Genomic DNA, 46,138 nt, shown 5'->3' on the forward strand with positions numbered 1-46,138 from the left:
CGCTCAGGCTCCCGCCTGATGCACTCCTTCATTCCCGTTCCGGTAACAGATAATTGTTACGTCTGGTGATCATAGCAGAGGGGTTCCACCCGTTCCCATTCCGAACACGGAAGTTAAGCCCTCTCGCGCCGATGGTACTGCCGCATGGTGGGAGAGTAGGTCGTCGCCAGACGTTTTTTATTGCCCACATGGAAATGGGGCAATAAAAAACGTCTGGGTACCCCGGTGTGTACCGCAGGGGCGGAGCCCCGAGGAACGCACCGAGCCGGAGCCGCGGGCAGCGGCGGAGGAGACGTTTTTTTGTATCCCCAGGACCCGCAAGGGGCCTGGGGATACANAAAGAACTCTTTGGAAGGCGACGACCGTGCCAGGCGCGTACCGCAGGGACAACGTCCCGAGGAACGCACCGAGCCGGAGCCTTCCCTAGAAGAGATCCCTCTTTTGACCAATTACAAGGCTGTCGATTTGCTGTTCCCGTCCTGGTCCTCCCCGGTCGTGATCGGGACGTCGAACCTCTTCCCGAGCTGACAGGATAGTACACCAGGGGAGCATCGGAATGATCTCCTCGGGAACATGGGCGACATCGGCGTGTTTGGGAGACCCCGTTCCCCGGGATATGTTGTTTCTGTGATGCCCCAGAAAATAAAACAATCCTCCCGCTTTGAGAGCTTTCTCGACAGTTGAGAAAACGCGCACCAACTCCTGGCGCGGCAGGTGGAGATACGTGACAACCACAAGATCGTAGAACTCTTCCCGGGGACTATAGGCAAGCAGATCTGCTTCCTCCCAGCTAACCAGATCGGTCAGATCGTGGCTCCGCTCGCGCGCGACGGTGAGGGCGACACCGGAAAAATCGACCCCTGTTACCTTCCAGCCCCGGCGGGCGAGGTGACAGGCGTTTCTTCCCGCTCCGCAGGCAAGATCCAGGGCATAGCCCGGCTCCAGCCCCTCGACGAAAGCCTGCAGGGGTTCCACCGGGGGTGCAGCCAGACTCCCGTGACCGGCCCGATATCGTTCATTCCAGACAGTGCTGTTCATGGCTGATTCCTCCTGGTCCTTCTTCCAAAACCTGCAAACCCGGAGTATACCAGAAACCCTTGCCTGCCGGGAGAGGTCCCTTCCGGGAGGGATAGGGAAAAAAAGTCCCTTCGGGTATACTTGGGGCATTATGGGAACCATGGAAACGCTGAGACACAGCGAGGAAGAGAGAATCCGCACCCTCGAAAGCTATGGAATCGCCGGAACAGCGCCGGAGAAGGCCTACGATGACATCGTGGCACTGGCGGCCGTGGTTACACAGGCCCCCTTTGCGTATATCACCTTCATCGACGAAAGGCAGCTCTGGTTCAAAAGCACACGTGGTTTCACTTCGGCCTCCATGACCCGGCAGGACTCCTACTGTCAGCACGTATTGCGTTCAGGCAAACCCCTGATGATTCCCGATACAGCCCGGAGCGATCTGGTTGAGCCGGTGGCGCTGGACGCGAAGGGCCCTGTTCGCTCCTATTGCGGGGTGCCTCTGCGCGTTTCCGACGGAAGCATCCTGGGAACCCTCTGTATCGCCGACTATACGCCTCGTGAATTGAGTTCCGAGCAGATCCAGGCGGTGGAACGCCTCGCCGACCAGGTTGTGGCACAGCTGGAACTCCGTCGGGCCAACAAGCTTCTCCAGGCGGAGCGGGAGATCTTCGAGACACTCTTTGAGGCAGCTCCGGTGGCGCTTGTGCTGGTGGCAAAAAATCTCATTGTGCGGGGGAACACCGCCCTGGCCACCCTTCTGGGGTGCGCCTCTTCCGAGGGAATTGCAGGGCAGCCCGTCACGTCTTTTCTTGTGTATCCTCCCACGGGGTGCACCGGTCCCGCCGATACGGTTCTTCGCGACAAACAGGGCAGGGAAATTCCCGTGGAGCTTGTTCAAGCAACCCTGGAGATGCAGGGCCAGCACCATCAGCTTCTGGCACTCACCGATATTCGTGACCGGAAGGAAAAAGAGGCGGTTCTCTCGGAACAGCGTCTTCAGGCCGAGAATGCAAACCGGATAAAGGATACCTTTCTCTCCCTCGTATCCCACGATCTTAAATCGCCGCTCTCGGGGATTTTTACCATGCTCGACCTTCTGGCACGCTCCCCCGATTTTTTTACCGAGGAAGATCGAACCTCGGTTATCGCTGACCTCCGGAGTACCGCGGCCCTCCTGGTGGAAATGATAAATCAGCTCCTGAACATCCACCGGATAAAATCGGGGCAGATTCTCCTGGACAAAATGGCCACGATCATTCGGCCTCTGGTAGAGGAGGTTGCTCTGATCCTCAAGAAACAGATTCAGGACAAGAAAATTGATCTCCGCAACGAGCTTGATGGTGATTTTTCGCTGAACGTCGACGCAGGGCTCTTCCGGGAGGCCCTCTTTAATCTGGTTTCAAACGCCATAAAATTCTCCCCTCCTGGAGGGGTTGTCCGTATCGACGGGGAAGCCGGAGAGGTGCGGGTCTCCGATCAGGGAGCGGGGATACCTCCAAAGGACCTTCCCGATATCTTCCGTCACGAGGTAAAGACAAGCCGACCGGGTACGCTGGGTGAGGAAGGAACGGGGCTCGGACTCCCCCTGGTGCGGGACATCCTGCGGGCTCATGGTGGGGATGCGCTGGTGCGCTCCACCGGAAGCCAGGGCACGTGCATGGCCCTTGTTGTCCCCCGCGACGGCCTGGACCAGGAGCTCTACTTCAAATAGACGGTTTCCGCGGGGCCCCCGTGTGAAGGGGTGTACCCCCTCTGGGGCAAGGGAGCAGGGTTTGGCCACAGCGAAATTGCCGGGAGGGAGCTGNTGCGATCCCATCTCCTCCCGGCGCAATCAACCTGGGGGGAGCTGTTATTCCTTGACAGCTCCCGCAGCAAAACCTTTTTTCAGGTGCTCGTGAAAAAAGATGTAGAAAAGAATCATGGGTATTGTCGCGATTACCAGAGCGGCAAAGAGAAGCCCGTAGTCACGGGACATGCCACCGGCAAAGGCATTTACCCCCACAGGAAGACTTCGCAAGGCCTGGCGGCTGGTAAGGACAAAGACGAAAACGAACTCGTTCCAGTTTGCCAGAAAGGCAAAGATCGTCATGGTGGCCACCACGGGGGCAGAGATGGGGCGGATCACATGCCAGAAAATCTGGAGATAGGACGCCCCATCGATTCGGGCCGATTCCTCCACGGCCCCCGGAATACCGCGGATATAGGAGGCTGCCAGATAGATCATGAAGGGAAGACCAAATCCCACGTAGGGAAGGAGAACTCCCAGGCGTGTATCGGCGATTCCCACTCGTGTGGCCATCACAAAGAGGGGAACCAGCACGGAGTGCGCCGTGACGAGCAAGCCCATGATGAAGAAAATGTAGATAACCGCCGATATGCGGTACTGGAACTTGGCCAGGCCGTAGCCCGCCGAGAGAGCCAGGATTACCGTGACGGTCGTTGCGGTGACGGCGTAGAACACGCTGTTCGCGATCAGAAGCCCCAGACGGCCCCGCTCCCAGGCCACGGTATAGTTTGCCGTATGGATACCCCGGGGGAGCGCAAAGATGTTGCGTACGATCTCGGGGTGGGGTTTCAGGGAGCTATAAAAAAGCCATATCAGGGGGGCCACCGTAAGAAAAGTGAAGGTTGCCATAAAGATATAGGAGAAAATCCTCCAGGCGACCAGATCCTTTTGTTGGGTCAGGGATGTACTGCTCATGAATACTCCTATTCGTACTTCCGTTCGAACCTGCGCGATACTGCCAGAAGGGCAGAGATCATCCCGAGACTCAGGATAACAATCATGATCGATATGGCGCTACCGTAGCCGTAGTTGTAGAATCGGAACGTATTGAAATACATGTAGATGGCTATAACCTCGGTATAGTGGGCCGGACCTCCCCCCGTCATGGCAAAGATCAGGTCAAAGCTCTTCAGGCTTCCTGCGATCGCAAAAACCGCAGTGGTAAAGACGATGTTTGTCATCTGGGGCAGGATTACCTGAAACAGGATCTGATGCTCCTTGGCCCCGTCCATCACCGAGGCCTCGATCACATCGGGTGATATCTTGTTCAGGTTCGCCAGGAAAATGACCATGTATATCCCGGTGTAGTACCAGAGAATGACACCAAGGATCGGTAAAATCGCAAGGTCTCGGTTCTCGAAAATCGAAAAAACGTAGCGAGGGTTGTCCTGGATTATCCGCACCAGTTGTGTCACCACACCGGCAGGCGAGAAGATCTGGTTCCATAATTTGGCGACCACGATCGCCGAAACGGTTATGGGAAGAAAGATCATGGTCTCAAAAAACTGGTGTCCCCGCACCAGTTTCCGGTAGACAATATAGGCGAGAACAAAACCGAAGGGGATTTGTCCGAAAACGGAGACCGCCACGATCAGGAGGTTGTTGCGCAATCCTATGCGGAACACCGGATCCTGGATCATGCGGACNTAGTTTCCCGGTCCTATCCATTCGGGAGTTCCAAAACCGGTCCAGCGGGTGAAACTGAGAGAAAGGCTGAAGATGATCGGGAAGAGGATCACCGCAGCGTAGATTAAAACCGCCGGGCCCACCAGGATTACGTAGCTCCAGCGTTTTTCTGTCTTGCTTGTCATCTGTTGAGGTCTCCCTGAAACTCCCTCCCGCAGACCGGGGTGTGCGGGAGGGATTGCTTCTGTCCGGGTCAGCGGCGGCTCGAATCGTTGGCGGCAACCCAGTTTTCGTAGCGTCGTGCTACCTCCTGGGGAGAGATCGCACCAAACATCATCTCCTGGAGTGCCGGTTGAAGAACCGCCATTCCTTCGGCGTCCATGATGGAGTCGATCACGTACCCTCCGGGGGTGGCAGCGAGGAAGTCAGCCAGTTTTCTTGTCATCAGGGGCGCGCTGTCGTCGAGAATACCCACTACAGCGGGAACCCAGCCCTGCTCTGCCTTGATACGCGAGCCCTCGGGACCCGCAAAGAAGTAGATCCAGGTCCAGGCAGCTTCGGCCTTCTCCCCGGTGAGGTTGGCGTTCATGCCGTGACCCGTTCCGGGCACGATCGATGTTGCCCCGGGTTGGCCCTGTTCGTCGGGAAGCCGGGGAAAGACGTTGTAGGACGTTGTCTTTTGCTGTTCCGGGGTGAGTTCCGTAGCCAGGTTCCGCGTTCGCCACCCGCCGTCGATGAAATACACGGCCCGGTCGTTCGCAAAAGCGGTCATGGCCTGGCCGTACTCTGCCTGGTTGAGGCCCGGGGAGAACATCTCTTCCTGGAAGAGAATTTGTATCACTTCCAGAGCCCGGACAAACTGGGGGTCAGTAAAGGCCGCTCCCCGGCCTGCGGCGGCCCGTTCGATCCACTCCCGGCCCCCCGTCCGCTCAACCAGGGTGCTCAGAAGCGTGCTCTGCATCTGCCAGCCACCTCCGTTGTCCATGGCGATGGGGATATAGCCTGCTGCACGAATCACTTCGCCCTGGGCGATCAGCTCCTCCAGTGTTTCCGGAAAGGTGAGGCCCAGTTCTTTCAGGAGGCGATCGTTGGTGTACATCACGTGAGTCGTGGTGATCTGTTCGGGCAGTTCCCAGATCTCTCCGTTGGGCCCCTGGGGGGCGAGGGCTGCCGGGGCAAACTGATCCCGCACCGGTTCGATCCAGGGACGCAGGTCCTTGATCAGGCCTGAGCCGGTGACGTGGCCGGTGCGCTTGTCGGGCCAGAGGAACAGCACGTCCGGGAGTTGCTGCGCTACCGCCATCGCCTGGAGGCGGTTATGGTAGGCCTCGTCGAAGAGATAGTCAAACTCCAATTTGATTTCGGGGTGCTTCTCCTGAAATGCCCTGACCACGGCCTGAAAGTTTTCCGCCTCCGTGTTATCGGCCAGGTCAAGGTAGTGAAAGATCTCGAGTTTTACCGTCCCGTCATCGACCTTTTCGCGGCCCCCTCCGGCAAAGGCCGTCCCCGTTACAACCGCTACGGCCAGGGCCGCACACATCAGTCGTCCGAAAAAATTCATCTGAAACCTCCCTAGTGGGACCTTTCCGGTCCCGATTTTGCCCCGAGGGGCGTTTATCGTTCTCCGAGGCCCAAGATAGCCTCGGTAAACTTGCTGAGTACTTCTGCCCGGCCGTGGCGGTTTCGGATGTCTCCCAGGGGAAAGATCTGATCCGAGAAGATCCTGTCCAGGATCATCGCCGCAGCCCCGTAGACCACGGCCTTCTCCCCGAAGGAAGAGAAGGATATCTCGCATTGCACGGGAGTTTCGTAGGGCCAGTTGCGCTGGATCTCCTCGCGGAGAACAGGGCCCAGTTCCTGCCGGTATTTCAGGACATCGCCGCCCACAAAAAGGTGATCCAGGTTCATCACGTTAACGATCACCGCCACGTTCCGCGCGAGTTCGCGGAAAAACCGTTCCCGCAGGGCGGGATCTTCCGTGACCCGGGCAGCTTCTTCGTCGGTGAGCGAGAACTGCCCCGAACCCTGGTTGTTCCAGAAGGCGCTGCGAAATTCTCCGGTGGTAAAACTGGCCCCGGGATAGAGCGTTCCATTGATCACCACACCGATCCCTACCCCGATTCCCCCGTAGGTGAGGTCCGCCCGATCGTCATGGCGCATTTGCACGAAAACATAAAGGAAATCGTGCATATCCGAGGTTCTGTGAAAGGTCAACTCTCCCCAGGCGCAGGCGTTGGCATCGTTCTCGGCAATCACCGGAACCTGGCAACGGTCAGAAATCTCGCGCTGAAAATCGTATGATTCCAGGTGGAGAGGGATAGACCCGGCGATCTCGTTTTTCAGGGAGTTCACAAGACCACCCATGGCCACGCCCACGCCCATGATCTGTTGCTGATGCTCCCCTGTGTCGTCGAGGAGACTTCCGATGATATTCAGGAGGTACTCCGAGAAGGATTCATCCCCGCGACACCCTTCGCTGGTCCAGTCCTTGATAACCCTCCCGTGAAGATCGCACAGGGCTGCCCGAAAAAAACCAGGCTGGAGTTCCATCCCCAGAACGGCTCCGAAGCGGGGGTTGATCTGCAGCAACACCGGCTTTCGTCCTCCCTGGCGCGAGGCCTCCCCCTGGGCGACCTCCTCAAGAAGACCCTGATCAAGAAGTTCATTCACCACCAGGGAGACCGTGGATTTGTCCAGCCCCAGGAGCGCGGCCGCCTGAACCCTGCTTATCATGGGGGTTCTCCAGATTGCCCTNAGGATGTGGGCCCGGTTCATGATTCGATTTCTCTTGCTCGCTGTCGCCACCTGTGCTACACTCCATTTGGTTGGTTTTAAAACCAACTTCAGTGTTCCATGGTACGCGACGTATGTCAAGGAAAACTTGCGTTGCAAGAGAAAGTACGCCCCTTGGGGCAGGAGTAGAGATATGGTTGATCTTTCGGGTCATTGGCAGCTGAGTGATCTCTCGGGCGAGCACCGTCTGCCCATGGCTGTTCCCGGTGATGTCTACAGCGCACTCTTCCAGGAGGGGATTATTTCTGATCCCTATTGGGCGCAAAACGAACTGAGTCTCCAGTGGCCGGGCAGACGAGACTGGATGCTGGAGCGGGAGTTCACCCTGGATCGGTTCAAGGAGGGATCCCGATGGATTCTCTCGATCGATTCGGTAGACACCGTGGGCGAGATATATATGAACGGGAATCATATCTGGAGCGGAGCGAACATGTTTGTTCCCCTGCGGGTCGAGGCCGGGGAGTTCCTCAGGGCCGGCGTGAACCGGATCCGGCTGATCCTGAAGAGTCCCGAGGAAGAGGCTTCGCGCCGGGCCAAAGGCCTGCCCTATCCTGTGCCCCACTCGGAGTATCCCGTGCAGTCGCCGCACCGGAATCTTCTCCGCAAGGTGCAGTGCCACAGCGGATGGGATTGGGGCCCCTGCCTGATGACGCTGGGCGTCTATGGATCGATCACACTCTCTCCAGAACCCGAGTGGTCTCTCTGCGCTGCCTGGGGAGTTCCCCGCAGAGACCCTTCCCCGGAGGGTGGCGATCGGTGGCGGATGAGAATCTTCATCGAGGGCGATTACAGGGACACTCCGGGGAAAGACACGCCTGAAAAAGACACACCTGAAAAAGACACGCCACAGAAAGAAAGGGATCGACAGCTCCCTTCGGTGCGTGCACGGCTTCTGGATCAGGAGGGTCAGGTCGTGGCCGAGTCTGACCGGGTCATCGAGGTTCCCCGGACAGGAGGAGATCATGAGACGACTCCGGTTGGGTTCTCGGGGGGGTGCTTCGNTCCCTTTTCTTCTCCNGATCCCCGCCGGACTCGCCTGGAGGTTGAGCTGGTTGTGGACGATCCGCTTCTCTGGTGGCCTGCGGGATACGGTGAGCAGCCTCTCTACCGGGTGCAGCTCGATACCGATGGCGGGTATCGGGAACTAACCACGGCCTTCCGCACCATCGAGGTGGTGAACGAGCCCGATCAGTGGGGGGTGAGTTTTTTCTTTCGCGTAAACGGCCGGGATGTCTGGGCAAAGGGTGCGAACTGGATTCCCCTGGATGCGCTTCCGGCCCGCCATAGCAGCGACCGGTACCGGNAACTCCTGGAGGATGCCCGGGCTGCACATATGAACATGATCCGCGTCTGGGGAGGGGGCCAGTACGAGCAGGATTGCTTTTACGATCTCTGCGACGAACTGGGAATTCTGGTATGGCAGGACTTCATGTTTTCCTGCTCCCTCTATCCCTCGAGCGAGTGGTTCCTNGAGGATGTCCGNCGCGAGGTNGCTGCCCAGGTCAAAAGACTCGCCAGCCATCCCTCGATTGCTCTGTGGTGNGGGAANAANGAGAATGTGGGGGCCCTGGGATGGTTTCCTGAATCCCGGGAAAACCGGGAGCGCTATGTGATCGATTACGACCGGCTGAATACGGGGGTGATCGCCAGGGTAGTTCGGGGTCTCGATGAGAGTCGCCTTTTCTGGCCCAGCTCGCCCGCTGCNGGAGAGGGGAATTTCTCTGATAACTGGCACGATGACAGCTGTGGAGACATGCACTACTGGAGTGTCTGGCACGAGGGNGCTCCCTTCAGCGCCTATTACGAGGTCGTNCCCCGGTTCTGTTCGGAGTTCGGCTTCCAGTCCTTTCCCTCGCTCTCGGGCATAGCCAGCTTTGCCGGTNCCGATCAGTGGAACCCCACGGCACCCGACCTCGAGCATCACCAGAGAAGTCCAAGAGGGAATGCGGTGGTCTCCGAGACGATGACCCGCTACTTTCGCTTTCCCTTTACCTTTCAGGACTTCATCTATTTGAGTCAGGTTCAGCAGTCCTGGGCGATCAAAAGCGCCGTTTCCTTCTGGCGGAGTCGCCGTCCCCAGTCCATGGGGGCGCTTTTCTGGCAACTGAACGATCTCTGGCCCGTTGTTTCCTGGTCCAGCATCGAGTACGACGGGCGGTGGAAGATGTTGCACCACGAGGCGCGGCGATTCTTTGCCCCCCGAACCCTGGTCTGCCAGGTTCATCAGGAGGCCGCCGAGGTCTGGTGTATCAATGACGGTGCCGAGCAGCTGGAGGGAACGGTGGTCATTCGCTTTCTGGATTGGCGGGGCGATCCTCTCCGGGAGGAGGAACGGGTCGTGGGGGTCCCCGCCGATTCTGCCCGGGAGGTGGCCCGGTACGATCTGAAGGATCTGGGGTTCTCTCCCCGGGAGGGGTTTCTCGTGGCCCACTGGGAGGGAGCGCAGGTGGTAGAGCGCGATTGGTCTTTTCTGACAGAGCCCAAACGGTGTGAGCTTCTCCCCCCCCTTCTGGAGGTGCGGGATATGGAGCGCTGCCCTGCCGGAAGAGGTGAGGAGTATCGCCGGGAGCTTCTGTGCCGGGAGGCTCCCGCATTCTGGGTTTTCCCCGATTTCGGAAATACCCCCTGGCGGGCCGATGACGCAGGGTTTCTTCTGCTTCCCGGCGAAACCCGATCCCTTTCCTTGATCCCGACGGCCTCGGGAGGGGAGGTGACGGAAGACCCGGCCGGACTGATCCGGTTCCGGCATCTGGCATCGGCCTGCCACGGAAGCACGGAAGCGGAACGAGCCGTCCAGCAGGCACTACACGATAAGAAACGGTAAGAGCAAGACACTAACAATAAAGGAAGGGTGCAATGGCCAGACGACAGTTTCCAGCGGATTTTCTTTGGGGAGTTGCTGCAGCGAGCTATCAGGTTGAGGGTGCTGCCCGGGAGGATGGCCGGGGCGAGAGTATCTGGGATACCTTCTCCCGCAAACCCGGGGCCGTCCTTCACGGTCATACCGGCGATGTCTCGGTTGATCAGTATCATCGATATGAGGAAGATGCGGGGTTGATGAAGGATCTGGGTGTGGGATCCTATCGTTTTTCCCTGGCCTGGCCTCGCCTTCAGCCCACCGGTAGCGGTTCTTTCAACTCCCGGGGCTTTGACTACTACAAACGCCTCTGCGATTCCCTGCACCAGCGGGGGATCTCCGCCGCCGCGACGTTGTATCACTGGGATCTCCCCCAGCCTCTGGAGGATGCCGGAGGATGGCCACACCGGGATACGGCCTGTCGTTTTGCCGAATACGCCGAAGCCTGTTTTACCGAATTGGGCAACCACGTCGATCTCTGGATTACCCTGAACGAGCCCTGGTGCAGTGCCGTCCTGGGGTATCACGAGGGGGTCCACGCCCCGGGCCGAAGGGATCTCTCTGCAGCCTGGGCCGCTTCCCATCACCTGCTCCTCGGGCACGGTCTGGCTCTCCAGGCGTACCGTGAGCAGGGCGGGCGTTCGGAACAACCCATAGGGATAACCCTGAATATTGATACTCCCCGGCCCGCCACGCAGGATTCCCGGGATGTTCTCGCCGCCGATCGTGCCATGGATCTCAGGACCCGGATGTATTTTGATCCGCTCTTCGGGAAGGGGTATCCGGAACGGCATTTTGAGGCCTACCCCGGGGAAACCCGTCCCGAGGTGAGAGCGGGAGATCTGGAGATCATCGCCGGAAAGATCGACTTTTTGGGGCTGAACTACTATTTCGAACCGGTTATGGCCTTCGATCCCGATCATCCCGAGGGATTCCGTGTTGCACCCGATTACCACGAGACTACTGCCATGGGGTGGCCCGTTACTCCCCGGGGGCTGTATCGCCAGCTCACGTGGGTAGCCCGGGAAACCCGGGGACAGTGTCCGCTCTACATCACCGAGAACGGCTGCGCCATGGAGGATTCCCTCAGCGACGATGGCCTCCGGTGCAGAGATCCCAGGCGTATCCAGTATTTGAGGGATCACTTCTCGGCGGCCCTGGATGCGATTGAGGAGGGTGTCGACCTGCGGGGATATTTTGTCTGGAGCCTGATCGACAATTTCGAGTGGGCCCTGGGGTATACCAAACGGTTTGGCATCATCTATGCCGATTACATCAACCAGCGCAGAGTTCCAAAGGACAGTTTCTACTATCTTCGCGAAGTGATCAGCCAATCGGAGGATTTCTGATGAGTCGGTGTGTATGGGATGATCTTCTCCCGGAACCCCAACGGGTTACCAGTTCCAGCCAGAGTGTCGCCGAAGGGTTTCTCCCCCCCCCGGTGCTCCGGCTCTGGTGCAGCGACGAGGTCAGTCGCTCCACCGCCGTGGCTGTGGTTGAGTCGGTGGATCGTTTGCGAACCGCCCGGGATATTTCCTGGGAGCTGTGCAGGAACCGGGAAGAGGCGCACCTGGTGATCGACCAGGGGGGGCGCGCTGCTTCTGTGCAGCCCGGGGGGTACCGTCTGGAGGTCGGCTCCCGGGGAATCACCCTGACCGGAGTCGACCGGGATGGCGTAGCGGCGGGCCTTGCCACGGTTTTTCAAGCTCTCCTGCACAACCGGTTTCGCTGTCAGGGGGAGGATATGCTCCCTCTGCCTCCGGTGGTGATCGAGGATTGGCCCGCTCACTCCTGGCGGGGTTTCATGTTCGATCTGGCCAGGCATTTTTTCCCCCTGGAGTCGCTCTACCGGTTTCTGGATCTGCTGTGGCTCCTGCGGTTCAGCCGGTTTCAGCTGCACCTGACCGACGACCAGGGCTGGCGTATTCCTCTGGAGGAATACCCCGAACTGACCGACAGCGGGGCCTGGCGCGATGACGGAACGAGCGATCAGAAGCTGTATGGGGGGTCTTATTCCCACCAGGATCTTCGGGATCTGGACGAAGCGGCAGCCCTGCGGGGTATCACGATAGTTCCCGAGATCGATCTGCCGGGCCACGCCTCGGCGGTGATCACGGCGTACCCCGAACTGGGGTGCTCCGGTATTGCCCCGGGCGTAGAGACGCGATGGGGCATTTTTGAATCGGTTCTCTGTCCGTCCAGGCCGGAGACGGGCCGGTTTATCGAGTCGGTTTTCGGCGAGGTGAGCCGCCTGTTTCAGGGGCCCTACGTCCATGTGGGGGGGGACGAGGTGATGACCAGAGCCTGGCACGATTGTCCCAACTGTCGCAACGAGGCCTTTCGCCGGGGGATCGCGGTGGATGACCTGTATCAGGTCCTGGTGCGGTCCATGGCTGAGGCGGTGCTGGCTGCGGGCAAACGGCCTTTGGTCTGGGACGAAGCATCCCGACTCGATTTGCCCCGGGAGACGATTGTGGTGAACTGGCGCGAACCCGAGTTCGCCCGGGCTGCCCTGGAAGGGGGGTATCAGATCGTTCTGGCGCCCCAGTCCAGAAGGGTCTATCTTGACCACAAGCACCTGGATTCTCCCCTCGAGGCGGGGAGACTGGGTGCTGCAACGGTACGAGAAACCTCCTCCTTCGAACCCTGCTCTTACCTCGGTGCGACGGACTCCTCTTCCGCCCGGAACATTCTGGGAGGACAAGCCCAGCTCTGGACTGAGGGAATATCCTGGCACAGCCAGGCCGAGTACATGGCGGTGGTTCGGCTGGCCGCAGCGAGTCAGGGACTCTGGAAGGGGGTGCCCGGGACATCCCGCTGGAATGAGGATTTTCAGGATCGTCTCGAGGCGATGCGACGTGTTCTCTTCTCCTGTGGTGTCAATGTTTATGCGGGGCCCTTCTCCTGAAAACGGACCGGGGGCGTTCCTGACGGAATAGGGTAGCAGACCCTTACGGGAGCAGCCGCAGGAGTGTATACTGGGGGGATGCCCCTGCTCTCCGTGGTTGCCCTCATGGGCGCGCTCCAGGGATTATTGCTTCTCCTCCTGGTAGCGGTTCGCTACCGCAGCAGGGAAAACCTCCCCTTCGGGATATTTCTCCTGGGGTTTTCCCTGCGGCTGGGAACCATTCCCGCCTGGACACCCGAGGTTCTCCTGGAACATCCCTGGGTCTTTTCGGTGGTGGGGCCTCTTCCGCTTCTGTACGGCTTTCTTGTCTGGTGGTATGTGGGCGAGCTGATTTTTCCCGACGGGAAAGTTCCCCGGAGGTGGTGGCTGCACGTTCTGCCCTGGTTTCTGGAGACGATCCTTCTTGCAGGATTCCTCTTTTCCCTCTCTCCCCAGGAATACCGGGACTTTGTTGCCCGACTTTTTTCGCCGCAGGTTCCATCGTGGATGCTCCTGCGACATGCGATCAAGGTAATTCTGGGCGGAATATACGGATTCTTCTGCTTCCGCCTCGTCTTTTTTCGGGATGGCCCCGGCTCGGTGGCCGGAAGGAGTGCAGCCGGCGAGGGCAGGGCGGGGGAGGCCCTGTCGCGGGTTATGCGACGACGACTGGTCTGGGCCCGTTGTGTTGTTGTGGCACCCCTCCTCTCGATGGGGGCCTTTCTGGTTACGGCCTTCTTCTTTCCCGCAGGATCGGGTGCTGAGGAGAGCCTGGCTTCCCCCTTTCTCATTCCCGCCATGGTGATGATGGTTTCAGTCTACAGTTTTTCGTTCTTTCTCCTGATCGTTCCCGATGTTCTCTCTCTGACGGGGACGGAAACGAAGACGGGCACCAGGCAGGGGCAGCGCTCCGGAGCATGTCCCGATGAAGAGGATGCGCGAGAAATACGGGAAAAACTTCAGGAGGTGCTGGAGCAGGGTATGTATCGGGACCCCTCTCTCACCCTGGATCGGCTTTCCCGGTGTCTGAATGTACCGCCCAGGGTCTTGTCTACCGTCATTAACGAGAGCTACGCCGAGAACTACACCCAGCTCATCCACCGGTATCGTCTGAACGAGTTCCTCGAACGGGTTCAGGAAGGGGAGCTTCAGGAGCGAACGATTCTTGCTCTGGCTATCGAGTCAGGGTTCCCCTCAAAGAGTACCTTCAACCGGGTGTTCAAGGAGCGCTTTGGCACATCTCCTTCGGAGTATCTTTCGAAAAACGGAAGGGCCCGCGCTATACTGTAAAGCAGACTGATTTCTGGAGGAACGACATGAGACAAAAGATCAGGCCCTGGATTTTTCTGGGATGTCTCCTGCTGTGCCGCTCCCCCCTGGTGGTGGAGCTTCATGGGCAGGAGTCGGTTCCGCTGGTACGGGGGTGGACGGCAGGCATTGCCGCAGACCGGTTCCGCCGAACCGAGATGATCGGAGCGCGTCTGGGGTATTGGGGTAATTCCCTGGGCTTTGACGGACGAATGCAGCTGTCCTTTTTTGGTCTTGANGAGACCAGCGATAACAATACCTTCGATGAGCAGGTTTCAGCTATGATGGGGCTGGGGGTCAAGGCGGGGTTCCATACCGGCTCGGCTCGATGGTTCGGNAGAGTTGGTGCGGGCCTGGAGATTGAGGAATCCCGGGAATACGGAGAGAATGNTGACTCCGATACCGCCACCTTTATTCTGGGTTTTTTTGAGGNCGGATCCGGTGTGGATCTGGCCGTCTCGGACCGGCTGGTGCTGGGTCTGACCCTCCTGAATCTGCGCGTTCTGGGAGGCGAGTATGATACCTCGGGGATNGAGGCANTCGATCTTGGAGGAGGCCAGCTGANCCTGCTCACCGGCGGNCATCTGTCGTACCAGTTCTAGCTGTCAGGCCCGTCGGAAAGACGGAGGCGGAGCCCCGGTGGCAGTTCCTGGTTCCGGTAGGTAAAGAGGCCCTGCAGGTTTACCATCTCCCCCCGGTACCGGATAAAGCTGTTTTGCCAGTCCAGGGGGGCGNCTTTCAGGTAGAGCTGGTANCGCCGGGCGTGCTCCCTGGCGGGAGGGTCCGGATCNGTTCCCGCGTAGCGCGCCTCCAGATCCAGGGGGTTCTCTAGATAGATGATTTCCCGATCCCCGCCGGGCGGGGCCAGGATCAGGAGCCGGCTACGCCGGATCATCCAGACCGCCTGGACTGCATCGCGACTGTTCAGGGTAAACGGATCGGGAGCGGGATGTATGGCGATGCGACCCGAGGCATGCAGGGNTGCCANGGGGGCGATCAGGCAGAGTGNGAGCGATAGCGCCAGGGNAGACCGGAGAAAAATAACAGGCCTCATCTGGTTCAGTGATCGGTTTTTCTGCAGAAAAATCAAGTTTCTTTGGAAAGCTCTCGNTCCGTGGNCTATACTTCTCTGTGNTATGAAAGATATACGAGTAAAACAGGATACGCTTTTGCCGCAGCTAAAGAAGGCCCGCCTCTTCCGGCATCTTCCTGATGAGGCAATCGAGAGACTTATAGAATGCTCCCGGTTTGTGGAATGCGATCCNCAGGAGGTTCTCATTCACGAACACGCCGTGGAGCAGGAGGTTTATGTAATTCTCTCCGGGGCCTGTTCGGTTATGGTGAATCAGGAGGGGAGCGANGCCTACGTGGCTACCCTCGGGGCNGGCCAGGTGGTGGGCGAGGCGGCAATTTTTTCCAATATGCCCCGCATCGCCTCTGTGGTTGCCCAGGAGACGNTGCGTCTCATGTGCTTTGAACGGACGGCCTTTCTGAAAGTTCTNCAGGAGAATCCCCGTTCGGGCATGAAGGTGCTCTTCATGATCGTCCATAANCTGATGATGAAGCTGCGTGAGGTCAACCTGGAGCTNGCTTTCGAGCGTCGCGATGATCGGGGCCAGGCCGAGGTCGANGAGCTGATCGAATCGCTTATTCCGGCCTCCACTGACGAGGNTGTATCGACGCTACAGCCATAGCAGCCACCGCCACCAGGAGGATCAGCAGCAGGAAGGCGGGCCGATAGCTGCCCAGCAGGTCAAAAATTCCTCCTGCCACGGTGGGCCCCAGCGATCCCGCCAGAGTTCCTGCAAAGACCGTGGTGCCGTAGAGTTGACCGTGGGATCGTGTGCCGAAGAGTTCTGCAATCAGGGGCGAGACGCAGGTGAAGAGCCCCCCGTGACCGAACCCGTAGATCAGGGCAAAGAGGTAGAGCGTGGGGGCCGTGGAGGTAAACTGCAGCAGCACAAAGGCCGTAGCCAGCACAGCGTAGCAATAGAGCAGGGCNCGTTTCCCGCCCGTGCGGTCGATGATCGTTCCCATGACAAGCCGCCCGGCAATGCTGATGGCTCCGATAACGGAGAGAATCCCCGCTGCCAGGGTTCGCTCTATTCCCAGATCTATCGCATAGGGAACGATATGAACGATGATCACGGGTGTGCAGAAGAAGACTGCCGCCTGGGCCACACAAACGCGCCGGAACTGGGGGCTGCGGATGAGCTGGGGGATGCCCTCAAGAGGAGACGCCCCCGAAGGGGGGCCGGAGGCCTCATCAAGAGGGGGAATAGCGTCCTCGTGGGGCGTCCCGACATCTTCGGGCGAGCGGTGCAAAAAGCGCGATGCGCAGAACACCAGGGGGCCCGTCACTGCAGCGATCCAGAGGTAGGCCGTGCGCCATCCGAAGATGGTGATCAGGATCGCCACGGCGGCGGGACCGATCACCTGACCCACCCCCGTGCCGGTTTTGACGATGGCCGACATAATTCCCCGGCGGCGTTCGAACCACCGTGAGACGGTAGAGAGGGTTACCACATCGTGGCTCCCGAAGGCGAGGCCGACGCAGAGGGGGTATATCACGAGTAATTGCCAGGGCGCGGTGACCCGCGACATGAGGACGAAGCCCAGAGAGATGGCCAGGCTGGCCAGGGCAAGGATACGGCGGGGGCCGATCCTGTCGGTGAGCCCCCCGAAGATCATCGCACATATTCCCATCACCAGCGATGCCAGGGATGAACCGGCGGAGATAACCGCCCGGGACCAGCCCAGGTCACTCTGGAGCGCTTCCAGAAAGAGCCCGTATGTGAAGATCGCTCCCACAATCGTTCCCTGAACGACAAAGCTGGCAGCGACGATCCCGTAACCTCGATAGAGCTTGATGGCTGGAGCGCCTGCATTTGTAGACATGTGGGGCCAGTATANCGCAAAGGTCCGGCGATGCGTAGATGCCATGACAGGGGAATCCTCTTCCCCTGGGTTCCCGGAGCCCCGCGATCTAGCGACGAAGGCCAACCAGGACGGGCAGGGCGTATCCTCCCTGAACAAAGATCCACAATCGCGGGGCGATAAAGACTGAAGAAAACCGGAGACTCTCGTCAACGCGAAGGGAGAGCTCCAGGCCGATCTCCAGAAATCTGTCGAGATACCACTCATCGTTCAGGCGGGTATCTTCGGTATCGAGGGGATCGGGGATGAGGTGCAGCACGTTCCCTGCGGCGATGTGGGACCGGAGGGTGTGGTGGATTTGNGGGAGTTGAAAGGCTGCTTCCAGGCCGATCGACCCATGGAGGCTATGTATCCAGTTCCCCTCGGTTGCCTTCAGCGATGAGTGCTGACGGTACCCCGCCTCCGCCCGCCATCCAGCCCAGGTTCTGTGAGGGAAGGATCTGCCTGTGCCAAGGGCTCCGCCGAAGGCGTAGGTAGAGATATCGCTGTAATCTTCCTGGTGGAACGAGAGGATTCCTGCCATATAGCGTGTGCTCACCACCTCTGCCTGCAACCCCGGGACCAGGCAAAAGAGCGTTATCGCCATGATTATTCTTGCCACGGCCCCGATCTCCTGCAATTTTATTTATTACAGATTATACGCGGTGAAGAAGATTTTCACAAAGATGTGGAAAGCAGGAGGAGATAAATTCTATAGTTGGTTGTGCTGTTTTTCTGGTTTTTGGGAGTGATCTTCCTGGTTCCCTCTCTCGGTTCCCCCGTATCCGGAGGGGTTGAGGCTCAAAGTCTCTTTCTGATCGATTCCCCTTCTCCCAGGATGGTGGAGAGAAAAACCGGTGATCTTGCGCAAACCACATCAGCCGAAACCGGTGCGATGCCTCTGGTGGCGAACAGAACTTTCCTGACTGTTGGGCTTGTCGATGATCTTCAGGTTACGGCGGGGGTTGTCGCGGTGAATTATCGGGATGACGATTTCTATCTGGGTACCGTGGCGGCTCTGGAAGGGCGGATTAAAGGGAAGGTGACTTCGGGATCAGCGGTCATGCCCTACGCAGGGGTTATCTATTACCGGGACGATCTGCGGTGGGAGTCCTACGAGGGGAGCCTGCCCAACGTGGCCAGTGTAATCTCTCCCTACGGGGACCCGGGGTGGGATCTCTACTGCGGGGTCACCAGCCCGATGAGTCTTCCCCTCCTTGGCCAGGACCTGCCTCTTCTGGCTACCCTTTCTTATGCACGGACGCTCGGCAGGGATCACTTTCCTGATAGCGAGGGATACAAGAACAGGGTGTTTCTGAACCTCGCTCCGGTTCTCTGGTATCGTTCTTTCGGCCGGGCCAGGGCTGCCTGGGTTGTGCAGAACCGGGCAACGCTCTGGATGGAGCGGGGGTACATGGTGGAGGTTCTTCCCCAGATGGTGGTTGATCTTCCCCGGGAGGCGGTGTCGTTCCACGCCGGAGTGGGGCTCCCTGCCCTGGGGGGTGGTGTCTATCGGTTTTTCGCGGGCTTTTCCGCGCGGATTCCTCCGGCGAGTATGCCCCGGGAACAGGCCTTTATCACCGTGACGGATCTCTTTTTCCCGCCAAACCAGGCGGTGCTTCTGGGGCCGGAGAACGAGCGATCCGGGGAAAACAGAAGAATTCTGCGGCGTCTGTACCGGGATCTCCGGAAGTACCCCGGGTATACCGTGCTCATAGAGGGGCATACCAGTTTTGTTCACTGGAATGATCCCGTGCGGGGGCCCCGGGAGCAGGAACAGGTTCTGATCCCGCTCTCCCGGGCACGGGCCGACGCAGTGAGAGACGCTCTGGTTGAGTTAGGGATCGATCCGGCCAGGATGAGGACAGAAGGCAGGGGCGCCTCGGAGCCGGTGGTCCCCTTTGGAGAGACCGGTGAACAATGGAGAAACCGGCGGGTGGAGCTGATCCTCTCTCCCCCCGAGAGGGAGGGCTCATGAGATATCTTGCAGGCATGATCCTGGTGGTGGTTCCCCTGTCCGCGATCCTCCTCCCGGGATGCGAGATTGCCCGGTATCCCTTTTATGTCGAGACCCGGCAGCTCAACGTGGCGTTTGTGATAGACCGGAGCGGGAGCATGGGATCGGGGATTAACAGCCGGATGGAGAATGCGAAGAGCGCGGCTGTTGTGCTGGTAGAGGGGCTGAGTTCCCGGGATGTCCTCGCCGTGGTGACCTTCGATAACTCGGCAAGGGTGGATGTCGAGGCGCGTCGGGTCACCTCTGCCCGGCGGGCCGAGGTGATTGCGGCGATTGACAAAATAACCGCCGGTGGGGGTACAACCGTTTCTGCGGGACTTCGGGCGGGGTACGCCGAGTTGAGCAGGAATCGCTCTCCCGGGTTCTGGAATATCCTGATCCTCCTCTGCGACGGCGACGTGGATCCGGCCTCCGAGCCCCTGGTCCGTGAGGCCTACGCCCGAGGTGTGCGAACATCCACGATCGGTCTGGCGGTCGGCCCTGGGCAGATGGCAGATCTCGACCGTCTGGCGGAGCTGGGCAGGGGAGTCTCCCTCCCTGTCAGCGACGATGATGAGGTGTCAGAGGTAATCCGGCAAGCTATCGACGACCTGCTCTCGCCGTAAGGGCGGGAGCAGGTCCGGGAACGGGAGCGCCGGCGGCTCACTCGGGCGGGTTCAGCAGGGGAGCGGTGGTCCTTTTTGCACCGGCCACACGGAAGAAGGCGACCGTTTCGGTGATCCGCTGCGCCTGGAGGGCCAGCTCCCTGGCTGTCTCGGCGATCGCGCTGGACTGGTCGGAGATCTTCTCGCTGGTGGCGTTGAACTCCTCGGAGATAGCCGCATTATTCTGGATCACCGAATCGAGCTGGTTTATGGCCTGGCTGATCTGCTGTACCCCCGTGTCCTGCTCGCGGGTTGCTGCGCTGATCTCCTGAATGAGCTCGGCCGTTTTCTGGATCTCCGGCACCATGGTATCCAGGGTCGATCCTGCCTTTTGCGCTACGGCAACACTGTTTTTGGAGAGTTCCGATATCTCGCTGGCTGCGGCGCGGCTGTGTTCGGCCAGCTTGCCCACCTCGCTCGCTACCACAGCAAATCCCTTTCCGTGTACGCCCGCTCGTGCGGCCTCTATGCTCGCGTTGAGGGAGAGCAGATTGGTCTGGCGCGCGATATCCTCGATGATGGTTATCTTCTCGGTTATCTGCTGCATCGCTTCCACGGTCTGCCGCACCGCCGAGGCCCCGTCCTGGGTGGTTTGGGCGGCTTTCACGGCAATGCTTTCGGTACTCATGGCGTTGTCGGCGTTCTGGCGGATGTTGGCGCTCATCTCTTCCACGCTGGCCGAGACCTCCTCGGCGCTGGCGGCCTGCTCGGTTGCGCCCGAGGAGAGCTGTTGACTGGATCTGGAGACCTCCTGAATACCCAGCGAGACCTGTTCTGCCCCCTCGGCCTGTTCGCGTGAGCTGGCGGCAACCCGCGAAGAAGATTCCTGAATGTCCGAGACAACGCTGATAAGTTTTGTAATGGTTTGATCCAGGGAACGGGCGAGGACCCCGATCTCGTCCCCTCTCTGGCTTGCTTTCCCGTCGACGGCGATCTCCAGGTTTCCCGAGGCGAGTTCCCGGGCTATCTCGTTCATGGCCAGGATCGGCTTTGTGAAGCTCACCGCCAGAAGATAGACCGCAGCGGTGCCCGCCAGGAGAGCCGCCAGAGCTACCAGGAAGAGATTCCTCAGAAACTGGTAGAGTACACCGTAGATATCGGACAGGGGGCCCTGAGAAACGACGATCCANCCTGTTGCCTGGGAGCGGTGAGCTGCTGCGTAGGTCCNGGTGCGGCGGTCGATATTGAAACTGAAGGGGGCGTTTCGCAGCTCCCTGAGCATGGGCTGCCGCTGGGTNCGTTCGAAGTAGTTCTCGGTGAGAATATCTTCTTCCTGATCNGCTGTGATGTAGAGGCCCGACCCGTCNAGGAGGTAGGACCGGCTGTTCCGGGTGATGNGCAGATTACGGACGATCTCCTCCACCGTCGTCAGGAGGACATCCAGACCGATAACCCCCAGCATCTCTCCCTGGTCTCCCTCGATGCGTCCCGCCACGCTCACCACAAGGCTGTTGGTGATCATATCCATATACGGTTCGGTGAGAATAGGTTCAGACTGTTCGATGGCGTTGGCAAACCAGGCCCGCGTGTACTGGTCGTAGTCATCGGGAGGTATCCAGCCCCCGCTCTCGATCCAGATTCCTCCCTGATAGTAGGGGACCATGTCACAGAAGTACATGGCCGAGAGGTCCGGGTTGTCGTCGACGCCGGCGATCAGGGAGGGTAGAATCCCCTGGATGTCGTCCATGCGATGGCGGGCCTCGTTCCTGACTGACTTGATGGTCTGGGCGTTCACGGCGTGCCAGGCATCCACCCGGGCTGTGGCAGCGTCCATCTTGGTCTGAGTCTCGACGAGGAGCTGCTGATTCAGTTGTCGCGAGTAATTGATGTACACCGCTGTGGTGACGGTGACGATAACCAGGGCAAGCAGGCCGACTACCATCAGGGCCAGCTTCATTTTGATCGACATCTTCACAGGAGACCTCCTTATCCAGGGGCAGCGCTCCGGCGCAACCGGCGAGAACTTTCTGTAGAAAGTCTTGTGCTTTACCCGGGCCTTGTCAAAGGAAAGGAAGAAATTTCCTGCAGGATACCCCTGCGTCCTGAAGGATCGGGACGCAGGGGGGCAGAGTCGGGCTATTCCGGTTCGCTCTGGTCCAGAAGACGGAATTGCAGGGTCAGGGTCATGGCGTTGGCTCCCGTTACTGCGAGTTCCGTGATCTGTACGGCGGAATATCCCCGGGCATCTCCGTGGCGGACAAGATACACGTTTCTTGTCGGTTCAAAATCCGATTCGGGATCACCGCTATCAGAGAGAGTATAAAAGGCGGGCTCTTCGTATGTTTGCATTGGTGGTTTTCTTCCTCCCCATAATCCACGGCCGTAGATCCCGTCGTCAAAGGTGAGATACCCCACGTAGTTCATGACGTTCATGATTCTTTCTACGGAACGGCTTGAGGATGGTCCGGTGTTGCTTCTGTAGTCGATCTGGAGGAGCTTGTCAAAATGCTTTGGGCCATGAGGTGAAGCCCNGTCGTACCAGTCTGTCCGCTCGAAGATCCCTCGGGCCTCGCTCTTGTGAAAAGGCGTTACCTGTCCGAGGGACCGGACTGGGGATTCCCCGTNGTGGGTGACCAGGTGGACGCGTGCGCTTCCTCCTTCAGATGAAGAGGATTCGAGACGTTCTGCGGTTTCTCCGCTGTTGGTGTAGACCTGGGGAGCAATCCGGTACGAGGAATTATTGAACCCTGTTGTGCCCCGATTACCTTCTACCAGGGTTGCCCCAAAGGCAATATCCCACAACCGGGGAGGTTCGCCTTCCGGGGAGGGGGTATGGGCCTCGCCGGTTGCAAGGTTCACGAAGGTCAGGGGCAGGTGGGGGCCTTCTTCGGGGAGTTCCCCTTCCCAGNATATTTCCAGGGCGAGCTTCCTCTGGGATGTCTCCGAGGGGGTCCTCGGAAGGTCCCAGAGGTGCTTTGCCATATCCAGGAAGAAGGGAGTCGGATAAAATCGCCTGTGCCGGTTTCGGGAAAAAGTCTGGTTTCCTGCCACCTCCATGTGGTCCACACCTTTCTTGACGGGCCAGTGGTACCAGATTCCCCGTTCAGGGTAACTCCCGTCGGACTCGATCCGGCCGTCNTAANCATGGACGATTGTATCTTTCGACCCAAGTTTCGGGCCGTTCTGGGAAACGTCGTTTACCAGACCGTCGCTGGGCCACCATCGCTGGTCTATTCCCAGTCCNGGGTTCTCGTAGCGCCCCATGAGAACAGCCACGGGCTGCAACATGGTGGTCATGGGCTTTTGGCCATTGACATCGCAGGGGACGTGATAGCCTGAGTCGTAGCCAATAAGAGAGTTGATGGCTTTTTCAACGGTGGCCCCCGTCAACCCACCAAGACCAAGCAATCGCCTCATTCGTGCTCCCCAGGTTTCGTNCACATCGTCGGCGGATACCATGGGGCGGGTCTTGTTGGTGGTCCAGGAAAAATAATAGACGTTCTCCTGGGCCTTTACCCACTGGTTCAGCTCCTTTGCTCCCTGGGGGCTCAGATCCCAGAGGGCAAAGTTTCTGGATTCCCATATCTCGTGGTCTGCGATCCTCTCCAGGTATTCCTCGGTTGACTCTCCCTCCCCTTGATGTAACCCCCAGTGGTCGAGCTTGTAATCCTGCCAGAGGGGGGCTCCCTCGCGGGAGGCGTGACCGATCGCGGTGTCAATAATCATTCCCCGCATGAGATCGACAAAAAACTCGAAACCCTCGGCATCGGCCGCCGATGTCCCGTCGTGGGGTGTGGATATGGAGGTCACGCTGTGCACCCAGGAGTTCCCGCCCTCAAAAAGGGAGGAGACATCTTTGCCTGATGCATGCTGTTCGTCCTGGTGACCCTCTTCCAGGAGTTGGACCAGGGTTCGAATGGTCTGCCCCCCCATGCTGTGACCGATCAGGTGAACCTTTCGGGGCTCCCCTGTGGAGGGGTCTATGCCTCCCCACTCGGGGTATATCCCCTCATAGGTACGCCCGAAACGGGCGACACCCCAGCGGTTTGCGTGGGCCTGGCCGTAGTCCACGGTACCCCCCTTTATGTAGGCGTAGAGATCGCAGGCGCGTTCCCAGTTGCTTGAAAAGGGGCCCACCGCAGCGGTTCTGACATCGTAGCCGGCGCTGCGGAGTTCCTCCTGAATGTCGTAGACTGTTCCTCCCCAGTAATAATAGGACTCGCCCGTGGGGAGTTGTTTCTCGTGGCGATCCCACCCGGCAAAGCCGTGGACCAGAATGATCGGGTATCGGTTTCCTGAGGTGGTAACGGGGTTTGTGNCTCCTGGCCCTCCTCCGGAAGAGCTCCCTCCAGAGCTGCTGTCGGACCCCAGAAAGGTATCGCACCCCAGGAGCGTTGCCAACAGCAAAAAAACGAAACCGAATTTTAGACTTCCTTTCAGCATATGATTTCCTCCTTTGTTTTCAGCANAAATTTCAAATATTGCGTTTAATGATATCATGACTTAGAAAGTGTTAAATTAATTTCTTTGAAAAAATATTGACTTAAAAAAATATATCATTAATATGTCTATTAAAGGGTTTTCAAAGGAGGAATACATGAAGAAAGGAATGGCCTTGCTGGCGGCGGTTGTCGCGGTGTGGACTCTTACGGGGTGCAGCAACGTCCTGAGCTCCGATTCATCGGGGGGTGAATCGCGGGGGGCTCTCCGGATCGTCCTCGGAGAGGAGGGGGTGTCGCAGCAGACAACGCTGGAACCGGAACTGTCCATGGATATCAGCTCCTGGGTAGTATCCGGAACGGGCCCGGGGGATGCGAGTTTTGATCATGTCGTTGAGGGAGAGAATCCCGGTCAGATTGTTCGCAAGGGCCTCCGGGGCGGTGACTGGACGATAACGGTGGAGGCAAAAAACGCTGAGGGCGATGTGATAGGGCGTGGACGTTCCGTAGCAACCGTGCGGGGTGGCTCGGAAACAACCACCAATATTCGGGTTTCTCCTTTGGAGGGAAAGGGAACGCTCAAACTGGAAGTTTTCTGGAGGCCCGGCGGTGTCTCGCACCCACAGGTGGAGGCACGGCTGGAACGGATAGAATCTCCCGGCGACGATCAGGAAGATCCCCATCCCGTTCCTGAGATAGAATTTGCTATTGACGATGATGGGCTCGTAACCCCGTCAAGGGCATTGGCTGCCGTGGATCTGCATGCGGGGTATTACAGGCTCTTTCTTTCCCTGAACGATGGGGAGAGCACGGTTGCCTGTGGCGGTGTCCGGGTTGTACGGATCGTGAAAGGCGGGGTGACCCGGGGAGCGTACGATTATACGCAGGAGACTTCTGAGGGGCGTTTGCGGGTAACGGTTACCCAAGATATGGCTTCTCCGCTGGAGGTTTCCATAGAAGGCCACCGGCCACGCATGATGGAGAGCGAGATGATTAGCCTCAGGGGGGTGGTCTCTTCCCAGCCCTCTCACCAGAACATCTCTTACCAATGGTTTGTGAACGGGGAGCTCCGCTCGGACACGGCGTCTCTCAAGATCGGTGATGATACAACTCTCTGGCCTCGGGGGTTTTATCAGATTTCGCTGATTGCAACCACGCCCGAAGGTAACCGGGCGGGGAGCGCTGCAGCAAATCTGGAGATCGGGGATTACATTGTGGGAGAACGGGGCCCTGCAGGAGGGTGGATCTTCTACGAGAACTCTCGATGGATGGAGGATGGATGGCGCTATCTCGAAGCAGCTCCGCAGGATGCTCCGGATCGCCTTCCCTGGGGGGACCGCAGAACGGTGGGAGAGGATGCCCGGCACCGGGAGATCGGTTTTGGCCTAGAGAACACAGAAGCGATTATTGCCTTCCATGATGGTGAACTCCCTGACGAGGACGATCTTGATAATGGTGACTACGGCGATGACTACAAGGCAGGTGATGACTACGCGGCCCTCTACTGCTACCGTCTGGTGACCGAGCATCAGGGAGAGACCTTCGCTGACTGGTTTTTACCGAGCTGGGATGAAGCTCTGGAGATGATGTCAGCTCTGGAAAAGGACGGGGGCTTTGCTTCCCAGGCGTACTACTGGACCTCTACCGAGCACAGCAGAGCCTATGCCCGGGTAGTGATGGATGGAGTCGGAGTGGATGAAAACCGCTGGGGCAAGGGATACACCCGGCACGTTCGTCCCGTGCGCCGATTCTGATTCGGGGACCTGGATGCTCCAGAAAAGAGATTTTCCAAAGGAGGGGCGGCAGGAAGGGCCTTCCGCCCCGCTTTCAATATTTGTTGACTAAAAAGCTATTNTATTAGTAGCTTTGCCCCATGAAAAGAATACTGCAGCGAGGAATGGTGGTGGCGGGGCTTCTGGTTCTTGTGGGATCTCCCCTTTTTGCACGGACTCTGGACCTGACAGATCAGAGCGGGGTGAAGGAGATCGAGATATCCAGTCGGGGAATGGCCTACGATCTGACGGAGATCCGGGTGAACCGGGGAGACCGGCTTCGGGTCACCTACCGGAACGGTGGTGGTCGGCACGACTGGCGGGTGGACGAGTTTGAGGGGGCCGCTACCCGGGTGCTGGGTGCCGGTCGCTCCGAGACGGTGGAGTTCGTTGTAGATCGGGCGGGAACCTTCGAATTTTATTGCTCGGTTCCAGGGCATCGCCAGGCGGGAATGTACGGGCGTCTCATTGTCGAAGAGTAGGCAAGGATTCCGGAATGGGGGAAGATATCCAGTCTTCCCCGATATTTCGTATCGTCAGCACGGCCCGCACTGTACATACCTGCCAACAGTAGAAACGGGCACTCCGCAACGCATCAATTGACGGCAGGTGTGTTATTGACTACCCTTGCAGGCGCTATGGACAAGAGAGATCTTCTGCGTGCGGAGGCTCGGGCCGGAGTGCTCAAGGCAATGGCCCATCCAACCCGTATATTCATTGTTGATCTGATCCACCGCACGGGACCCCGGTGCGTTCAGGATTTATCCCTCCAGGTTGGTGTTGATGCCTCTACCATCTCGCGGCACCTCTCGCTCCTGAAACAGGCAGGAATTCTGATGGATCGAAAGGAGGGCACCACCGTCTATTATTCCCTGGGGTGCGACTGCATCGGAGAGTTCATGAAGGGCCTGGAGAAGGTCCTCNTGGCAAAGCAGATGCGCGATAATTCTCTCCTGGACTCGCTCCTGCGGGNCGAGGGTGNGGTACTGTCCGGCAAAGAGATGGCTGGCTCCCAAGGTGAGGCGCCTCCAGGGTTCGATATCCTCACCGGCGCTAGATATCCCGAAAAGCCTGGTGATACCTGATGGTGCCCCGGTAATCGTGGAGATAATTGGGAATCAGCTCCTTGATCATGAATACCTCGTCGGGGACGGGGTATTCCGACCTGATTCCGAATCGNNTCGAGGGCAGAAACCCGAAGCGGGGGTAGTAGGCGGGGTGCCCCAGGACGGTTACAGCTCCTGCTCCGCGGTCCCCGCATTCTTCCAGACCCTGTGCCACCAGGGCTGATCCCACGCCGCCCCGTTGATGCCCCGGCATGACNGCCATGGGAGCGAGTCCCATCAACTTCAGGTCCTGCCGAGTATCCAGCATGACGGGAGAGAAGAAGATGTGNCCAATGACCCGGGANTNTTCCTCNGCTACCAGAGAGATGACAGGCCGCACCTGGCTTCGCAGGGTGTCAACCAGGTCGGCCTCGGCGGATGATCCGAAGGCTGCTTCGTGGATCATCCGGACTGCCCCGACGTCGTCTTCCCTTTCATCGCGAATAATCATGAAAGAACGATCCTCCTCGCCCCACAGTATACTACATCGGTAGATACTACAGACGGGCATGCCNCAGCCACACCGGGTGGCGTGGCTGCGCCCTGAACCTCGTTATTCCACTTCGTGGTACTCCCCAAAGGAGTGTTCTTTCCAGCGCACCCGGCTTGGAGTCACCTCTACCAGGACCAGGTTGGGATCGTGCTCGTCCCTGAAGAGCCCCTTTGCCCCGGGGTGGAGCCGGAGAAGTTCCCGTTTTTTCTCGGGCCCGCTCGAGACGTCCACGGTTCCCGTAACCCGGAGGTGGTTCTTCTGCTGGTCCACCCAGCAGAGCTCGACCCGAGCGTTCTGTTCGAACTCCTTCATTTTTCCGCTGATCACAAAGGTGGAGCACCAGAACTTGAAATCATCGGTGACAACGAACTTCATGGGACGAACCCGGGGTTGCCCATCCACTGAGGTGGCCATCTGACAGTNGCCAGCGCTTTGAACAATCTCTCGTACTTTATCTCGTGACATGGCTCTATCATACACGGGAGGAGGCCACAGGGAAAGCTGGAATGAGGGGAGCCATCTNCTGTGGTAGCCCCCGGAGGGCGCTGTTTTCGGAAGGCTTCCTTTCCTGAACTGTTGTTTTTGACACCCCCTTGAGGGATAACCATACTGTAAGGCAAGGATGAAGGTGAAACTGCATCGAGGATTTCTGAGACTCTTTCCGCTCTTCCCGGGGGTCTTTCTGGTGGTGGCTCTTCACGCCGGGGATCCCGATCAGGCTTCGGGTCTTCGGGTGAACCTTTCGCAGGAAGAACGGTTGTATCTGGAGCGCCTGGGGCCCCTTACGGTGGCGCCCGATCCGGACTGGCCACCTTTTGAGTATTTTGACGACGAGGGAAATTTTGCAGGTATTGCTGCTGATCTGCTGAACCTCGTGGCCGATCGCCTGGGGATCGAGTTCAGCTGGGTCTTCCCCCGGGACTGGCCNGAGGCTCTGGAGCTCTCCCGGGCCGGGGATGTACTGATTCTGCCCTTTCTGAATCAGACGCCGGAGCGCGAAGAGTGGCTGGTCTTCACCGATCCCTTGCTGGTCGATCCCAATGTTTTCATCACCCGCCAGGAGCATCCCCTTATCGCCGATGCTGCGCAGTTCACCGATGAGATAATCGTGTTTCCCCAGGGAACGTCCATGGAAGAGCGGGTCCGTCGGGATTTTCCCAACCTGCGTGTCCTGACAGTTCCCTCGGAGAAGGACGTTTTCCAGGCTGTCCTCGACGGCAGGGCGGATATGGCTCTCAGATCTCTTGTTATCTCGGCCTATACCATTCGCAAGGAGGGGCTTTTCAACCTGAGAATAGCGGGGCAGGCTCCCGATGCGTACGTAAACCGCCTGCGCATGGGCGTGCTCCGGGGGCAGGAGCCACTTCGGGAGATCCTGAACCGGGGAATTGCCACCATAACGCCCAGGGAGCGGGAAGAGATTGTGAACCGCCATGTCAACATCACCGTTGTAAGGCCTGTGTATCTGAGTGCCGCCTTTCGGGTTCTGGCCGTTCTGGTGGTGCTGGTTCTGGTCTCGCTTTTCTGGAATCACCGGCTTCGAAAANCGAACCACGCCCTCCAGGAGAGCGAGCGCAGCAAGAGTGTGCTCCTGGCCAGCCTCCCGGGAATGGCGTATCGGTGCCGCGATGACGGGAGCTGGACAATGGAGCTCGTTTCCGAGGGGTGCCGGGGATTAACGGGCTACGGAAGCGAGGACATCATTGATAACCGGGTTGTCTCCTATGACGAGATCATTCATCCCGATGATCGTGACCGGGTTCGCCGAGCCTGGGCTGAGGCAAAACCCCGGCAGAAGTTGCACCGTCTGGAGTACCGGATCCGAACCTCCAATGGAGAAGAGCGGTGGGTTTTTGAGCAGGGAATGTATGTAGGGAGTGACAGCCGGGGAGCCGGTATCATTGAAGGGTTGATCATTGATATAACCGACCGGAAGCGGGCCGAGGATAGCCTCTACCATATGGCGGTCCACGATCAGTTGACGGAGCTCTTTAACCGACACCACGTCCTGGAGCGACTGGGAAATCTGATGGAGGAATATCTGCGTGAAGGTCGGGAGTTTTCCTTTTGCATGATCGATCTGGATCATTTCAAGGCGATCAACGACACCTGGGGACACGCTGCGGGGGATCTTGTTCTGCGCGAGTTCGCCCGGGTGCTGGCCTCATCGGTGCGTTCCTACGATCTTTCAGGTCGTTTTGGAGGGGAGGAGTTTGTGGTTGTTCTCGTGAATGCCGGGGTTCCCGAGGCTCATGAACTCTTTGGCCGATTGCAGAGAAGGATCCGGGAAACAGATGTTCTCTTTGAGGGGACCCCGTTGAGGATAACCTTCAGTGGCGGAGTTTCTACGACCCGGGATGTCCTGTCGCCTTCTTCCGCCGAACAGGGTCTTCAGGAGCTTATTTCGATAGCCGATGGACGACTCTATCAGGCCAAGCGGGAGGGGCGGAACCGCATTGTGTATCCCGACGAGAGCTGATTCCCCGGGGTAGAGGGAGCCCTCTCTTATCCCGCTGACTGGCGTAGTGCCAGGGCTATTCCTGCTGCGCACAGAGCATAGCCACAGGGGCGACCCCAAAAGAGACGAGGTCTGACAGAGAATCAAGCTCTTTTCCCAGGGTGCTCTCTGCTTTCAGACGGCGCGCAGACCAGACATCGAGAGAATCCATCAGAGCATCCCCCAGGATGCAGGCCGCTCCCAGGCGGCAGTCGAATCCCTTCAGGCAAAGAAGAATTCCTGTCGTTCCCAACAGAAGATTCCCCAGGGTAAGGGCTGTTCCCACGTCTATACCAGACCGCTGGAGCAGAAAAACTATTACCGCATCAAAGCTCCNGATTCCCCCGGGAAGGAGAGGTGCAATTCCCGCTGCGCAGGCGATAAAGGTGATCATGGCAAGGAGGGGCCAGGGAACAGAAATATTCATGGGGTACAGGATAACTCTCAGGGTCAGGGGAAAGAGGCTTAGATAGCCAGGGACATCATTACGTGGAGAAGAAGTCGTTGCGGGTTTGCTCTGAAGAGAAAAAAGGCAAGAAGCTGAAAAGCTACTGCTGATACCAGGGCTACCGAGACTGCTCCGGTCCAGCTTTGGGACACGATCTTCCTGCTGAGCAGAAGAAATCCCGCCATGGCAAAAGCTGCAAGTGTAAGGGTAGCGGCTGGAAAGAGATGCTTCAGGGACGGGAGAAACTTGACACCCCGAGGGAGTCTCTCTAAAGTTTGTTTTATGGAAAACAAAAGACTTTGCATGTACGGAGCTCTTCTGGTTGTCTGGTTCGGTGTTCTCCTGATGCCTCTTCAGGCTGAGGGAAGACCAGTCTTTTATGTTCATTACGGGCACACTCCCGTGTATCTTACCGATTCCGACCACGGTGATGTATACGGAAACTCTTTCGAGTTTGGGGTCTTTATCGACGAGAACACCCAGATCGGAGTCTACAATGAACAGGTAAGCATTGAGAATGCTGCAGATATATCGATCCAGGGGCTTTCCGCTGAGTATCGGGTGCTCCGTGTCGGGGGGCTTGCCACGTCCACGGGCATCATGCTTGGTAGCGGTGATAGCGGAAATGTGGCTGACATTTTCGGTCGTTTTACCCTGCTTGCCTCGGAGCACGCGAATATTAACGCCCGAATCGCCTATCGTACGGCCCCGGATGAGGGCGCTGCTGCAGCAGACAACTTGAACGGGATCGGCCTGACCATAGGCTTCGGCATAAACTTCTAGAATTCTGATAGCCACCGGGGCGGTGGGTTCTGGGCACTGTGCCCCCACACCAGAATCCCCGCAACCAGGGCTGCTGCGACGATCAGGGGAGCCGGAACCTTCCGGCTCGCCAGGAGCAGGATGGTCAGTCCCGTGACCAAAGCCTCGTGGCCTCCGAACTCCGAGGCCTGAGCCAGGATTACTGCCGCGATGGCGATGAGCCCTCCGGCGACGGCACCGATTCCGCCCAGGGCGACCCTGATGGCTGGGATTGATCTCAACGTTTCCCAGACCGGATAGACAAAATAGATCAGGAGGAGTCCTGGAAGAAAGATGCCCAGGCCACCGGCGATCGCTCCCGCGATCTGATAGGGAACGGTGCCGTTGCGTGCAGCCAGACCACCGGCGTAGGCGGCAAAACTGAACATCGGCCCCGGTAACCCCTGAACCAGTCCATAACCGGTGAGAAACTCCTGATTGGTCATGTACTGATTGATCTGCACCAGTTCGCTATGCATGACCGGGACCACCACCTGACCTCCTCCGAAGACCAGATACCCGTAGCGGTAGAAACTTTCGGCAATCTGAAGAAGTCGCAGCTGAAAGATCGTGGCTGCGACGATCCCTCCCAGAGCGAGAATAAGAAAAACAGCAAGGTAGCGCCATGGCGGATTCAGGGAAACCCTCTGCCAGAGATTCTTTTCCCGGGAACGACTGATAGCTACGGCACCTCCTGCCACAAGGACCAGGGGAAAGATCCAGGGTTCCCGGATGATATAGGTAAGAACTGCGCTGGCCACCATGAGGATGGCCGTGGTGCCATCGACCACGACTTTTCTGCCGATGCGGCAGGCTGCCAGAATGATGAACCCCACGGCCATGGGGCCGATAAAACGCAGTATCTCAGAGGAGATTTCCCGGATCNCCAGCAGCTCATGGAGAAAGGAGAGTGCGGTCATCACCGTTAGTACGGGTAGTGCCCAGAGAACCATCGTCCAGAGCGCGAGAACCGGGCCCCCCGCCTTGTAACCGACCGCGACGATGGTCTGCGTGCTGGTTGGCCCCGGAAGGATACTGCACAGGGCGATCAGTTCGATCAACTCTTCTTCGGTGAGGTAGGACCGTTTTACCACGAGCTGATCGAGAAAGACGCTCATGTGTGCCTCGGGCCCACCGTAGGCTCCAAGAGAGCAGATCAGTACGTCCCGGAGAAAGGGCGTCCATTTTGGGGCCGGATCAGGTCCCGGCCGTGGCGCTCGCTTGAAGCGATTGAGCATGGTAGACATTATCGTGGCGTCTCTATTATATAGTCAAGCCTGCATTGATGTCTGTCTCGACGCTATGACGAAAGGGGCGTTTCTTGATCACGGGTGTCGTCTCTGGTATAGTCGGCGAAGCCAGTGCGCTGGTCCTTGGCGATGGGGCTCGCCGTATAACCGCCTCTCCCGGCTGACAGTCCCTGATAATATAGTCCTCCTCGGTTTGCGCTTCCGACCTTCTCCTGTCGTGGCAGAGTTTTCTCTGCGTGACCTGGCCGGGTTGATGGGAGTGGTTCGTGCCGGACTCGTTGCAGGATCTTTTTCAACCGGAGGTGCAGGTGTGATTCAGGGTATTCTTGTTGTTCTCGCTGTGGGGTTTATTGCCGGAGAGATCGCCGGACGGCTGGGGCTTCCCAAACTGATCGGGATGCTTCTGGCGGGAGTTATGGTTGGTCCCGAAATGATGGATCTGCTGCCTGGGCAGATGATTGAGTTGTCGGATCAGATTCGCACGCTGGCCCTTCTGGTGGTGCTCACTAAAGCGGGTCTTGGCCTGGACCGCGAGAAGATCCTCCAGGAGGGATCGGTAGCGATCCGGCTGGGATTTCTGCCGGCCGTGATTGAGGCAGCGGTGGTTGCCGTGGCGACGCGGTATATCATGGGGTGGGATTGGTACACATCGTGGTTGCTGGGATGGGTAATCTGCGCGGCATCGCCAGCGGTGATTGTTCCCATGATGCTCCGTCTCAAGGCGGAGGGATGGGGAGTCGACAAGGGAATTCCCGATCTCATTCTTGCAGGAGGAACCGCAAGCGACGCCACGGCCGTGACGATGTTCGGAATTTTCCTCGCCTGGCTGGTGGAGGGGGTGAATGTCTCCAGTGGTGGCGCAGGTATTGGTGCCCGGCTGCTCGATATTCCGGTCCAGATTGGCCTGGGGCTACTCATGGGATACCTGGCAGGACGGCTGGTGGTTTTCCTGCTTTCCCGGAGGCACGTGGCAGAGAGTATTGTCCACGATCTTATTGTTCTGCTTGTGGTGGGGCTGGGTCTGATACTTGCCGATTCCCGCATTCCCTACTCTTCTTTTCTCGCAGTGATGGTCATGGGGTTTGTGGTTCTGGAATCTGACCAGGTTCTGGCACGACGTCTGCGGACTGAAGTAGGAAAGGTCTGGATCGTCGGGGAGATATTCCTCTTCGTTCTGATCGGTGCTGCTGTCAATGTCACCGTCATTGGTGAAGCGGGAGGCCGGGGGGTGCTGATTATCCTGGCCGGCCTCTTGATCGGTCGATGGGCGGGTATTTTTGCCTCCACAGCGTTCTCACGGATCACCATCAAGGAGCGGTTTTTCATGGTTGTCGGTGATATGGCGAAGGCAACGGTCCAGGCCACCATTGGTGGTATCCCCCTGGCCATGGGCGTGGAGGGTGGTGAGTACATCCTCGCGATCGCCGTGCTGGCCATATTAATTACCGCCCCTCTGGGTGCCTTTGGTACTGCCTTTTTGGCTCCCCGGATGCTTTCGAAAGGCTCCCCTGATCCAGCAAAGATAACAGTCCACGAGAAACACCGCTTCCTGGTCGCCTACGATGGGTCTGAAGCGTCTGTGGCTGCCCTGGTCCGGGCAGCTCGTACTGCCCGACAGCTGGATGCAGATATCGTGTTTCTTCACGTGCGGTTCGACGAGACGCCGCCCCTCACGCGTGAAGAACTCCTGGAGGCTCTGGGCCCAGCTCGTGATATCGCGTCGGAGATTGTTATCGCCAGTGGTAACCCGGCAGACGTAATAATTGAAACAGCGGAATCTCGTGGTGTGGACTATATCTACATGGGGAAGCGAACGATTCGTACCGGCGAACGAATCCTTCTCGGCGATGTTTCGCATCATGTTACCGATATTGCGGGAATTCCGGTGATTCTGGTGGAGGGGTAGAGGCCACTACTCTCAGAGGGGCCGGGACTCCCGTTCTGTGAACTCTGTTCGTTCTGGCGGGAGCCGAAGGAGTATTCCCGCCAGTCCGCAGAGGGCCGAGGTGATCATCAGTCCGCCGCCCGGCCCGAAAAAGGTAGCCAGGAGTCCCAAAAGGATCGCCACCCCCGCCGAGACGACCGTCTCGGCCTGGGATTCCAGGGAGAGGGCCGAGGCGAGGGAAGCCTTATCCATTCGCTCTGTTACATAGCTGATTCCCAGGGGCTTGCGAAGATTTTCTGTCGCGTATATCCCGATATAGAGGATCACCGCGATTGCGGGAAGAGATGCTACCTGGGCCAGTCCGCTGAGAACTCCAAATCCAACCCCTCCAAGCAGCATGGCGTTGAGGGGGCGGGCGAGATCATTTCCAAAGCGGTCTCCCAAGGCCCCGGCCCGACGCGACGCCATCGAGGTTGTGAGATAGAGCCCCGAATAGACAACTCCCGTGATCAGGGCCGTTCGCTCCTCCCCGGCGAGGGCAAGAAAGAGAGGGAGTCCCAGGGCCAGGGACCTGAGAAGGGGCTGCAGATAGTCCTTGCAGGCCTTGTAGTACCCGCTGTAGAGGGCCTGGCTTGCGACCGCCCTGAGTGTACCGGGGTTGGTCATGCTTTTTCGGAACGAGGCGATGACGTGGGCAAACTCGTCCCGGATAGTTCTGGTGCTGCTGTGCCGGGGACCGTCCAGATTTTTGGGGTAGGACATGATCAGGATCAGATCCAGGGTGTAGGGAATAATGGTGAAGAGAAAGACCGGCGCGTATGAGCCGTGGCGGAAGACCAGGGCCGCTGCGATCAGGGCCGACAGGGCGGCCCCCCGTTGAGACCAGGAGCGGGTGTGGCCGTAATAGTGGGCTTTCAGGTGTTGCCAGTTTCGTGAGGTGAGGTAATCAAAGATCATCGCCTTGTGCGTGCCTGTACGGAAGGCATCGCCAAAGGCGTAGGCTACCATGGCAACGAGGAGTGTCCAGTACTGTGTGCTCAGAAAAAATGTGACAAAGGCCAGAATGTAGGCGACGAAGGATATCGCCATCGTCAGCCGTCTACCCAGGGTATCGGCTAGCACTCCCGAGGGAATCTCGGCGAGGTTGATCATGATTTCCCGAGCTGCGTAGAGTGTGCCGATCTGGGCGTAGGAGAGTCCCTTCTCCAGGAAGAAGAGCATCAGAAAAGGTTCGTAGAACCGGAGGTTCTTCAGGAATCCGTAGGCGCAAAATTTGTAGTATTGAAGGTCCCGGGTGAATTTCTGTTGTGGGTGATTGCCTGAAGGTTTCATTCCCCTCTCTTCCCAGCGCGCAGCTCGGTGCCTCCTCCGGGGATGGAGGGACAAAAAAGGCCGTGAGTGACATGCACTCACGGCCTGTGTATTTTCGGGCTGGGCGGATTTGAACCGCCGACCCCTTGTCCCCCAGCGACGCCAGTAAGACAGGTGTGCACAGTGCTCGCGTATGCTAACTACATACCATAGAAAGATTTAAATCATTCTATGATCATAGAATCTAGCCGAAGTTGGCGGAAAAGTCAAGAAATTTTGTTTACACAAGTGTTTACACCAGGGCTTTGCCAAGAACCTCGATGTCCGATGAGCTCTTCAGATTCAGGGAGCCACAGTAGGAAATCAGGGTGATCGCTACTACAGAATTCCTTGCAAAATGTTGTCGATGGCTCTACAGATTAGGTGGGGGATGGGGGGCAGTTCGCATGACGGATCACGCCGTAGACTGTCCGATTTCCCGGACTCATTGTAATCTGCAGATCCGTGCGTGTTGCGTTTCCATGTACTGAGAAGTATACTAAGTTAACCGGAGTGCTGTGATGCCAACAATTGCCATGTTCTACGGAATTATTGTCCGTATGTATTATGCCCCCAAGGAACATCCACCACCACATTTTCATGTTTACTATGGTGAGCATCGGGCAACAGTAGACATACGAACGTGCGAAATTATTCAGGGCGATTTTCCTGGCAAACAGACCAAACTCGTGCTTGCGTGGGCAGAGTTGCATCAGGAAGAGCTTATGGCAGACTGGAGTCTGGTAATGAATGGTGAAGAACCATTCAAGATTCAACCTCTGCAGTAATGGAGGATTGTGAGTATGTATCCATCAGTAAAAAAAGTTGAGCCAAAATCAGACTACGTGCTTTTTGTGTCATTTTGCAATGGGGAACAAGGAACTCTGGATATGAAGCCTTTTCTCGATTTTGGTGTGTTCAAGCAGCTGAGAGATGAAACTGCTTTCAAACAGGTGAAGGTTTCCTTTGATACTATAGAATGGAATGCTGGTGTTGACCTGGACCCAGAGTTTGTGTATGACACGGTTACTCGCAGCGAAGTTCCCGAGCGTGTGTAGAACCTGACTATGGGAAAAGGGCGTTCGGACCTTTTCTTGGACTGATTTTACGCTGCCTTTCCGATGGCCTTGCGGTATTCAACCGGGCTCAGACCTCCGGGGCAGTCCGCATGATGGATTACAATTGGATCTACAAAAAAATGCTCCCGGTCGCGTATGCGATCCGGGAGCTTCTGCTCTGGTTAAATTTTTCTCGCCTGTAATCATCCCCGTCACCTGAACTGCTCCTCCCGTGATGAATTCTACGCTTGTGCTAGATCTTGTCGAATGGGTGCGGTTGTTCTTCCTGGTACTAGCTCGGTGTCCACCACATACTCCATGGAGCTATCGTCGCGCTCTCCCTTATTCAGTCTAGTCGAAATTGCCTCAAAGGCGTGGCGTGCTATTTCCTGCTCGTTCTGTCGAATATGGGTTACTTGGTGGATACTGTTAAGCAACCGATCAGATGAGTCAAAGCAAATTACTGATAAGTCCTCGGGAATACGTCGGCCGACCTTGTGTGCTGCTTCTTCCAGCACAGGGACTACCGAGTATTTTAAACCAAACACGGCGGTCAATTCGGGATTGCTTTCTAAAAACCTGCAAACTCGGTCTCGTGCGTCTGTCCAGCTTTCTGAGTAATCGCAGTCAGACTCTGCCAGATCTGTCAAAAACCACTGTGGGTTGAATTGGATTCCGGCCTGCATAATTGAGTGTAAGACTCCATTGTAGCGCTCTTGGAGTGTTGTAGTATCGCCGATTCGACGTGAAATGATCCCAATATTCCGGTGTCCGAGCTCGTACAGATGTTGCATGCCGTCGACCGCTCCCTGAAAGTTGTTCGATGTTACGTTCGGGCAAGAAACATCTTTCAGGTAACGGTCGATAAGGACTACCGGGAATCCATCTACAATAAGTTTTAGAATGTCTTGGTTGAATGTTTCATCGTGGACAGGCTTAATTATTAGACCATCAACCCCGAAATCGACATGACTGGCGATGAGTTTGCTCTCGAGCGAATAATGATCTTTGGAGATGCCGGTGACCGTAATAATGCCGCACTCCTGAAAAGCCGACTCGAGAGTCTGGAAGAGCTCCAAGCCAAAAGTATCTGACAACGATGGAAGAATGATTCCAACAACGCGATTTTTCTGACCTGTTCGATATGATCGCGCTTTTGTGGCGTCGATTGCAACAAATGATCCTCTACGCGGGTAGCGGGTGATGATGCCGTTCTCTGCGGCCATATCAAGCGCTCGCTTGGAAGTAATGCGACTGACATTGTACATTCGAGCCCATTCTGCTTCCGTGGGTATACGGGTTCCATTGGGATAATCGCCACGTTGGATCTTTCTGAGAATATCATCGTAGATGACTCGATACAGCGGGCGATCTTTCTCCATTGCTGCAAGTGTATCCGTCGAATCAGGGCATGTCAAGGTAAATCAATATATCAAATAAAAGCTACATTTCTTTTCATTTAAGTGTAGGTATTGTAACGGTTTAAGCTGTTATAAATAATTATGTTGACAACAAATATATTAATATACTACACTCGGTGAATGGATCCAAATTAGGAGGTAGCAATGAATCGCATGTTTAGAGCAAGTTGCATTGTAGTTGTTGTCGCGATGTCCGCAGTATGGACAGGTTGCGGCGTAGAATCTGTAAGCGACGAAGTCTCGCTCAACGTTCTTGTTGGTCATTGGACTGTCGGTCATGATAATTCGCCATTTGAAGCTGCGAAAAAAGAACTGGAGCGTCGCCATCCGGGTCTGAGTGTTGTTTTTGACGTGCAGCAGGGTGGAGGTAACGTTCGCTCGAAATTCCTTACTTCTGCTGCGGCGGGGGAGATGCCGGATGTTGCCATGGTCGATTCGGTAGCGCTCGGAGAATTCGCTGAAGCGGGGCTGCTGACGGATATATCTCCCTTCGCAGCAGAGTGGGATGAATGGGAAGATATCTTTGAGAACTTTCGAGAGGCCGGGTCTTGGGATGGAGTTCCTCACGGGGTTTTTCTGAATACTGATCTTCGGGTGTTCGTCTGGAATCGTCGCCATTTCAAGGAAGTCGGACTGGATCCTGATATCCCTCCTACTTCTTGGGATGAGATTTTGGAATATGCGGAAATTCTTAACGATCCACCCCGAAGGTACGCGATGATGTTGCCCGGAGGGAGCTCCGAACATCTTCCGCATCGATGGTACTCATTTTTATGGGGTGCAGGCGGTGAAATACTTGATTCCGATGGTCGTGTGGCATTCAATAGCCCTGAAGGCGGGCGAGCAGCAGGTTTTTATAGAACTCTGATCGAAAAAGAGTTTATGCCGATTGATGTTCTTAGTACGTCGGCAGACGACAATGATCGAGCCCTAGCATCTGGTTCTTATGCAATGGGTGTTGTCGGTTCATGGTTCTTCAATTTCGCTCGAGAGGTAGGTATCAGGACTCCGGAAGAGTTTAATGAAAAATTCGGAGTTTCAGCAGTGCCTGGGCCGGACGGTGGCGTGGCTCCATCGGGTGCCGGAGGCTGGACTGTTGTGCTTCCTCAAGGAGCTCGACATCCCGAGCTTGCATGGGAGTTCATTGCGATTGCTATGGGGATTGATAATCACAGGATGTGGGCTCTATCTCAGGGAAATGTGCCGGTTAGGGAGAGCTTGGCGAGCGAATCAGCCTTTTTTGAAATGCTGCCATTCTATGGTGTTATTCAGGAAATGCTTCCAAATGCTCGAACGCGTCCTTCTGTTCCGGGGTATCCTACTATCAGTTCTGAGCTCCAGGGTGCTCTTCAAGCAATTATGCTTGGAGAACTCGGTGTAGAGGGGGCCCTCGATAGGGCCGTAGAGAATGCAAATCAGGAAATGGGTTTGTAGTCTCAAATGACAGTTTCGTTTGTAGGGGCCGGGAGTTCCGGTCCCGTCCCATGCGCGTAACGGAGGCGTAATAGTCATGAAGCAAGGACTCGTAATCTCTGAAAAAACGCGACATATTCTCTTCGCGTATTCATTCCTCTTACCTCTTGTTCTGTTGTATGCGTTGCTCATGTTCTATCCGGTAGCTCGTGGCGTACTGTGGAGTTTTCAGGACATTAGTCTTGCCCGACTTGCGGGAGGGCTGGGCAGTCCGTTCGTGGGATTCCGGAACTATCAACGCCTGATCGGAGATGCGACGTTTTGGACTAAAGTTGTTCCGAATACAGTCGTGTTTGTCACTGGCTCGGTGGTGTTTCAGATTGTTATCGGAACCGCTCTCGCGATACTGCTGAATCAGCGGTTTATCATCGGGCGACGTATCATGCGATCTGTTGTTTTGCTCCCGTGGGTCGTGGCTAATGTTGTAGTCGCATNCTCCTGGGTCTTTATTTATGACAGTCGGGTTGGTTTGATTAACCGATTCCTCTTGGAGATTGGTAGTGAGCCAGTTGCGATATTAGCTAGTCGGTCATTAGTAATGCCAGCGATTGTGATAGCGAACATCTGGCGGGGTACTGCCTTTGCGATGTTGGTTCAATCAGCCGGACTTCAGAGTATTCCGGAAGAACTTTATGAAGCGGCGGAAATCGATGGTGCAGGTGTAATGCAGATGATTTTCCGGATTACATTACCGCAGCTTAAGCGCTTCACGCTCGTTAATCTGCTGTATGCGATGATGTCCACGTTGAATGTTTTTGACCTGATTTACATCATGACAGGAGGCGGGCCTCTGCATAACAGCTCGGTTGTTGGCCTCTATATGTATGAACAAGCGTTCTCACTCGGGCGGTTCGGTTACGGGTCAGCCATCTCGGTTATGCTGCTGTTGTTCAATCTTGTTCTAACAGTTGTATTCCTTCGATGGTTTCGCGAACGATAGGCCCTGGTACGGAGGATAATTGATATGATACGCAAAGCTACAACTTCATGGAAGACGCTTTCCTACGCAATAATAGCGATATGGCTTCTCTTCTCAATTGCACCACTGCTATGGCTTGTTGGGGCTTCTCTGAAGACGCCGGAGGAGGCTGCTGCCTTTCCCCCTACCATCGTTAATGAGACCTTTACGCTGCAAAACTTTGGAAGGGTGTTGCAGAGTCGTGGATTCGGTGGCGGCGGTGAGTTTCGGCCACAAATTAGAGTTGGTCGTCTTTCGATCTCGGGTCCGAGCCTGCCGCCCGGGATACGGCCTTTTTGGAACAGTATTAGTCTTGCAGCGACGACAACGTTCTTCTCGCTTGCGATTAGTACCATGGCAGGTTATGTGCTGGCTCTGTACAGGTTTCCGTTACGTGGGTTTATGCGTGTCTTCGTGCTTCTCTCGCAACAGATCCCGATCATTCTCATGATCGTTCCGCTTTTCCTGGTTCTGGCAACGTATCGGCTCGCTTTTACCTTTACCGGACTAAATCTTGCGCTAATTGTCTTCGTGACACCGTTTAGTACCTGGCTCATGATGGGATTTTTTGCCGTAATGCCGGTATCAATACTTGAATCAGCGCGAATTGATGGTGCAGGGGACCTGAAAATCTTTCTACGCATTATGCTTCCGCTTGCTACACCCGGTATCGCGACTGCTGCAATTTTCGCATTTACTCGGGCATGGAACGAATTCATGATTGTACTCGCTTTGAGTCGCGGTCAGGATTCGCTTCCCTATACTGTAGGGCTCTTTAACTTTTTCGGAGAGTACGGCAGTGGCTCCTGGCACCTTATCGCTGCGGCCGCATTGCTGGCAAGCTTGCCGGTGCTGGTTCTCTTTACGGTCTTCCAGAAGTATTTCATCAGCGGCATGACAAGCGGCGCAGTCAAGCAGTAGCGCGGGGAGAGGTAATAATATGCTTCGTCGAAAACCTATAGATCCCGAAAGGAGTGCGGATTTGCCGGTTCACCGTCTTATCCGCACGTGTAGTCGACTCTCCGAGCGAATATTGCTCGGTGGAAAACGCATACCGGAATGGCAGTATCGAAGAGCTCGTTATCATAGGCCTGGATCGTATGAATGGCTCGATTCCGCATGGGGAGCTATAAAACTCGGTGAAAGCTGGGGGGGGCAGGACGTCACAGGATTCTTTCGGTGTGAGGTTGAGTTTCCTAGAAAAAAGGAAGGACGGGACTTTGCCCTTAATATGGATCTTGATGGTGGTGAGGCGCTTCTCACGATCGATAATAATCCGATACAAGGGCTCGATTGGAATCGAAGGATTGTCCCAATTCCCGAGTCTTTTCTCGACGGCGGACGACATATCCTTGAAATAGAAGCGTATGTGATCAATTACCCGTACGATGAACGTCGTGCCGACGAACGATTCGATCACCTTTTCCGGGAATCTGCAATATGCGAGATCGACCGGCCGCTTGAGGCTTTCCTGCGGGATTTTCGGTTTGCGATAGATTATGTTTCGTGGCTCTGGGAAACAGATGGAGATCGCCAGCTCGAGAGTTATCTCTTGGCTCAATGTGAAAAAGTTGCCGCATGCATTGGCCCTGTCGACCAACTTGGAGCCAGTGATGAGTGTATGCTTGAAGCCCACCGTATGCTTCGCCGAAATATATACGAAACTCCGTATTTTCGGTTCCCCCAGAGAATTTCGGTATGCGCGCACTCTCATCTGGATCTTGTGTACCTGTGGCCGCTGAAAGAGACGGTTCGGAAGAACGTCCGCACCGTTACCAATGCGCTAAGTCTTATGCGCGAGTTTCCTAAGTACCGGTTCTCATGGAGTCAGCCGTGGTTGTATGAACAGCTTGAGACTACGCATCCGGAAGTATTTCGTGAGGTGTCCGAACGAGTCCGTGAAGGAAGGTGGGAGCCGATCGGCGCGATGTATGTGGAACCCGATGGTAACCTTCTCGGAGCTGAAAGCATAGTGCGCCAAATATTGTTTGGTCAGCGCTATTTTCAGGAAAAATTCGGGATGTACTCACCGGTGTGCTGGCTTCCTGATGTGTTTGGAGTCATCCACACGATGCCCCAGATTTTGAAGAAAGGTCGAATCGACTATTTTCTAACCGTGAAGCTTACAATATGGAACGATACGAACGACTTTCCGTACAATACTTTCCGTTGGCGAGGTCCTGATGGTAGCGAGGTGATTGCTCACTTCCCGCCCAGTCATTTCGGCCAAGGCTTCACTGCAGCAAATCTTCGTCAGCACTGGGAGACTATACGAGAACCGAACAAAGGAAATGAATCTTTGTATGTGTACGGACCGGCAGATGGAGGAGGAGGCCCGACTCGGGAGATGGTGGATGCATCGTGCGAAAGTACAGGGATCGCTGGACTGCCGACTGTTCGACTGGAGCATGCAGCTGATTTTTTTCGGCGACAGGATAGCATTCGTGGTCAGTTGCCCGTCTGGGATTCGGAGTTGTATCTTGAAACTCACCGAGGTACATACACGACTCGAGCCATCCTGAAGCAAAAAAACCGACAATTAGAGAGCCTCTATAGGATTACCGAGTTCGTCGGGTCCCTTGCACGGTTTCTTGGTGGAGCCTCATTCCAGAAAGACTTGAATGAGGGATGGAAGGCCCTCTTATTAAATCAGTTCCACGACACCCTTCCTGGGACTCATGTGCCAGAAGCTCATGATCAGATTGAGGAAACCAATAATTATGCGGAGCACATTGCTCGCACGGTGCTTCATCGTGCTGGGAATTGGATTTTCGCCAGAGTCAACGCACCGGGTATTGTAGATGGACATACTGCTATCATATTTAATTCGCTTTCATGGAATCGTAATGTTATCGTGAAAGTGGCCCTAGGTGAGCTCAAAGAGCACTCGAGCGGGGTTGAGTGGTGGCTTGCATGTGGCAAAAAACTGTCTTCACAGATAGAGGGGCAGTGGGTGTACGTCAGAGTCGAAAATGTTCCGTCCTGTGGATGGGTAACCCTTTTCTATGGATGCCCTGATGAAGGTGGAGATCGTGGCGTTGAAGATGCTAAATGGTATTCTCTTGATGACGGTCAGAAGAACATCGAAACCCCGTGGTACAACATCTCGTTTAATCAAGAGGGACGCATTGAGCGACTATACGATCGTTCTGTTGGGCGTGATGTGTTGTGTGGTCCCGGCAACGATTTTCAGGTATTCGAGGATGATCCTGGTGTCAAATTCAGCGCATGGGATATTCCAACACACGCCTTCGATCACAAGTATCCTGTGACGCTCGATTCCTCATGGAGGTGCGTCAACCATGGACCTCTCTTCGTGACCATGGAAGCGAAGTGGAGTGTGCTGAATTCTGAGATCGTTCAGTGTATGCGGTTATACCGACATTCAGGTCGAATTGATTTCTTGTCCAATGTCTCGTGGCGGGACAGTCGAAAGCTGCTGAAAGTTGCATTTCCCCTCGCCGTGAGATCTCGCAGAGCTGTTTGTCATATGCCATTCGGTTTGACTGAGCGGAGTACGCATCGGAACACTTCTTGGGAGCAAGCGAAATATGAAGTGCCAGTCCACTACTGGATGGACCTCTCTGAGGCAAATTATGGAGTTGCAGTTCTGAATAACTGCAAGTACGGCTACGATGTCATTGATAACCTTGTGAGAATCTCTTTGCTCCGTAGTCCTGTTCGCCCGGATGCGACCAGTGATATCGGAGAGCACTCATTCGCATATGCCCTCTTTCCCCATGAGGGGAGCACTGAGGACGCAGATGTTCATCGGGAAGGTTACGAATTCAATCATCCTGTGCACATGGTAGTGAAAGAATCGAAAGAAGATCAGGCCGAAATTGATTCGTTAGAGGCTGGTGAACGTTTTCTGCCGGCTACCTATTCTCTTCTTGAGCCCTCTTCACGGGGAGTAGTGGTTGAGGCAGTCAAGGAGGCGGAGGATGGGCCAGGGATAGTCATTAGGAGCTATGAGGCACTTGGCGGTCGTGCTGCTGGCTCGTTTCACGGACCACTGGCTGTAATACCGGCGCAGGAAACCGACCTGCTGGAAAAATCCTGCACGAGTAACGCAATCGATGGGCCGCTTCGGGAGCAACGCCCATACACACCTTTCGAAATACGAACGCACATGGTGAATATCGGTATGAATACGAAGCGGAGCGAGTAATGGGCGATCTTGTTGCAACTATCTTTCCCATACCGCTACTCCTCGGTCTGGGAGCTCTTCTGAGAATTTCGGGGTTGATAGATCGCCAGACGATCGAGGGGCTGAAGCGCATCGTAATGGATGTGTGCCTTCCAGCAGTCCTGTTCCTCACGTTTCTCACTCTTGAATTGCGCGCCGAGTATCTTTGGTTGACGTTTGCTACATTTGGCTTTGTTACAACTCTTTTCGTCTTGGGTTTACTGACGGGACTTGTATTTAAGCAGAGAGGTCCAGTGCTTCCGTATCTGTCGACCGGATTTGCTTTCGGCTTCGTCGGCATTCCCTTATATACAATTGTGTTCGGCAAAGAACACTTTGGTTTATTTTCTGTTGTCGGTCTTGGGCACGAACTCTTCGTTTGGCTGCTCTATTACCCTGTTCTGATGATGCGGTACGAGCGAAATCAAAGCCTCTTTGTGCGTATTCGGGCGCTTACGCGTTCACCTATCTTTGTTGCCATTTTCCTGGCTACAGCACTGAATGGGTTGGGTATCGACAGTTGGTTTCAGCAANATTCGTTTGGGATTAGTGTTTTGCGAACCCTCAAATACTTAGCGGATGTCACGACTCCAATGATCCTCGTTTCAATTGGGTATGGGCTTAGGTTTGAGCTTTCGGGAATTCGCGAGTCGGTTTTCATCGTCGCCTTTCGGTTCCTTCTTGTCTTTGCTGTAGGTACCGCATTTCGAGTGCTTCTCGTGGAGCAATTTATACTGGCGCCGGCTCCTTTCGTACGGCATGCGTTTTTCTCATTTTTGGTTCTGCCACCTCTCTTTTCGTTGCCGGTATTTTTCTCGGCGAACGGTGACGAATCTAGTGAGCGGGCCGCAGGCCAGACTATAGCGGTATCGACAATGGTCAGTCTCGTTCTCTTTACTGCCTACGCCACGTTTATCGTGGGGAGTGGATTGTAATCATCCCGGTTTTGGTACAGGCGATAACTTAGTACCGTCGCGGCTGTTGGCTCGTCGGTAGTCCAGCGGAGGGACCCTGCCGAGAGCCGTATGGGGTCGCTCCCCATTGTATTGATCTATCCATGTTCGTGTCAGCTCCCTGACCTCGTCCAAGCTTCGAAAAATGTATGCGTCGAGAATCTCCTCCCGATAGGTGCGGTTGAATCGTTCCACGTACGAGTTCTGAGTCGGTTTTCCCGGTTTGATGAACTCCAGGTGGACGCCATTAG

37 protein-coding genes and 1 rRNA gene are annotated in these 46,138 nt (G+C 56.4%); 22 read left to right on the top strand and 16 right to left on the bottom strand.

From position 1 onward, the window contains the following. Positions 1 to 61 precede the first annotated feature (61 nt). Positions 62 to 172 (top strand): 5S ribosomal RNA (gene rrf, locus B071_RS0107795). Between the two features lie 251 nt (positions 173 to 423). Here rrf and B071_RS16575 read toward each other — a convergent pair. Further along, positions 424 to 1,038 (bottom strand): class I SAM-dependent methyltransferase, encoded by a 615-nt coding sequence (locus tag B071_RS16575; protein WP_018526543.1) that lies wholly within the window; start codon positions 1,036 to 1,038, stop codon positions 424 to 426. A 139-nt stretch (positions 1,039 to 1,177) separates the two neighbouring features. On the opposite strand from B071_RS16575, the gene B071_RS0107805 reads away from it, so the two are divergent. Then, positions 1,178 to 2,731: a GAF domain-containing sensor histidine kinase gene (locus B071_RS0107805; protein WP_215730286.1), complete on the top strand. Its 1,554-nt coding sequence runs from the start codon at positions 1,178 to 1,180 to the stop codon at positions 2,729 to 2,731. 138 nt (positions 2,732 to 2,869) lie between these two features. On the opposite strand, the gene B071_RS0107810 is transcribed toward B071_RS0107805, so the two are convergent. From B071_RS0107810 to B071_RS16580, 4 genes are all read right to left on the bottom strand, one after another. Further along, positions 2,870 to 3,721, bottom strand: a complete 852-nt coding sequence (locus tag B071_RS0107810; protein WP_018526545.1) for a carbohydrate ABC transporter permease — start codon at positions 3,719 to 3,721, stop codon at positions 2,870 to 2,872. 8 nt (positions 3,722 to 3,729) lie between these two features. Further along, on the bottom strand, positions 3,730 to 4,617 hold the full coding sequence (locus B071_RS0107815; protein WP_018526546.1) for a carbohydrate ABC transporter permease: 888 nt from the start codon (positions 4,615 to 4,617) through the stop codon (positions 3,730 to 3,732). A gap of 68 nt (positions 4,618 to 4,685) precedes the next feature. Further along, positions 4,686 to 5,993 carry an ABC transporter substrate-binding protein gene (locus B071_RS0107820; protein WP_018526547.1) on the bottom strand — a complete coding sequence of 436 codons (1,308 nt, stop codon included), beginning with the start codon at positions 5,991 to 5,993 and terminating at the stop codon, positions 4,686 to 4,688. Between the two features lie 53 nt (positions 5,994 to 6,046). Beyond that, positions 6,047 to 7,165, bottom strand: a complete 1,119-nt coding sequence (locus B071_RS16580) for an ROK family transcriptional regulator (protein ID WP_157703082.1) — start codon at positions 7,163 to 7,165, stop codon at positions 6,047 to 6,049. A gap of 253 nt (positions 7,166 to 7,418) precedes the next feature. On the opposite strand from B071_RS16580, the gene B071_RS16585 reads away from it, so the two are divergent. From B071_RS16585 to B071_RS19600, 5 genes are all read left to right on the top strand, one after another. Further along, entirely contained in the window at positions 7,419 to 10,049 is a 2,631-nt protein-coding gene (locus B071_RS16585; RefSeq protein ID WP_438829648.1) for a beta-mannosidase, read from the top strand. Between the two features lie 32 nt (positions 10,050 to 10,081). After that, a complete protein-coding gene (locus B071_RS0107835; protein ID WP_018526550.1) occupies positions 10,082 to 11,431 on the top strand; it encodes a GH1 family beta-glucosidase in 1,350 nt (449 codons plus the stop codon). After that, positions 11,431 to 12,990 (top strand): beta-N-acetylhexosaminidase, encoded by a 1,560-nt coding sequence (locus tag B071_RS16590; protein WP_018526551.1) that lies wholly within the window; start codon positions 11,431 to 11,433, stop codon positions 12,988 to 12,990. The genes B071_RS0107835 and B071_RS16590 overlap by 1 nt, the downstream gene beginning before the upstream one ends. Positions 12,991 to 13,053: 63 nt before the next feature. Then, positions 13,054 to 14,259, top strand: a complete 1,206-nt coding sequence (locus tag B071_RS0107845) for a helix-turn-helix domain-containing protein (protein WP_157703083.1) — start codon at positions 13,054 to 13,056, stop codon at positions 14,257 to 14,259. A gap of 1,154 nt (positions 14,260 to 15,413) precedes the next feature. Then, complete coding sequence (locus B071_RS19600; protein WP_018526555.1) at positions 15,414 to 15,971, top strand: cyclic nucleotide-binding domain-containing protein; 558 nt, start codon at positions 15,414 to 15,416, stop codon at positions 15,969 to 15,971. Here the strand turns inward: B071_RS19600 and B071_RS0107865 are convergent. Then, positions 15,925 to 17,421: an MFS transporter gene (locus tag B071_RS0107865; protein ID WP_083914645.1), complete on the bottom strand. Its 1,497-nt coding sequence runs from the start codon at positions 17,419 to 17,421 to the stop codon at positions 15,925 to 15,927. The genes B071_RS19600 and B071_RS0107865 overlap by 47 nt on opposite strands. Before the next feature lie 496 nt (positions 17,422 to 17,917). On the opposite strand from B071_RS0107865, the gene B071_RS0107875 reads away from it, so the two are divergent. Next, a complete protein-coding gene (locus B071_RS0107875) occupies positions 17,918 to 19,171 on the top strand; it encodes an OmpA family protein (protein ID WP_018526558.1) in 1,254 nt (417 codons plus the stop codon). Further along, entirely contained in the window at positions 19,168 to 19,815 is a 648-nt protein-coding gene (locus B071_RS0107880) for a vWA domain-containing protein (protein ID WP_018526559.1), read from the top strand. Before B071_RS0107875 ends, B071_RS0107880 begins: the two co-directional genes overlap by 4 nt. A 37-nt stretch (positions 19,816 to 19,852) precedes the next feature. Here the strand turns inward: B071_RS0107880 and B071_RS20095 are convergent, their stop codons facing one another. Then, positions 19,853 to 21,763 (bottom strand): methyl-accepting chemotaxis protein, encoded by a 1,911-nt coding sequence (locus B071_RS20095; protein WP_018526560.1) that lies wholly within the window; start codon positions 21,761 to 21,763, stop codon positions 19,853 to 19,855. Between the two features lie 167 nt (positions 21,764 to 21,930). Further along, positions 21,931 to 24,294 (bottom strand): esterase/lipase family protein, encoded by a 2,364-nt coding sequence (locus tag B071_RS20485; RefSeq protein ID WP_438829645.1) that lies wholly within the window; start codon positions 24,292 to 24,294, stop codon positions 21,931 to 21,933. 97 nt (positions 24,295 to 24,391) lie between these two features. Here B071_RS20485 and B071_RS0107895 point away from each other — a divergent pair, with 97 nt between their 5' ends. From B071_RS0107895 to B071_RS16605, 3 genes are all read left to right on the top strand, one after another. After that, positions 24,392 to 25,987 (top strand): hypothetical protein, encoded by a 1,596-nt coding sequence (locus B071_RS0107895; RefSeq protein WP_018526562.1) that lies wholly within the window; start codon positions 24,392 to 24,394, stop codon positions 25,985 to 25,987. Positions 25,988 to 26,106: 119 nt separating this feature from the next. After that, a complete protein-coding gene (locus B071_RS0107900) occupies positions 26,107 to 26,487 on the top strand; it encodes a plastocyanin/azurin family copper-binding protein (protein ID WP_083914649.1) in 381 nt (126 codons plus the stop codon). Positions 26,488 to 26,643: 156 nt separating this feature from the next. Beyond that, positions 26,644 to 27,090 carry an ArsR/SmtB family transcription factor gene (locus B071_RS16605; protein ID WP_018526564.1) on the top strand — a complete coding sequence of 149 codons (447 nt, stop codon included), beginning with the start codon at positions 26,644 to 26,646 and terminating at the stop codon, positions 27,088 to 27,090. Here B071_RS16605 and B071_RS0107910 read toward each other — a convergent pair. Together B071_RS0107910 and B071_RS0107915 are read right to left on the bottom strand one after the other, a co-directional pair. After that, complete coding sequence (locus B071_RS0107910; protein WP_438829646.1) at positions 27,059 to 27,622, bottom strand: GNAT family N-acetyltransferase; 564 nt, start codon at positions 27,620 to 27,622, stop codon at positions 27,059 to 27,061. The genes B071_RS16605 and B071_RS0107910 overlap by 32 nt on opposite strands. Before the next feature lie 42 nt (positions 27,623 to 27,664). Further along, positions 27,665 to 28,069, bottom strand: a complete 405-nt coding sequence (locus B071_RS0107915; RefSeq protein ID WP_083914652.1) for a pyridoxamine 5'-phosphate oxidase family protein — start codon at positions 28,067 to 28,069, stop codon at positions 27,665 to 27,667. Between the two features lie 157 nt (positions 28,070 to 28,226). Here B071_RS0107915 and B071_RS0107920 point away from each other — a divergent pair, with 157 nt between their 5' ends. Continuing rightward, complete coding sequence (locus B071_RS0107920; protein WP_018526567.1) at positions 28,227 to 30,083, top strand: diguanylate cyclase; 1,857 nt, start codon at positions 28,227 to 28,229, stop codon at positions 30,081 to 30,083. A gap of 55 nt (positions 30,084 to 30,138) precedes the next feature. On the opposite strand, the gene B071_RS19445 is transcribed toward B071_RS0107920, so the two are convergent. Together B071_RS19445 and B071_RS19610 are read right to left on the bottom strand one after the other, a co-directional pair. Continuing rightward, entirely contained in the window at positions 30,139 to 30,528 is a 390-nt protein-coding gene (locus B071_RS19445; protein ID WP_018526568.1) for a CDP-alcohol phosphatidyltransferase family protein, read from the bottom strand. Between the two features lie 38 nt (positions 30,529 to 30,566). Next, positions 30,567 to 30,734 (bottom strand): hypothetical protein, encoded by a 168-nt coding sequence (locus B071_RS19610; RefSeq protein ID WP_157703087.1) that lies wholly within the window; start codon positions 30,732 to 30,734, stop codon positions 30,567 to 30,569. A 97-nt stretch (positions 30,735 to 30,831) separates the two neighbouring features. Between B071_RS19610 and B071_RS0107935 the strand changes: the two genes are divergently transcribed. After that, on the top strand, positions 30,832 to 31,332 hold the full coding sequence (locus B071_RS0107935; protein ID WP_146049438.1) for a hypothetical protein: 501 nt from the start codon (positions 30,832 to 30,834) through the stop codon (positions 31,330 to 31,332). Here B071_RS0107935 and chrA read toward each other — a convergent pair. Next, positions 31,329 to 32,597 carry a chromate efflux transporter gene (gene chrA / locus B071_RS0107940; protein WP_438829647.1) on the bottom strand — a complete coding sequence of 423 codons (1,269 nt, stop codon included), beginning with the start codon at positions 32,595 to 32,597 and terminating at the stop codon, positions 31,329 to 31,331. The genes B071_RS0107935 and chrA overlap by 4 nt on opposite strands. 313 nt (positions 32,598 to 32,910) lie before the next feature. On the opposite strand from chrA, the gene B071_RS0107945 reads away from it, so the two are divergent. After that, entirely contained in the window at positions 32,911 to 34,506 is a 1,596-nt protein-coding gene (locus B071_RS0107945) for a cation:proton antiporter (protein ID WP_018526572.1), read from the top strand. A gap of 12 nt (positions 34,507 to 34,518) precedes the next feature. On the opposite strand, the gene B071_RS0107950 is transcribed toward B071_RS0107945, so the two are convergent. After that, a complete protein-coding gene (locus B071_RS0107950) occupies positions 34,519 to 35,817 on the bottom strand; it encodes an MFS transporter (protein ID WP_018526573.1) in 1,299 nt (432 codons plus the stop codon). 539 nt (positions 35,818 to 36,356) lie between these two features. Here B071_RS0107950 and B071_RS0107955 point away from each other — a divergent pair. Both B071_RS0107955 and B071_RS0107960 read left to right on the top strand, forming a co-directional pair. Further along, entirely contained in the window at positions 36,357 to 36,623 is a 267-nt protein-coding gene (locus B071_RS0107955; protein ID WP_018526574.1) for a DUF4160 domain-containing protein, read from the top strand. Between the two features lie 15 nt (positions 36,624 to 36,638). Next, positions 36,639 to 36,893 (top strand): DUF2442 domain-containing protein, encoded by a 255-nt coding sequence (locus B071_RS0107960; protein ID WP_026245085.1) that lies wholly within the window; start codon positions 36,639 to 36,641, stop codon positions 36,891 to 36,893. A gap of 242 nt (positions 36,894 to 37,135) precedes the next feature. Here the strand turns inward: B071_RS0107960 and B071_RS0107970 are convergent, their stop codons facing one another. Next, positions 37,136 to 38,275, bottom strand: coding sequence for a GntR family transcriptional regulator (locus tag B071_RS0107970; protein ID WP_018526577.1), 1,140 nt, complete (start codon positions 38,273 to 38,275; stop codon positions 37,136 to 37,138). 183 nt (positions 38,276 to 38,458) lie between these two features. Between B071_RS0107970 and B071_RS19075 the strand changes: the two genes are divergently transcribed. From B071_RS19075 to B071_RS20280, 5 genes are all read left to right on the top strand, one after another. Further along, the gene (locus B071_RS19075) at positions 38,459 to 39,748 is read left to right on the top strand and encodes an extracellular solute-binding protein (protein ID WP_083914660.1); all 1,290 of its coding nucleotides are present in this window, start codon (positions 38,459 to 38,461) and stop codon (positions 39,746 to 39,748) included. A 169-nt stretch (positions 39,749 to 39,917) separates the two neighbouring features. After that, positions 39,918 to 40,727, top strand: coding sequence for a carbohydrate ABC transporter permease (locus B071_RS0107985; RefSeq protein ID WP_438829649.1), 810 nt, complete (start codon positions 39,918 to 39,920; stop codon positions 40,725 to 40,727). A gap of 24 nt (positions 40,728 to 40,751) precedes the next feature. Further along, a complete protein-coding gene (locus B071_RS0107990; RefSeq protein WP_018526581.1) occupies positions 40,752 to 41,666 on the top strand; it encodes a carbohydrate ABC transporter permease in 915 nt (304 codons plus the stop codon). A gap of 19 nt (positions 41,667 to 41,685) precedes the next feature. Next, positions 41,686 to 44,916 carry an alpha-mannosidase gene (locus B071_RS19080; protein WP_083914662.1) on the top strand — a complete coding sequence of 1,077 codons (3,231 nt, stop codon included), beginning with the start codon at positions 41,686 to 41,688 and terminating at the stop codon, positions 44,914 to 44,916. Beyond that, on the top strand, positions 44,916 to 45,869 hold the full coding sequence (locus B071_RS20280; RefSeq protein WP_018526587.1) for an AEC family transporter: 954 nt from the start codon (positions 44,916 to 44,918) through the stop codon (positions 45,867 to 45,869). The genes B071_RS19080 and B071_RS20280 overlap by 1 nt, the downstream gene beginning before the upstream one ends. Here B071_RS20280 and B071_RS19085 read toward each other — a convergent pair. Next, positions 45,870 to 46,138: integrase core domain-containing protein (locus B071_RS19085; RefSeq protein ID WP_018526588.1), on the bottom strand; the 269-nt coding region annotated here is incomplete at its 5' end.

It is taken from the genome of Alkalispirochaeta alkalica DSM 8900 (assembly GCF_000373545.1).
Lineage (GTDB): Bacteria > Spirochaetota > Spirochaetia > DSM-27196 > Alkalispirochaetaceae > Alkalispirochaeta > Alkalispirochaeta alkalica.

Coding starts and splice junctions, on each gene's coding strand:
- B071_RS16575 (WP_018526543.1), bottom strand. CDS start 1,038: ATGAACAGCACTGTCTGGAATGAACGATATCGGGCCGGTCACGGGAGT.
- B071_RS0107805 (WP_215730286.1), top strand. CDS start 1,178: ATGGAAACGCTGAGACACAGCGAGGAAGAGAGAATCCGCACCCTCGAA.
- B071_RS0107810 (WP_018526545.1), bottom strand. CDS start 3,721: ATGAGCAGTACATCCCTGACCCAACAAAAGGATCTGGTCGCCTGGAGG.
- B071_RS0107820 (WP_018526547.1), bottom strand. CDS start 5,993: ATGAATTTTTTCGGACGACTGATGTGTGCGGCCCTGGCCGTAGCGGTT.
- B071_RS16580 (WP_157703082.1), bottom strand. CDS start 7,165: ATGATAAGCAGGGTTCAGGCGGCCGCGCTCCTGGGGCTGGACAAATCC.
- B071_RS0107835 (WP_018526550.1), top strand. CDS start 10,082: ATGGCCAGACGACAGTTTCCAGCGGATTTTCTTTGGGGAGTTGCTGCA.
- B071_RS16590 (WP_018526551.1), top strand. CDS start 11,431: ATGAGTCGGTGTGTATGGGATGATCTTCTCCCGGAACCCCAACGGGTT.
- B071_RS0107880 (WP_018526559.1), top strand. CDS start 19,168: ATGAGATATCTTGCAGGCATGATCCTGGTGGTGGTTCCCCTGTCCGCG.
- B071_RS0107895 (WP_018526562.1), top strand. CDS start 24,392: ATGAAGAAAGGAATGGCCTTGCTGGCGGCGGTTGTCGCGGTGTGGACT.
- B071_RS0107900 (WP_083914649.1), top strand. CDS start 26,107: ATGAAAAGAATACTGCAGCGAGGAATGGTGGTGGCGGGGCTTCTGGTT.
- B071_RS19610 (WP_157703087.1), bottom strand. CDS start 30,734: ATGGCGGGATTTCTTCTGCTCAGCAGGAAGATCGTGTCCCAAAGCTGG.
- B071_RS0107935 (WP_146049438.1), top strand. CDS start 30,832: ATGGAAAACAAAAGACTTTGCATGTACGGAGCTCTTCTGGTTGTCTGG.
- B071_RS0107950 (WP_018526573.1), bottom strand. CDS start 35,817: ATGAAACCTTCAGGCAATCACCCACAACAGAAATTCACCCGGGACCTT.
- B071_RS0107955 (WP_018526574.1), top strand. CDS start 36,357: ATGCCAACAATTGCCATGTTCTACGGAATTATTGTCCGTATGTATTAT.
- B071_RS0107960 (WP_026245085.1), top strand. CDS start 36,639: ATGTATCCATCAGTAAAAAAAGTTGAGCCAAAATCAGACTACGTGCTT.
- B071_RS0107970 (WP_018526577.1), bottom strand. CDS start 38,275: ATGGAGAAAGATCGCCCGCTGTATCGAGTCATCTACGATGATATTCTC.
- B071_RS19075 (WP_083914660.1), top strand. CDS start 38,459: ATGAATCGCATGTTTAGAGCAAGTTGCATTGTAGTTGTTGTCGCGATG.
- B071_RS0107990 (WP_018526581.1), top strand. CDS start 40,752: ATGATACGCAAAGCTACAACTTCATGGAAGACGCTTTCCTACGCAATA.
- B071_RS19080 (WP_083914662.1), top strand. CDS start 41,686: ATGCTTCGTCGAAAACCTATAGATCCCGAAAGGAGTGCGGATTTGCCG.